This is a genomic window from Janthinobacterium sp. Ant5-2-1 (assembly GCF_001445815.1).
Taxonomy (GTDB): domain Bacteria; phylum Pseudomonadota; class Gammaproteobacteria; order Burkholderiales; family Burkholderiaceae_D; genus Janthinobacterium; species Janthinobacterium lividum_E.
On record NZ_LNCE01000068.1, the window covers coordinates 1 to 57,671 of the forward strand.

Consider the following 57,671-nt stretch of genomic DNA (forward strand, 5'->3'; position numbering starts at 1 on the left):
GGGTTCCCCCCGCCACAAGGCCCGTTCGATGATGCGCGCCAGGTCGTCGGCATGAATATGGTTGGTGTACACGTCGTCATCCGCGGCCAGGGCTGGCGTGCCTTCGCGCAAGCGCTTCAAGGGCAGGCGGTCGTCCGCATAGATGCCGGGCACGCGCAGGATGGCCACCTTGGCGCCGCGGCGCGCGCTCCAGCCGCGCAGAACCTGCTCAGCGTCCACGCGCCGCTTCGCCCGCGCATTCGCCGGCGCCGTCGGTCGCGTTTCATCGACCCAGGCGCCAGCGCAATCGCCATATACGCCGCTGGTGCTCACATACACCATGCGTGCATGCTCGGGTAAAATGGCGGCCAGATTGCGCGTGCGCCGGTCCAGCAAGCCCGACGACAGGGGCGGCGCCAGGTGCACGATCCTCGACGCCAGTCCCGCCAGCCGTTTCAGGCTGGCGCGGTCGTCGAGGTTGGCCACGATGGGCACGGCGCCGGCTTCCCGCAACTGCGCGCAGCGCGCCGGCTGGCTGGTGACGGCAAAGACGCGAAAGCGCGCGCGCAGCAGGGGCAGCAGCCGCATGCCAACGTCGCCGCAACCGAGGATCAGCAAGCGCGGCAAGCCTGACGGCTTGCGCAAAGAGTGCATTAACATATTTTTCATCTCAAGGATTGTATGACTTTTCAAGTTACTGTTCAGCCCAGCGACCACCAGTTCAGCTGCGAAGCGGACGAAACCGTGCTGGCGGCGGCGATACGCGCCGGCGTGGGCTTGCCGTATGGCTGTAAAAATGGCGCCTGCGGTTCCTGCAAGGGCAAAGTGGTTTCCGGCACCGTCCAGCACAAGGCGCACCAGCAGCGCGCCCTGCCGCCGGAAGAGGAAGCGGCCGGCTTTTCCCTGTTCTGCTGCGCCACCACGAACGCCGACCTCGTCATCGAAGCGCGCGAAGTGGCGGGCAGCAGCGACTACCCGATCAAGAAAATGCCGTCGCGCGTGACCACCATCGAGAAAGTCGCCCCCGACGTCGTCGTGCTGACCCTGCAGTTGCCGGCCAGCGAGCGCCTCAACTACCGCGCCGGACAGTATATCGAAATCCTGTTGCGCGACAACAAGCGCCGCAGCTACAGCATGGCCAGCGCGCCTGCCGACGGCGGCCCCGTGACTCTGCACATCCGCCACCTGCCGGGCGGCCTGTTCACCGACCAGGTATTTGGCACCATGAAAGAGCGCGACATTCTGCGCTTCGAAGGCCCAATGGGCACCTTCTTCCTGCGCGAAGATTCCGACAAGCCCGTCGTGCTGCTGGCCTCGGGCACGGGCTTTGCCCCGCTGAAAGCCATCGTCGAGCACATGATCAACGAGCGCTCCACGCGCCCGATCACCCTGTACTGGGGCGGCCGCCGTCCGCACGACCTGTATATGGATGCGCTGTGCCGCCAGTGGGCCGCCGACTTGCCGCAGTTCACCTATGTGCCCGTCGTCTCGAACGCCTTGCCCGAAGACGGCTGGAGCGGCCGCACGGGCTTCGTGCACCAGGCCGTCATCGCCGATATTCCGGATATGTCCGCGTATCAGGTGTATGCCTGCGGCGCGCCCGTGATGGTCGACTCGGCCCACCGCGATTTCGTGCAGCTGTGCCAGCTTCCAGCCGACGAGTTTTACGCGGACGCCTTCACCACGGAAGCCGACCTGGCCAAGTAAGCATCCAGACAGCGGGATGCTGCAGGTGCGGCATCCGCTGCCGCCACCCGCCTCATCCCGCCGCTCCCTGGAAAGTGTTCATGTCTTTCGCCATCCTGCGTCACCGCAACTTCGCTTTTTACCTTTCCGCCCGCGTGCTGGGCACAGTGGCCGTGCAGATGCAAAGCGTGGCCATCGGCTGGCAGGTGTACCAGATCACGGGCAGCCTGTTCGACCTGGGCCTGATCGGCCTGGCGCAATTCGCCCCCTTCCTCGTCTTGATTTTGCCGGCCGGCCACGTGGCCGACCGCTACAACCGCCGCAATATTATCGCCTGGTGCCTGGCGGCGCAGCTCGCTTGCGCGCTGGCCCTGCTGGCCTTTACGCTCAGCGGACTCGCCATCGTCTGGCCCGTGTTTGCCGTGCTTGTGCTCTTCGGCAGCGCGCGCGCCTTCATGATGCCGGCCACGCAAGCCGTGCTGGTCAACATGGTGCCCACGCAACACTTCAGCCGTGCCGTCGCGCTCAGCTCGTCGAGTTCGCACGTGGCCATCATCCTGGGGCCCACCCTGGGCGGCTTACTGTATTACTTCGGCCCCAAGGTGGTGTATTTGATCTCGTCCGCGCTGCTGGTCGTGTCCGTCCTGCTGATGCGCGCCACCACGCCCGCGCCGCAAGTGGTCAAGCGCGAACCCGTCAGCTGGCATACCCTGCTCGAAGGCTTGCGCTTCGTCTGGTCGAAACCCATCGTGCTGGGCGCCATTTCGCTCGACCTGTTTGCCGTGCTGTTCGGCGGCGCCACGGCCCTGCTGCCGGCGCTCGCGCACGACGTGCTGCATATCGGCCCCAGCGGCCTGGGCCTGCTGCGCACGGCGCCCGGGGCCGGCGCGGCCCTGTGCTCGATCGCGCTGGCCATCTTCCCCATCACGCGCCGCGTGGGGGCGTGGATGTTCGGCGGCGTGGCCGTCTTCGGCCTGGGCACCTTGGTGCTGGGCAGCACCAGTTATTTCCCGCTGGCGCTGGCGGCGCTGTTCCTGATGGGCGCCGGCGACATGGTCAGCGTCTACATCCGCCACCTGCTGGTGCAGTTCGAGACGCCCGACGAGATCCGCGGCCGGGTCAGCGCCGTGAACGCCGTCTTCATTGGCGCCTCGAACGAGCTGGGTGAATTCGAATCGGGCTTGACGGCCGGCTGGTTCGGCCTGGTGCGCGCCGTGCTCTTCGGCGGCGCCGCCACCCTGGCCGTGACGGGCATCTGGGCCGTGCTGTTCCCCGTGCTGTCGCGCATGGACCGCTTCCCCCACCACGAGAAGGAAACGGCGGCGAAGGCAGCCACCACGGCGGCAACTTAAGCGCTAAGATGCGCTATCCCAACTGATGCATCCTGGCACCATGAAAATCACGCTTCCATTCCGCAGCTTCATCCGCAGCCGCCCCCACCTGAGCATGGCCACGGTCATCGGCGTGGTGGCCGGCCTGCTGCTGCCTTCGTCCTGGCAACAGATGACGCGTTTGCTGACGGCATGGAACGTGGGCGTTTGGTTCTACCTGGCAACGATGTCCTGGATGATGATGCGCGCCAACCATCACAAAGTGAAAGCCATGGCGGCGCGCCAGGACGAGCGGGCGGCCACGGTGCTGTCGGCCCTGTCCGTCGCATCCGTGATGAGCCTGGTGGCCATCGTCTCGCAGCTGTCCTCGATGAAAGACATGGCGCCGGACGAGCGCGCGCTGCATTACGGCCTGACGATACTCACCCTGGTCGGTTCCTGGTTCCTCGTCGGCACCTTGTTCTGCTTCCACTATGCCCACCTGTATTACCAGGCCGATCCCGCGCTGCGCCCATTGAAGTTTCCCGACGACGAGCAAAACCCCGATTACTGGGATTTTCTGTATTTCGCCATCACCATCGCCGTGGCCGTGCAAACGTCGGACGTTTCCGTGCAGACGCGCATGATGCGGCAAATCGTGCTGGGGCAATCCGTGCTGAGCTTTTTCTTCAACCTGGTCGTGCTGGGGCTGTCGATCAATATCGCCGCCGGCCTCATCAATGGCTGAAAAATAATTTCGTATTGGAAACTTGACCTGGCTGAAGGGTTAAGCTCATCTTAATCGTGCGCACCCTCTTGAAATACTGGAAAGAGGAGTAAGATAAGTTCCATGCACAGAGGTCATGTGCATGGGGCAGCAACCAGGCCGCAGCACGCCTGAGATGGGTTTTTTTTGAATTGACAGGAGTAAGCATATGCAAATCAATATTCATACCGACAGCACCATCGCCAACACCGCTGGACTGAACGAACATGTGCAATCCGTACTTGAAAACGCACTGAACCGCTTCCGCGACAACCTGACCCGCATCGAAGTCCACATCAGCGACACGAATGGCCCGAAAGGCGGCGCCGACGATATTCGCTGCGTCATGGAAGCACGCGTTGCTGGCTATCAACCGATCGCCGTGACCGAACAGAACGCCACCGTGCATCAATCCGTTGCCGGCGCCACCGACAAACTGAAACGCGCCATCGATAGCGCCTTGGGCCGCCTGCAAGACAGCAAGCGCCACGCCACCGGCAAAAATGCCGTGATCGATACGGCCGAAGCGGAAGAAACCGCCGAGTAATTCCCCACCTGCAGGATTTCCAGAGACTGAGGCAGCCGTTCAAGGCTGCCTTTGCACATCTGGACCCGCCTTCCCGCGCGACAATATCAATATTAAAACAGCAAGCATTCCGGCGTATTAACACGACAATGAAATAATTGTCGTATTTCTCACAGTAAGTGACATCAAGCAAGCCTTTGCCGTTACAGCCAAGGCCGCTTTACGCTATCATGAAGCTACCGGCCCTCTGCTCGCGCGCGCCGGCTTTTTGAAAGTGTGATTGTGGAACAGATCGGCAACTTTGGCGCTTCAGGCTGCAACATCGGCGATTTACAGCTATTTCGCGATGGAGCGGATAGCCAGACGGCCGCCATGCTGGCGCCCTGCCCCGTCATGCGCCTCGAAGCGGGCGAAGCCATTGCCGACACACAAGGCACCAGCCTGTACATCGTCCTGCGCGGTTCGCTGGCCGTGGCCGCCGACATCCACACGGGCATGGACGACGGCACCGTCAGCAAGGTCTTGCCCGGCGAAAGTGTGGGCGAACAATCGGTGCTCGATGAAGCGAGCAACCTGGCTGCCATTTCCGCCCTGGAAGAAACCGACTTGCTGGTGATCGACGCGGCCGTCGTCTGGGAATTGATCGAGCAATCGAACGGCCTCGCGCGCAACCTGCTGCGGCTGCTGTCCTTCCGCATCCGCGCAGCCAATGCCCTGCTGCGCCGGCGCCAGAAACTGGGCGAGTTCTACCGGCAGCTGTCGATGGTCGACAGCCTGACGGGTTTGTACAACCGGGCCTGGCTCACCGACTTGCTGCCGAACATGATCGTCACGGCCCACGCCAGCGCCTCGCCGCTGTCGCTGGTGATGATCGACCTCGACCATTTCAAGCGTTTCAACGACACGCACGGCCACCAGGCGGGCGACCAGGCGCTGCGCATCGCCGCGCAAGTACTGGGCGCGGCCCTGCGGCCGACGGATTTTGCCGTGCGTTATGGTGGCGAGGAAATGATGGTGATCTTGCCCGATACGAGCGAACATGTGGCCCTGCGGGTGGCCGAACGCTTGTGCGAACGCATGCAGCAAGCCGTCATCTTCGTCGACATGCGCAGCGCGCTGCCGCACATCACGGGTTCCTTCGGCGTGGCCAGCCTGGCGGCCGAACAGGACGACCATGCGCTGATCGCGGCCGCCGACGCGGCGCTCTATCGCGCCAAGGCAAGCGGACGCAACCGCGTAAGCACCTGATAAAAAGCCCATGGCGTCGTTGCATTGCCTCGTCGTACATTCGTACTGCCTTCGGCAATGCGCCTGGCCCTGGACATTTTCTCAGGCGCTTCCGGCGTAATATTGATCAGGCAGCCTTGCTGTCGGCCGGCTTGGCGGCGTCATCCTTCTTGCTGCTGTGCGCGGCGATGAAATCCGCATAGCCTTTCTGCACCAGCTCGTACGTCTTGTCGATATTGCCGGCGATATCGCCTTTCAACACTTTCAAGCCGCCCAGAATGTCGCGCGCTTCCTTGAAGCCTTTTTCCATGCCGCCGCTGATGGTGTCCATGAACTTGGTCAGGGCCGTATCGTCATCCAGGTCGGGATTCTGTTTCTTGAAGGCGTCAAAAAACCCCGTCGACAGCGATACAATGCGGCTCGCCGTCGCTTCGGCGCTATTGTCCTGCGAAGCGGCGTTCTGGATCGCATCTTCGCCGTACTGGCCCTTCAGCGCTTCATTGATGTTGGTGATGGCCGTCTTGTACAGCAGCGCCAGCGGCTCGTTCTCGGAACCGATCGACACGTTCAGCGAGGCCTGCATGATGGACGCGTTCAATTGCAGCTTGGTACGGTCGTTGACGCTCATTTCAGCGTTGACGCCGTCCTTTTGCTGGACTTTATCGTCCTTGCCGGCAACGCCCGTACTGACGGAAGTCACGGAAGGGTTGGAATTGCCGCTTGCGGCGATGGGAATTGACACGATAGACCTCCTTGAACGGGCAATGTATGCCACCATGCGGGAAACGCGATGATGACCATCCTCTCGTGTAGTATCGGCAGGTTTTCAGAAAACTGTAGCAGCGGCGCTCTTTTACCGGCCCGGATAACCAATCAAGTAACCAAGTAATGACCATCAATGACTAACCAGACCTTTCTTTGGCACGATTACGAAACCTTTGGCGCCCAGCCGCGCCGCGACCGCCCGGCCCAGTTCGCCGCCATCCGCACGGATGCCGAACTCAACGAGATCGGCGAGCCGATCATGCTGTATTGCCAGCCTGCTAATGATTTCCTGCCCGACCCGCAATCGTGCCTGATCACGGGCATCACGCCGCAGCAGTGTCTGCAACTGGGCGTGCCCGAGCACCAGTTCGCCGCCACCATCGAAGCGGCCTTTTCGGAACCGGGCACCATCGGCGTGGGCTACAACACCATCCGTTTCGACGATGAAGTCACGCGCTTCCTGTTCTGGCGCAACCTGATCGACCCGTATGCGCGCGAATGGAAAAACCATTGCGGTCGCTGGGATATCCTCGACGTGGTGCGCATGACGCACGCGCTGCGCCCGGAAGGCATTCAATGGCCGAAGCGCGACGATGGCCAGACCAGTTTCAAGCTGGAACACTTGAGCAAGGCCAATGGCCTGGCCCACGAAGCGGCGCACGATGCGCTGTCCGACGTGCGCGCCACCATCGCCCTGGCCCGCCTGATCAAGCAGAAACAGCCGAAACTGTTCGAATTCTGCCTGGCCCTGCACAAAAAGGACCGGGTCGCCAGCGAAATGGGCATGCACCTGACCGCCGGCGAGCGCCAGCCTTTCCTGCACGTGTCCGGCATGTTCCCCGCCGAACGGGGCTGCGTGGGCGTCGTCTGGCCGCTGGCCACGCACCCGAGCAACAAGAACGAGATCCTCGTCTGGGATTGCGCCTACGACCCGCGTGAACTGTTCGAGCTGGACGCCGACACCATCCGCACGCGGCTGTTCACGCGCAAGGACGCCATGCCCGAAGGCATGACGCGCCTGCCCGTGAAGAGCGTGCACCTGAACAAGTCGCCCATGCTCGTCGGCAACCTGAAAACCCTGTCGCCGGCCATGGCCGCGCAATGGGGCATCGACGTGGACGCGGCGAAGGTCAACGCGCAATTCGCCGCCACGGCACCAAACATGGATGCGATCTGGGCCGAAGTGTTCCAGCGCCCGGGCGCGAATGCCGCGCTGGACGTGGATGAGGATTTGTACAACGGTTTCGTCAGCAACGATGACCGCCGCCTGCTCGAATCCTTGCGCCGCGAAACGCCGGCCAAGCTGGCCACGGCCCGCCCCTCGTTTGCCGACGAACGCCTGCAGGAACTGCTGTTCCGCTACCGCGCCCGCAATTTCCCGCAAACGCTGAGCGAAGCGGAAAGCCTGCGCTGGGAACAGCACCGCGCCGCCCGCCTGTTCGACGGCGACGGCGGCGCCCGCACCATCGAGATGCTGTTTACGGAAATCGACGTGCTGTCGGAATCCGTGGATGAGCGGGGAGAGGAAATTCTGGGAGAACTCTACGATTACGCGGAGATCGTCGCCCCGCAACGCGATTAAAATCCGGGGTCAGACCCGACGGGACTCGGCGTCCCCGTCTGACCCCAGCACTTAAGGTGTTGGGGTTTTATGCAGAACGGTGCGCATTGATCGCATCGCGCGTTTCAATGGCCACGCGGCGCGCTGCGTCGGCCCAGTCTTCGCCGTCCTGCGGCTTGGCGTAGATGATGGCGCGCGACGAGCTGATCATCATGCCCATGCCGTTCGCCGTCTGGCCCGCGCCAACTGTCGCGGCGATGTCGCCGCCCTGGGCGCCGATGCCGGGTACCAGCAGCGGCATGTCGCCGACGATGGCGCGCACTTGCGCCAGTTCTTCAGGAAAGGTGGCGCCGACGACGAGCGCGCACTGGCCATTCTTGTTCCATTTGTCGGCCACCAGGCGCGCCACGCGCTGGTACAGCGGTTCGCCGTCCGTATTCAGGAATTGCAGGTCCGAGCCGCCCGGGTTCGAGGTGCGGCACAGGATGATCACGCCGCGGTCTTTCCACGCCAGGTAGGGGTCGAGCGAATCCTCGCCCATGTAGGGATTCACGGTGACGGCGTCGGCGCCGTAGCGTTCGAACGCTTCGCGCGCGTATTGTGTGGCGGTCGCGCCGATGTCGCCCCGTTTCGCGTCGAGGATCAGCGGGATGTGCGGGTAGTTTTCACGCACGTAACGGCAGATGTCTTCCAGCTGCTTTTCCGCGCCCAGCGCGGCAAAATAGGCGATCTGAGGCTTGAAGGCGCAGGCCAGGTCGGCCGTGGCGTCGATGATGCGCGTGCAAAAGGTGGTGATTCCATCAGGCAAGTCGCGCAGTTCGGCCGGCAGTTTCGCCAGGTCCGGGTCCAGGCCCACGCACAGCAGGGAATTATTGGCCGTCCACGCGGCGGATAATTTATTGATGAAATTCACGGCACACCTTCTCTATATTCAGTTGCAAACCCCGTATTGTAACGCGGCGTGGACCTGGGAAGGCAGCCAGGGGCGGCGGCCAGCGCTTATTAAACCGACATTGCGGGCCGTTTCAGGTATATTTGCCTCACCTCCCTTACTCAGCACGGAACCCATCATGCAAATCACCAATCAATTCACCAAATGGCTGCGCCTGGCGCTGAGCGTCACCGTCCTGGCCGGCATCCTGACGGGCTGCGGCTACAACGACTTCCAGAGCAAGGATGAAGCCACCAAGGCCGCCTGGGGCGAAGTGGTCAACCAGTACCAGCGCCGCGCCGACCTGATTCCCAACCTGGTCAACACCGTCAAGGGCTATGCCACGCACGAGCGCGAAACACTGGAAGCGGTGACCAAGGCGCGCGCCGCCGCCACCAGTTTCCAGATCACGCCCGAAGTGCTGAACGACCCCGCCGCCTTCGAGAAATTCCAGCAAGTGCAGGGCCAACTGTCGTCGGCCCTGTCGCGCCTGATGGTGGTGTCCGAGAAATATCCTGACCTGAAAGCCGATACGAGCTTCCGCGATTTGCAGTCGCAGCTGGAAGGCACGGAAAACCGCATCACCGTGGCGCGCCAACGCTACATCGTTGCCGTACAAGATTACAACGTGCATGCGCGCAGCTTCCCGAACAACCTGACGGCCATGGTCTTCGGCTACAAGGTCAAGCCATCGTTCACGGTGGAAAACGAAAAAGCCATCTCGACCGCACCGACCGTCAACTTTGGCAAATAAGATGAAAGCCTGGTCTTATCTGGCGGCGCTGGCGACGGCGCTGCTGCTGTGCACCAGCCTGCCCGCCAGCGCGCAGGATCTTGTGCCCGTGCCGCCGCTGGCGGCGCGCGTGACGGACAACGCCGGCATGCTCGACGCCAAGCAAAAGGCGGCGCTGGAAGGCGTGCTGGCCGATTACGAAGCCAAGACGGGCAGCCAGATCGCCGTGCTGCTGGTCAAGAGCACGGAACCGGAAGCCATCGAGCAGTACAGCATCCGCGTGACGGATGCCTGGAAGCTGGGCCGCAAGGGCGTCGATGACGGCGTGCTGCTGATGGTGGCGAAAGACAACCCATCGTCGCTGCGCCGCCTGCGCATCGAAGCGGGCCGCGGCGTGCAGGGCGTGCTGACGGATGCGCAATCGAAACGCATCCTGCAAGACGTGATCGCCCCCCATTTCAAGCAGAACGACTATTACGGCGGCCTGGTCGCCGGCGTGGGATCGATTGCCACCCTGCTGAACCAGGAGCAATTCCCCGCCCCGGTGCAGCAGAAAGCGCCGGCCACGGTGGAAGCGGGCGGCATGACCTTCTGGCTGCCGCTGCTGTTCTTCGGCTTCCTCGTCGTGCTGACCCTGTTCCGTTCGCGCGGCGGGCCGACGCGGCTGCAGCGCGGCAGCAACTGGTCCAGCGGCGCCACCGGCGTCGTGCTGGGCAGCATTCTCAGCCAGGCGCTGAACAACCGCGGCGGCGGCGGCGGCTTCGGCGGGGGCGGTGGTTTTGGCGGTGGCGGTGGCGGTGGCGGCGGTGGTTTCGGTGGTGGCGGCGGCGGATTTGACGGCGGCGGCGCCTCGGGAGATTGGTAATGACGAAACAACTGACATTCGGCCAACGCTGTGGACGGGCATTAAAGCATTTGCGGGGCACGCCGGCGACGGCGCGCCAGGCCTTTCCGGAACGGACACTGAAAGCCATCGAGACGGCGATTGCCGACGGTGAAACGCTGCACCGGGCGGAAGTGCGCCTGATCGTCGAAGCGGCCCTGACGCCGGGCCTGGCCTATCAGGGCGTGAGCAACCGCGAGCGGGCGCGCGAACTGTTCGCCCAGTATGGCGTGTGGGATACGGAAGACAACGTTGGCGTGCTCATCTACATCAACCTGGCCGAGCACCAGGTCGATATCGTTGCCGACCGCAACGTGGGCCGCCGCGTCACGCCGGAACAGTGGCAAGCCGTATGCCGCACCATGACCAAAGGGTTCAAGGAAGGCAATTTCCATGACAGTACCCTGGAAGCCCTGGCGCAGCTGAATACCTTGCTGCAAAGCCACTTCCCCGCTGACGGTACGCGCGGCAACCAGTTGCCGAACGAACCCATCCTCCTCTGATTCCTGCCCAGGGATTAAAATCTGCCCATTGCCGCGCAATCCCGTGGCCTGGGCAGCGCCCCCTATTACCCGCCGAGGAGAACACATGAAACTGATCCATAAAACCGCCATCGTCACGGGCGCCACGCAAGGCATCGGCCTGGCTTGCGCCACCCGCCTGATCGCCGAAGGGGCGCAAGTGATGCTGGTCGACATCAAGGAAGAAGGCGCGCAAGCCGCCGCCGCCCTGGGCCCGCAGGCGCGCTTCTTTTGCGCCGACGTCAGCCAGAAGGCGGACGTCGACGCCATGCTGAAGGAAACCCTGGCCCAGTTCGGCCACATCGATATCCTCGTCAACAATGCGGGCGTCACGCACGCGGCCGATTTCCTCGACGTGTGCGAAGACGATTTCGACAGGGTCATGCGCATCAACCTGAAATCAATGTTCCTGTGCGGCCAGGCCGTGGCGCGCGAAATGGTCAAGCGCAACAGCGGCTGCATCATCAATATGTCCAGCGTGAATGCGGAACTGGCGATCCCGAACCAGGTACCGTACGTGGTGTCGAAAGGCGCCATCAACCAGTTGACCAAGGTCATGGCCTTGAACTTGGCCCCGCACGGCGTGCGCGTGAACGGCATCGGACCGGGCACCATCCTGACGGAACTGGCCAAGCAGGCGGTACTGTCGAGCCCGCAGGCGCGCCACACGATCCTCTCGCGCACGCCGCTGGGCCGCTGCGGCGAGCCGGAGGAAGTGGCCGGCATCGCCGCCTTCCTGGCCAGCGACGACGCCACCTACATGACGGGCCAGACCATCTATGTCGATGGCGGGCGCATGGCGCTCAATTACACGGTGGCCGTGAAGGAATAAAGGCAGGCGCAACGAGTTATATCAAAAATCAATAATGGATATCTGAAAAGACCATTAGACACATATCGTGCGACGCAGCATAATGCACCTGTCTCCACTATTCTCCTCCAAGAAAATAGTTTTAAGCCCGCTTTCACCAGCGGGCTTTTTTTTCGCTATCCGTCCTGGAACATGGCCATTCTTGCCATGACGAGCAATCTTCCCCATCATTCTGTCTGCCGCAAAAAAATGTTGCGGCGTGTCATCAGCCCGTCATCTTCGCCCCCTATACTTGCTTCATCTGCTGTACAGGCAACCGATATGCCTGACTCCAGACAGGTGTGCCGCGATGGCACACCACTCCCCTTTCATGACCGTGGCGGGCGCCGGCAAGGCGCGCGACATGGTGAGCACCAAGCAACTCTCAACTCTTGACCCATTTCATTTGGGTTTTCGGCCCGCGCCCCCGCGGGCCTTTTTTTTGCCCGCACGGCAAGCTCTTGCGCAAAAACACGGTAGCCCGCCATGCGCATGATATTGTGACGGCCTTTCCACCTGTCCTGACGCCTCATGCCTGCACCCTTGCCCGAACTGTGTTTTGCCGACCGCTACGAACGCCTGCGCTACCGCACCGCGCTGGTGCTATACGCCCTGGTGATCCTGATCGGCGACATTCCCGGCGTGCGCGCGGACGTGGGCCAATATGCGTCGGGCGGCGTGCTGCATTCCGTCGGCTATGGCGTGCTGGCCCTGATCCTGTTCAGCGGCACGACCGGCGGCATGGCGCGCCGGGCGCTGCTGTCGGTGCTGATGGTGGCGGCCATGGGGGCGCTGGACGAATTCATCCAGAGTTTCCTGCCGTACCGCCGTGGCGCCGTCAGCGACTGGGTGGTCGATATCACGGCCGCGACGGCCGTGGTGCTGCCACTGTACTTTTGCTGGCCTGCCATGGCCGCCGCCGCGCTGAAGAAACAGCAAGGCTGATCACGGCGCGGCGTCATCGCCAACACCGAGCGCCAGCGGCAACTGCCCCTGGCCGGCCGCCGCCCGGCTGGCGACCCGGCGCAGCACCGTGCGCATCTCGCGCCGGCTGGCCGCTCCTGCCGCCCGCGCCGCATCGCGCTGCATCTCCATCAACTGTTCCGACCGTGACAGCCTCGTCAGGGCATGCAGGGCCTGGGTCAGCGCATAGCGGGCGCGCGCCCCGTTCGCCGCGTCCGGGGCACCGTACACCGCAATCACCAGCTCATTGATCAGCTTGACGCTATGGGAATCGGCAGACATTTATTCTCCTGAGATAGGCAACGGGGAACAAGGGGAAAACACAAGGGGGAAAGCGCGAACGCCGTGCTCACCCTGCGCAAGAATGTCTTTTATACCAAGCTCGACAATTGAAGCACTTGATGTACCTCAATGTGAAATAACAAGGGCCGAACATCCTCCCCTCCCCGCGCTCTTACTAGCAGCAGTTGCGGCCATGCCTGGCATGCGCCATTGACGCTAACCTCCGCCGCACCCTGGAAACGGGGTCAACACTTTGTCAGACCAAGAGGAGAACAAGATGAGAGTAAAAAAAACCATGGCGCTGGCCGGCCTGCTGTGTACGCTGGCCGCCTGCAGTTCGAATCCAAACGGCACCAGCATGAGCAGCACGAATGGCCGCAGCGGTGAAAGCTACAGCAATACAGCCGGGACAGGCAGCACGTCGACCAGCACCGGCACCAGCACCGGGACCGGCAGCACCATGAGCGACACCAGCACGGGCAGCAGCACCGCTGGTACCGGCAGCAGCGGCACCGCTGGCACAGGCAGCGCCGATGCACGCACGTCCACGGCCAACAACGCCATGAACATGGACGGCAGCCAGACAGGTGTGAGCATCGCCTCCGCCACGGTGCAATCGATCGAGCCAGTGCCGCGCGGCATGGATCAGGGCAGCGGCGACATGCAATCGGGCAGTTCCGGCACGGCGGGCACCACCTCGGGCAACATGCAGTACCGGGTCACCCTGCGCCTGGACGACGGCAGCACACGCACCATCATGCAAAACTCCCAGCCCGGCTACCAGATCGGCGATAGGGTCAAGGTGGTCAACGGCTTGCTGCAGCGCTATTAACGTTATCGGGGGGCAGCGCAGGGGATCAGCGCAGCATGCACTGATTACGCCTGGCCGCTGGCGTTCGGGGTACTGAATGACAGCGGCCAGGTACATCCACCACGGTCAGGCCTGCAAGGTATGGCAAGACAAGACAGCCATCTTGCCTTGCCTTGCCTTGCCTTGCCTTGTCTTACTTTATCTTTTCCTTGCCATGCTTAGCCTTGCCATGTCTTGCTGTATCTTTTCCTTACCATACTTAGCATACTTAGCCTTGCCATGTCTCCTGCGAGCTACGCCCTGCAGCTTGCCATGCATCCTGCCTTGCAATACCTTCACTTGCCATGATCTTCGGTAGTTCCATGCCTCTTGCCTCTTGCCGGCGTCCTTGTTGAATCCACGCCGGGAGCGCCGTTGCCGCGCTCCCGGCGCAAGCGCCTACTCCACCATGCCCATCTTGCGCTGGCTTGCCGCCAGTCCGCCGATCAATTCCGCCGCCTTTTTCCCGGCCAGGAAGGCGTGGTCGGAATTATAGTATTCCCACTCGCTGTAGCGTCCCGCCAGCACGATGTCCTGCGTGGACAGCCATGCTTTCACCAGCGCCACGTTGGCGGCCCGCGCGTGGTCGTACACCACATAGGCGTACGGCATATCCACCTGGTTCGCTGCCAGCAGGCGGTCATCGTCGCGCAGCAAGCCCACCGCGATGCAATCGGCCACGCAGCGGTCGATCAGGGCCTGTCCATCGAGCGGCAACGGTTTCCAGGGCGAATAACTGATCTCGCATGTCAGGCCGAAACCGCCCGGCGCGTTGCAGTGGGGGCTGGCGTTACCTTGCAGGAAAATACGGTGGAATATCGTCTCTTCCGGATAGTAGATCCAGTGTTTCTCGCTGATGTTTTCACGCGCCACGCCCAGGTTAACGCAGCGCACAGAAATATGTCGCAAAGCGCGCGCCGCCGCCTGTACCTGCGGCGGCGCCTGCTCACCGATCAGGCGCACCAGCTGCGGCAAGGGCATGGTGCTCAGCAAATGCTGGTAACGGAAGCGGCGGCCATCGCCCAGCACGATCACGTGCTGGCGCGGCAAGACCTGCACCACATCGGCATTGAGTTCCAGCTTGCCTTGCAGGTGCGGCAGGAAGCCCGACATCAAGGCCTGGAAACCGCCGCGCAAGGGATAGCCGAAGCGCGCATTCGGACCCATCGGCCTGGCCACCGGTTCGAGCGCGCCCTCGATGATTTCTTCCAGGTTGGGCAAGGGCACCCGTCCGCCCAGCCACGACGTTTCCATCTCGGACAGGGGGACGGTCCACAATTTCTTGTTGTAGGGAATGGCGAAATGGCGGGCGATGCCGCTGCCCCACACCTGATGGATGAATTGTTCGAAATTGGGCGCCGTCTGGGCCTGGGCTTGGGCCGGCGCCGCCACGGCATCGTGCACCTGCTCCAGCCCCGTGCCGCCGTCGGCGCAGCAGTCTTCCACGACGCAGGCCGCTGCCGCTGCATTGCCGGGGGCGGCCGGCGCCTTGCCATAGCGCGCCTCGATGGCGCCGACGATGCACTCCTTGATGACGGCAGGCGGCAAGCCGTACAACGCCCCCTGGAAAGGATAGCGCGTGTAGACCTGCTTGCTGTAGACCCAGGCTTCGCGGTTTTGCCAGTGCAGGTTGTCGCCCAGCAAAGTGCGGTACATGTCGAGCACATAGTCATCATTGGAAAACATGATGTGGCCCGCGTGATCGAAGGTAAATCCGCGGTCCTGGATGGAGCGGCACCAGCCGCCCACGGCGGCATTTTTATCCAGCAGCAAAGTATCGGCGCCCAGGTGATAGGCGGCGCTCAGGCCCGTCGGACCGGCGCCGATAATGGCGCAGGCCACGGCTTGCGGCGCACCGGGGGGATGCAGCAGGTTGACATCGGCGCCGGTACCCGGTGCGGCGGCCTGCGCCGTGCCGGCGGCGGGCACCGCCTGGCGGGCGCCCTGTCCCGGCGGCGTCGTGTCGAGCAAGTTGCGCATCTGCTCCACCGTGGTATCCCAGGAGGTGGCTTCGACGACGGCGCGCATGCTGGCGGCCATGGCCGCGCGCTGTTCCGGCGTCGCGGCCAGCGCCGCCTCGCAAGCGGCGACAAAGGCTTCCGGCGTGTCGGCAATGGCCACGATGTGGCCATACGGCACGGCCACATCGGTGATCGAGGTGCTGACGATGGGCAGCTGCGCCGCCATGTATTCGAGCACCTTGGTCGGGCTGATGAAGCGGGTCGCTTCATTTCTGGCGAAGGGCAGCAGGCAAACGTCCCAGCCGGCCAGGAAGTGCGGCAGCGCCTGGTAAGGCTGCTGGCCCAGGTAATGGATATTCTGCCGCTGCGGCAGGCTGGCCGGGTCGATCTTGAGGATGGGGCCGACCAGCACGATTTGCCAATCGGGATGGGCGTCGGCCAGCGCCGCCACCAGGGCCGGCTCGAAACGCTCGTCGATCACGCCGTAATAGCCGAGCCTGGGCCTACCGATCTCCGCCTGCGCGGGATGGCCATTGTGGCGGTCCAGCGCCTGTTCGAAGTGCACGGTGTCGACGCTGCTGGCGAAGCAATGGACGTTGGCGTGGCGCGTGCGCTTCGCCTCGAACAGACTGGGGCCGCCCGCGAACACAAGGTCGGCGCGCGCCAGCAAGGCCGTCTCGCGCTGCAACAGCTGGCGCGGCGCATTCTTGAATGCGGCCAGTTCATCCATGCAGTCATACACGACCAGGCCCGCATGCAGGGCCGGCAGCAGCGGCAGCGCCATCGGCGTGTAGAACCACACGATGGGGTCGTCGGCAGGCGTGATCTGGCTCAGCAGGGGCTGCAGCACGGCCAGCTGGTCGTCGTGAAAACCGGGTGCCTGCACGGCCGTGCGGGGCTGGCACACGGTCACGTTCGGCGCAGGCGTGGACAGTTCCAGCGTACCCGGCCCATCGTGCCAGACGGGTTCCTCGACGAAGACCACGCGATAGAATTGCGCCAGCCGCGACAGCAGCTGTTGCGGACGCTGATACACGAAATTCCAGCGCAAATGGGAAAAAACGATGATGGTTCGCATGCCAGTTCCTTTCTGCCCCGCCGGGGCAAACGTTGAACAAAGTTGTCCGGTCAGGCGCTGCGCCTGCCGTAGTGCCGTCGCGTAAGGGAGCACCAATATGCGCCGCAACCGCTCCGTCCCTTCGCCGTCCAGGCCGAGATCCCAAAGGCCGCTGTGGTGCCAGTGGCTGGCATCGTCCCAGTCGGGCCGGTCGATGACGGGATAGATGCAGATGCCGCGCAGCGCGGCGCCATGCTGGACGGCCAGCGCCGCCTCGGCGGCCACGTCGCGTATCCAGGCGCCGCGTCCGCTGCCCACGTGGCTCGTTTCCGCCAGCAGCAGGGGCCGCTGGTAGCGCGCCTGCACTTCCAGCAGCAGCTGGTGCAAGGGCATGCGGCGCGGCTCGCCCAGGTGCCACCACAGGCGCAAATTGCTGCCGCTTTCCCACTGGTTGCTGTGGTAATAGTTCAGGCCGACCAAGTCCAGATAGCGAGGCGCGCCGCCCAGTTCCGGCGCTTGCCGGCCGCACAGCATGTCCCACGCTTCGAATTGCGAAGCGCGCCAAGCGGCCGCCTGGTCGACCCAGTCCGTGCGTCCGGGTGGTGCCGTCACGTGGATCAGGGGATCGCATTGCAGGAAGCGCGCCTGCGGGCTGACGGCGCGGATGGCGTCGCAGCCGGCCACGGTGGCGCGCACCAGCTGCCGCTTGCCTTCGTGGCCCGCATCGGGTCGGTACATGTTCAGGCACTGGAACATGTGCACCGACAAGCCCCAGCTGGTAAACGAGATTTCATTGATGGGTGAATACACGGGCGCGCTGCCCGCATACGGCGCGAGGAACTGCGCTGCTGCCCGGCAATAGCGGGCAAAGCGCGGCACGAAGTCGGGTGAAAACAGGTCGAGGTCGGCCGGCCAGCCGTAGTGGCAGAAGGTCCAGTTGATCTGCAGCCCCAGTTCCTGCGCCACGGCGGCGCGCTCCTCGATAAAGGAAAAATCGAACAGGCCATCGCGTTCGGCCAGGCGCCAGCCTATGCTTTCGCGCACGCTGCGGATGCCGAACTGGCGCAGCAGCAGGTAGTCTTCGCGCACCCTGTCCAGGTGGCCCGTGGCGCGGTTCATGTCCAGCGCCTGGCCGCCATGGGTGACGTGGTCGGCGCCCTCGTAGCCCGCCTGCCAGTAAGTAAGGAACGGCGCTGCCGCGCCATCGGTATCGGCCATGCCTGCCCCTCTTGATGTATGGACCAGATGAAACGTGCCAGACCCGGCTTGCGTTCAATTGAGCCGGATATTGCGGGTGGCCGCGCTGAGCAACTCCAGCGCGGCCTTCGGCGTTCGGTCCGCCGTCAGCAGACCATTGGTTTCCTGGAAGGTGTCGGCGAACTGCGTGTAGCAAAAACCGCTGAACATCTGCGCCGTGTTGACGACGTTCATCAGGCGCCGGTAGATATCGAGGAAGGCAGCCTCGTTGCCCACCCGCGCATAGCCCCAGGTTTCCGCCGATTCGCTCTGTTCCCGGTCAAAGGCGATGCCGCCAAATTCCGTGAGGACGATGGGCTGGCCCCGGTGCGGAAAGCCGTCGAGCGTGAGGATGCGCCCGCCCGGGCGACGCTGGTCGAACAAGGTGGTGCGGGCCGAATCGCTGATCGCATAGCGCGCCTGCAGCCGTTCCGGATCGCAGTCGTAGTCGTGGATGCCGAGGATGTCGGTAGCCGACGCTTCCCAGCCATCGTTGCCGATCACGGGCCGCGTGGGGTCGAGCGTGCGCGTCAGGTGGTACAGCGCCTCGACGGCGTTGCGGTGGGCCTGGATGGCCGTCAGGTTGGGCACGCCCCACGACTCGTTGAACGGCACCCAGACGAGGATGCACGGATGGCTGTAGTCGCGCTCGATCACGTCCGTCCATTCACGCACCATGCGCGTAATGGCCTTGCTGGAAAAACGGTAGGTCGATGGCATTTCTTCCCACACCAGCAAGCCCAGGCGGTCGGCCCAGTACAGGTAGCGCGGATCCTCGATCTTCTGGTGCTTGCGCACGCCGTTGAAACCCAGGGCCTTGGCCAGTTCCACGTCGCGCCGCAGGGCGTCGTCGGATGGCGCCGCCAGCAGGGTGTCGGGCCAGTAGCCCTGGTCGAGCACGAGGCGCAGCGGATACGGCCGGCCATTGAGCATGAAGCGGTCGCGGTTGATGGCCACCGAGCGCAGCGCCGTGTACGATTTGACCGTATCGAGCAGCTCGTCGCCATGCCACAAAGTCACTTCGGCATCGAGCAGGATGGGCCGTTCCGGACTCCACAGCAGTTCGTTGCGCGAATCGTCGATGCCGGGATCGGACAGGGCGATCTTGCGGCTCGCTTCGTTCTCGATCAGCTTGTACTGGTCGTCGGCCAGCAGGTTGTCGCCATGCCAGATGCGCACGGCCACCGTGAGGTCATCCTGCAGGTCGCCCGTGGCGAACACGTCGCAGCCAATCTCGTAGCCCTCGAACACGGGTGTCCAGCGCAGCTTGCCGATATAGGTGGCCGCCACGCGCTCGATCCATACGCTTTGCCAGATGCCCGTGGTGCGCGGATACCAGATGGAATGAGGCAGCAGCTGCCAGTCCTGCTTGCCGCGCGGCTTGGCCAGGTCGTGCGGATCGTCCTCGACGCGTACCGTCAGCACTTGCGGCCCGTCGGGCAGCAGCGCATGGCTGATGTTGGCGACAAACGGCGTATGGCCGCCCTCGTGGTCGGCTACCACATGGCCGTTCAGCCATACCTTGGCATGGTAGTCGACGGCGCCGAAGTGCAGCAGCACGCAGGGTCCGCCCGGCTGCAGCAAAAATTCGCGCTGGTACCAGCAGACGCGGTGAAAGCCACGGTCGCCCACGCCGCTGGCTTGCGATTCCGGCGGGAACGGCACGATGATGTCGTGCGTCCAGTCGATGCCGCCGTCGGGCAGCCGGTAGCGCCGCTCATTGTCAAAGGTAAAACGCCAGGCGCCGTTCAGGGATTGCCAGTTTTCGCGCACCATCTGCGGGCGGGGATACGCGAAACCGCCCTCGCCAGGCAGGGCTGTACCGGCCTGTGCATCATTCGTATCGGGGGGGGAGAGGTGGTCATTGAGCATGCCTGTTGGAGGCATGCGGCACTTAGCAAGTTCCAAAGAAAGAGGCTTGCTTTCTCACGCATGAGCCAGATCAAACCACGCTCAATTCAGGGGAACCACCATGCGTGCGCTGTGTCCTTCCGCGTTAAAGCGCTGCACCACCGTGCGCCCCGTGCTGGCCGCGCACTGCTTGCGGCACAGGGCCACGCAGGCGCCGCCAAAACCGGCGCCCGTCAGGCGCGCGCCGTACACGGCCGATTGCGCCGACAGCAGCGCCACCAAGGTATCGAGCACCGGCAGCGACACTTCGTAGTCGTCGCGCAGGCTGGCGTGCGACAGCGTCATCAACTGGCCGAACAGCACGGGACCATGCTGGCCGCACGCTTGCAGCACGCGCAGGTTTTCGCTGACCACGTGGCGCGCGCGGCGGCGGTACGGCTCGGGCAAGCCTTCCACCAAGGAAGGCTCGCGCACGTCGCGCAGCGCCGCCACGCCCAGCAGGCGCGCCGCCTGTTCGCACTCGGCGCGCCGCACGTTGTACGCGCTGCCGGCCAGGGTGCGCGGCACGCCGCTGTCGATCACCAGCACCTCGCTGTCGTGCGGCAGCGCCAGCAATTCATGGCGCAGGGTGCGCGCATCGAGCAGCAGCATGTGGCGCTCGTCGGCCAGGCTGGACGCCATCTGATCCATCACGCCGCAATTGACTTGCGCGTAGCGGATTTCCGCCTGCTGCCCCATCAGCGCCAGCGACACGTCGTCAATCTGCAGCCCCAGCAGCTGGCGCAGCGCGCGCAGCATGGCGATCTCCAGCGCCGCGCTGCTCGACAGGCCGGCGCCCGGCGGCACGTCGGAATCAATATGGGCGCGCACGGCCGGCACGGCCACGCCGCGCTCCTCGAGCAGGCGGATGCAGCCTTCCAGGTAGCGGCCGAAACCGGGCGGCGCGGCGCACTGACGCTCGAAACGCACGAGTTCGTCAAGGGTCGCCGAATAGAACTGATGGTGGCCGTCGGTGGCCAGCGCCAGCATCACCCGCGTGCGCTGCGGCGTGGCGCACGGCAGCATGTAGCCATCGTTGTAGTCCGTATGCTCGCCCAGCAGGTTGACCCTGCCCGGCGCCGACGCCGCCACCACGGGGACGGCGCCGAAATACGCGTCGGGGGTGATCATGGCAACTCCAGGGTCAGCGGCCGCAGCCGTCCCTGCACCGTTGCCGCCGGCCAATCCGGGTCGCAGGTCAGGTTGTCCAGGCGCCCGCCGCTGAGCACGAAAGTGTCCTCCACCATGCTGCCAGGCAAGCTGGGATGGAAGGCCAGGGCCATGCCTTCCTTCAAGGCGATTTCCGTGTGCGCGCCGGCCGCCACTTCGGGCGAGCGGTAGCCGGCGATGCCGCCCTGCCGGAATTCCTGCACCGTATCGGGCTGGCCCGCATACGCATAGGCGCTGTCGAGCGCGTGATACACCATGCTCAGCGCATGCCCCACCGCGCAGGCATCGAGCGCCACCGCTTCCAGCGCCAGGATGGTCGCGTCCGCTTCGCCCATGCCGTCGCGCGCGGGACGGAAGCGGCGCTGGCGGCTCAGGCTGGCGCACAGGCCGTAAGCTTGCGCACACAGCGCCAGCACGGCCCGCTCGCCCAGCGGCGACGCGGCCGGCGGCGCGCGCCGGTAGCGCTCGAAGCGTTCGGCACCCGCCGCCAGCACGTACACGGCGTGCAGGCCGCGCGACCACAGGGCGCGGGCGCAGGCGCCGGCCAGATCCTGCTCGCTCCAGTCGGGACGCGCGGCGCGCAGTGCTTCGCTGGCGGCCGCGGCGGCCAAGCGTCCCACTTCACGGTAGCGCGCCTGTTCCGGCGCCAGCAAGGGCAGGCGCTCCTCGCGCAGGGCGGCGGGCAGGCTGCGTTCATGCAGGCCCGGCCGGTCGCACAGCACGGGCCGCCCTCCCGCCGCATGCTGCACGAAATGCTCGCGCAATTCGGCCAGTCGGGGCTGCATCCACGGCGTCACTTGCCACGTCCAGCTGCCGCGCACTTCTTCGTGGCGCAGCCGCTGCGCCTCGGCCGCATCCGTCAGGATATAGGCCGCGTCGCGCGTGACGAGCACCTCGGCGCAGCCGCACTCGGCCCACTGGCTGGGGCTGCAGGACGCGCCCGCCGTGGCCCAGGCGAACCAGTCCACGCCGCGCAGGCGCACGGCGCCAGCCCTTTCCTGTTCCAGCCAGCCCCGCATCTGCGCCAGTTTATGGGCAATTTCCAGTTCCACATTCCAGTTCATGCGATTTCCTCTGCCATATTCCATGCCACGCGCACTTGCTGCAACTGCCGTGCCGATTCCTCGGGTAAGGCATCCATGGCGTACATGCCGGCGCCCAGCTCGGTGCCGGCCAGGTATTTGAGCCGTTCGCGCGTGCGGTACGGCGGATAAAACTGTGCGTGCAGCTGCGTTTCCGGATGCGCGCGGCCGTCTGTCGGCGCCTGGTACCAGGCCATCAGATAGGGCATCTCGCGCTGCCACAGGCCGTCGTATTTCAGCAAGACGGTTTTCAGGGCACGCGCCAGGTCATCGCGCTGTTCCACCGACAAGGCCGCAAAGCTGTCCGTCTGCCGCCGCGGCATCACCCACGCCTCATATGGGTAGCGGGCGCAGGCGGGAACAAAAGCGATGGCTTCCGGTCCCAGGTACAGCAATCGCTCACCGCCATCGGCCTCGCGCCGCGCCATGTCCACCAGCATTGCCCGGCCATGCTCGGCGAAATACATGCGTTCCTGCTCCAGCATGCGCGCCGCCACCGGTGGAACAAAGGGATAGGCGTAGATCTGGCCATGCGGATGGTGCAGGGTCACGCCCACTTCCGCGCCACGGTTTTCGAACGGCAGCACGTAGGCGATGCCGGGCCGCTTGGCAAGCTCCTGCGTGCGCGCGGCCCACGCTTGCAGCAGCAAGACGATGTGACTGACGGGCAAGGTGCCCAGCGAGGCGCCGGCATCCTGGGCGAACACCACCACTTCGCAATGGCCGCTGGCGGGCGCCGTGGCCACCGTCAAGGCAGGCGGATCGTGGGCGTCCAGCGCCAGGGTGGGAAAGCGGTTGTCGAAGACGGCGATATCGTAGTCGCCGGCAGGCAATTCCGTCGGATGCGCGGGATCGCGCGTGGGCGCCAACGGGTTGTACTCTGGCGGAGGGAGGAAGGTGCGGCCCTGGCGGTAAGCCGCATACGCGACCCACTCGCCGCGCAAGGGATGCCAGCGCAAGTGCGGATTGGCTTCCTGCGGCAGGGGGAAAGGACTCGGCGCAACGCCAGCGACGACGATGAGACGCCGGCTGTAAAGGGTCAGCTGGCGCCCGTCGGGCTTGACGAGTTGCTTGCAGTACATGATGTTTCACAATCTTAAGACATGAATTCTTAAGACTGGGGCTGGCAAGGAAAGTTCCAGAGTTTGCGGCGATTCCGCCAGTTCCAGTAGCACCGCCCCCAGCCGGCACGAGTTTTTTACCGATCAGTACGCAAATTCCCGATTCGCATTATCATGTGCACAGCCTGTCATCCCTGCCGCTTTCAAGGCCGACCCTATTGTCGTCAGGGGATAGACAAATCGTCCATTGTGATTTTCCACCACGTCCCGATATCGCTACCATGATTCCATTTTCCATACTCGACCTGGCCCCCATCGCCGAAGGCAGCGACGCCAGCCAGTCGTTCAAGAACACGCTCGACCTGGCGCAGCACGGCGAACGCTGGGGCTACAACCGCTACTGGCTGGCCGAACACCACGGCATGCCCGGCATTGCCAGCGCCGCCACGGCCGTCGTCATCGCCCATGTGGCGGCCGGCACGACAACCATCCGTGTGGGTGCAGGCGGCGTGATGCTGCCGAACCACTCGCCGCTCGTCATCGCGGAACAGTTCGGCACCCTGGAAGCGCTGCATCCGGGCCGCATCGACCTGGGCCTGGGCCGCGCGCCCGGCTCCGACCAGACGACGGCGCGCGCCCTGCGCCGCGACCTGCAGTCCGACGCGGAACAATTTCCGCAGGACGTGCTGGAATTGATCGACTATATGTCCGACGAGCCGCGCCAGCGCGTGCTGGCCGTACCCGGCAAGGGCGCGAAAGTGCCCGTGTGGATACTGGGCTCGAGCCTGTTCGGCGCCCAGCTGGCCGCCCACCTGGGCTTGCCGTATGCATTCGCCTCGCACTTCGCGCCGCAGATGATGATGCAAGCCGTGGCCTATTACCGCGAACATTTCAAGCCGTCAAAACAATTGGCGAAACCGTACGTGATGCTGGGTTTTAATGTATTTGCCGCCGATACGGATGCCGAGGCGCACTTGCGCGCCACGTCGATGCAGCAGGCCTTCGTCAACCTGCGCACGGGCCGCCCGTCGCGTCTGCAGCCACCCGTGCCCGGCTACCTCGAACAATTGGGCCCGCAGGAACGCGCCATGCTCGACTCCGTCCTGTCCTGCACGGCCATCGGCGCGCCGGACACCGTGAAGGCGAAAATGGCCACCTTCATCGCCGAAACGGGCGCCGACGAGCTGATGATCACTTCGCAGATCTTCGAGCACCAGCACCGGCTGCGCTCGTATGAAATCACGGCGCAGGTGCATGCGGAACTGGCAAGCGCGCAGTAAGTTTTAACTCTCTCCCTCGGTATATTTCCCTATACCCTTTTCCCGGCCGTCGGCAACGATCGCCGGGATTTTTTTGCCTGCCCGGCAAGAAAAGCGCAGCCCCGCTATCATGCTCATCCAAAAGCATCATTCGAAGAAAGTTGTAACCGCATGAAATCCGCACCTTCCACCGTAGACGCCAGCGCCCTGCTGACGTCGACCCGCATCCTGTTGTTCGCCCTGTCCGCCGGCGTGCTTGTCGCCAGCCTCTACTACGTGCAGCCGCTCACATCCATGCTGGCCGCCTCGTTTGGCGTCAGCGTGCCGCAAGCGGGCTACCTGGTCACGGCCACGCAGATCGGCTATGTGCTGGGCATCGTGTTCCTGGTCCCCCTCAGCGACGTACTGAACCGCCGCCAGTTGCTGACGTGGATGCTGATTGCCAAGATAGCAGCCCTGCTGCTGGCCGCCACCAGCCAGAACATCATCATCTTTGCCATCGCCAGCGTCTTGATGGGCATCACCTCCAGCGCCCTGATGGTGGTCACGGCCATGGTGGCCTCGTATGCGCCCGATCACAGCCGGGGCCGCATGGTGGGCACCGTCATGACGGGCTTGTTGCTGGGTATCTTGCTGGCGCGCACCGTCTCCGGCACCGTGTCGCAGATCAGCGGCGGCTGGCGCACCGTCTACGTGCTGGCCGCCATCGTCGTGGCCGCCCTGCTCGTCATGCTGCGCCGCATCCTGCCGAACGAGGCGCCGCGTGGCACGCTGCAATATGGAAAATTGCTGGCCTCCTTGGCCGACATCATCCGCCAGGAACCGTTGCTGCGCCAGCGCGCCCTGTTCTCGGGCCTGGGCCTGGGCACCTTCAGCGTATTCTGGACGGGGCTGACCTTCTTGCTCAGCGGCGCCCCGTATCACTATTCGGAAATGCAGATCGGCCTGTTCGGCCTGGCGGGCGCCACGGGCGCGTTTGCCGCCAACACGGCGGGCCGCATGGCCGACCGCGGCTACGCGCGCCAGGCCACCTGGCTGCTGGCCGTGGCCTCCATTGCGGGCTGGGCATTGATCGGCTTTGGGGCCCATTCGCTGGTGCTGCTGCTGATCGGCATCGTCCTGCTGGACATGGGCGTGATGGGCTTGCAAGTGACGCACCAGTCCATCATCTATAAACTGGCACCGCATGCGCGCGCAAGGGTGACCACCGTGTTCATCGCGGGCGGCTTCATCGGCGCATCGGCAGGCTCGGCCCTGGCCAGCGCCAGCTTTGCCGCCGGCGGCTGGCCCGCCCTGTGCATGGTAGGCGGCGCCATGCCGCTGCTGATGCTGATCGTGTGGAGCAAGTACCGGCACACGCAGCGGCGGCTGGAACGGGCAGCCTGATCCGACGCTGCAGCGCCAGCCATGTTGTCGGGTTACGCGCTGGCGCGCTAACCCGACCTACGTGGCTTGTTTCACCAGTATCAGGCGTAGGTCGGATTAGCTCGTAGAGCGTAATCCGACAACATTGTTGGCACAAACACCCCTTACTTTGCAGCCTGTTCGCGCGCCTTGCCAAACGCATCGCCCGCCTTCCAGGCCGGCATCTTCGCCGCGTTCGCCACGGCTAGGCCCAGGTTCAAGGTGAACTGGGCCTGCTGCGTCATGCCCGACAAATCCCAGCTAGGATCGTACTCATCGCTGACTTGATGGTAGCGGGGGCCGTAGGAGGACGCCTTGGCTTTCGACTTTTCCACGTCCTTGATGTACTCGCGTCCGCCATTGATGGAAAACGCGGGCACGCCTGCCTTGGCAAAGCTGAAATGGTCGCTGCGGAAATAGCCGCCGGCCAGGTCGGGACGCGCTTGCGCGATGTGCATGCCCATGGCTTTGGCGGTTGCCGCCGCCATGGCGCCCAGCTCCGTGCGCTCGCTGCCCTGCGCGCCGATGTCGTGCGTGGCGCCCACGAAATTCAGGCTATCCAGATTCAGCGCGGCGGCCGTCTTGTTCAAGGGCCACAGCGGATCGGCCGCATACGCAGCGCTGCCCAGCAAGCCTTGTTCCTCGGCCGCCACCCACAGGAAGATCTGCGTGCGCTTGGCAGGCTTTTTCACGGCTTCCTGCGCCATGGCCAGCAGGCCGGCCGTGCCCGAGGCATTGTCGACGGCGCCGTTGTAAATCGTATCTCCAGTATCTCCTTGCTTGCCCAGGTGGTCCCAGTGGCCGCTGTAGATGACGGCTTCCTCTTTCAGTGCCGGATCCGTGCCCGGCACCATGCCGACGATATTGAACTGTTCAACCTTGCGCACGGCCGACTTCATTTCGCCGCTCAGCTTGGCATTCAATGCGACGGCCTTGAAGTCCTTGTTTTCTGCTTGGGCGCGCAAGGCGTCCAGGTCCTGCCCGCCGGCCGCAAACAGGCGGCGCGCCGCGTCTTCCGCGATCCAGCCTTGCAGCGGCGTGCCGGCCGTGCGGTCGGCCAGTTGAAAACGTTCGCTGCCGCTCCAGCTGTTCTGTACCACGCTCCAGTCGTACGAAGCCGATGGTTTCGTATGAATCAGCAATACGCCAGCGGCGCCCTGGCGCTTGGCTTCCTCGAATTTGTACGTCCAGCGGCCGTAATAGGTCAGCGCCTTGCCGGCAAAGCGGTTGGGTTCGGCAGCGGTCGGTTGCGGGTCGTTGACCATCATGATGACGATCTTGTTTTTGACATCGGCACCCTTGAAATCGTTCCAGCCCTCTTCCGGCGCCGTGATGCCGTAGCCGACAAATACCAGTGAAGCATCGAAGGTGTGGGCGGCAACGGAGTCGCCCGTGGCCCACACCCAGTCCGGACCGAAGGCCAGCGGCACGGTCTTGCCGCCCGCCACCGCCTGCAGGCTGCTCTCTTGCGGCAAGGATTTCACGCCGGCGATCTGCACGCTCTGGCGGTAGCTGTTGCCGCGCACGGGTTTCAAGCCGGCCATCTGCGCCTGCGTTTCCAGATACGCCACCGTCAGGTCGGCGCCGCGCTGGCCTGTGCCCCGGCCTTCCAATAAATCGTTGGACAGGAAGGCCAGGTGGGCGCGCAAGGGCGCTTCCTGCACCACGGGCAAACCGGTCGCGGCCTGGGCGGAAAACGCCAGCGCGGTCAAGGTCAGGGAAGAAAACAGCTTCTGCATAAGATCCTTTGGGTAAGAGGAGGAAAGCGGTCCGGCGGATAGCCGGGCCGGCGATTGTATGCCATGGGCAAAGAGGGATCAAAATGCGGACGAAAAAAATCCCCGCGGCAAGGGCGGGGATTTTGCAGAGGAAACGTTCAGACCAGCAAGGCCGCCGTCAGGGATTCGATCTCTTCCGCCGATTCCTCGAGGATGGTGTGCAGGGTGCTGCCGCCGATGCCGAAATCGATCTTCGCCGCCGCCTGGCGCCGCGCGGCGCTTTCCGGCGGGTGCAGGGGCGAACCGATGGGCGACAGATCGTTGGCCAGCACCAGGGTCGCGCCCAAGGTGCGGGGCGGGAACGTGCTGCCGCCATGCCACATGCCTTCGACAGCCTGCAAGACCATGTCGGGCACTTGCAGCTGGCGCAGCACGCCGCGGCCGATCAGCTTTTCGCCGTATTCGATCCAGTCTTCGGTATTGTCGTCCAGCAAACCCGGATATTCCTCGGCGCGCGACAGCAGATAAAAGCCGCCCACTTCGTGCACGATGGCGGCAAACATGGCCGTTTCCACGTCCACGTGCGTGACTTTCCGCGCGATCACCTGGCTCAGCGCGGCCACGTGAGCTGTATGCTCCCACAGCTTGGCCGCCTTGGCGCGCAATTGCGGGTCCGTGATCTGGCTGCCCAGCTGGCGCACGATGACGGACGCCACCATCGATTTCAAGGTGGCAAAGCCCAGGCGCGAGACGGCCGCGCGCACGTTGGCGATTTCATTGCCGGAACGGTTGTAGGCAGCCGAGTTGGCCAAGGCCACGACCCGGGCCGACAGCAGCGGCTCGGCCATGACCATGCGGGCGGCCGCTTCGATATGGCAATCGGGGTCGTCCAGCGCTTCCTGCAGCTTCAAGGTGGCCTTGACGTTGGCGGGGAACGTCAGCTCGCCCTTGCTCGCTTGCAGCGCGATAATCTTGAATACTTCCAGTCTGTCCATGGGTCGATCTCCGGTACGGGCCTGTTCGGGCTCTGCTGTGTTGGATGGGCCGGGAATGCGCTCCCGGCCCGGCTCCCGTTTCCGGCAATATTACAGCAAGTTTATACTCAAACCTATTACTTTCCGGAAACTTTACCGGCCACGCCTTCGACAAAATAATCCATCTTTGTCAGGGCCGCATCGTCCAGCACGCCTTTGTCCAGGCGCACCTTGCCATCGTTATCCTTGATCGGCGCGCTGAAGGGATTGAGCTTGCCAGCTACCAAGTCTTTCTCGCGCGCCAATACAAACTGTTTCACGTCGGCGGGCACGGCGGCGTTGATGCCTTCCAATTTGACCATGCCATCCTTGATGCCGCCCCAGGTGCTGCTGGACTTCCACGTACCGTCGAGCACGGCTTGGGCCTGCTTCGTGTAGTAGTCGCCCCAATGATGGGTGACGGCGGCCAGCTGCGCTTTCGGCCCGTACTTTTTCATATCCGAGTGGTAGGCAATCGCATACTTGCCCTTTTCTTCCGCGGCCTGCACGACGGCGGTCGAGTCCGTATGGTGGGTGACCACGTCAGCGCCCTGGCCGATCAGGGTGATGGCCGCGTCGCGCTCCTTGCCCGGGTCGAACCAGCTATTGACCCACACCACTTTCACCTCCGCCTTGGGGTCGACGCTGCGCATGCCGCGCGTAAAAGCGTTAACTCCCTGCAACACTTCCGGGATGGGGAATGCCGCCACATAACCGGCCACATGGGTCTTGCTCATCTTGCCCGCCAGTACGCCGGCCAGGTAGCGGCCCTCGTAGAAACGGGCATTCGTGTTGGCCACGTTGACGGCCGTCTTGTAGCCCGTCAAATGAATGAACTTCACATTAGGAAATTGTTTCGCCACTTTCAAGGTGGGATTCATGTAGCCGAACGAGGTCGTGATGACCAGCTTGCTTCCCGTTTGCGCCAGGTCGCGGATCACCCGTTCCGCATCGGCGCTTTCCGGCACGTTTTCCACATACTTGGTGGTGATCTTGCTGCCCAGCGCCTTTTCCATTTCCTTGCGGGCCTGGTCGTGCTGGGTGGTCCAGCCCGCGTCGCCGATGGGGCTGATGTAAACAAAACCGACATTCAATGGAGCGGCAGCGGGCGCGGCGGCCACGGCAGGCATCAGAATGGCACTGCAAACGGCGGCGCACAACAGTTTCTTGGACATGGTTTTCCTTGTGGTCAGTGATTAATTTCCGGGATTGAAATTTTTCCCCAGCGAAGCGGGCATGTTGAGCTTGATGTAATTGGCATTGCTGGAGATAAGCACGAGCACGACAATGGCCGCCACGTAGGGCAGCATCGACAGCAGTTGCGAGGCAATCGGCAGGCCCAGCGCCTGTGCGTGGAACGTCAATATCGTGATGCCGCCAAACAAATAGGCGCCGCCCACCACGCGCGCGGGGCGCCAGGTGGCAAACGTGGTCAGTGCCAGCGCGATCCAGCCCCGTCCCGCCACCATGCCCTCGACCCACAGCGGCGTGTAGACGAGCGACAGGAAGGCGCCGGCCAGACCGCAGCAGGCGCCGCCGAACAGCACGGCCGCCAGGCGGATGCGGCGCACAGGGTAGCCGAGCGCATGCGCGGACGCGGGCGACTCGCCCACGGCGCGCAGCACCAATCCCGCCCGCGTGCGGTACAAAAACCAGGCGATGGCCAGGCACAGCAGCAGGGACAGATACACCATCGGATGCTGGCGGAACAGGGCCGGCCCCAGCACGGGAATATCTTCCAATACAGGGATGCCGAAGCGGCCATTCTGCAGGCTGTTGCCCACGTACTTCAAGCCGATATACGTGGACGCTCCCGCGCCGAACAGCGACAAAGCCAGGCCCGTCGCATACTGGTTCGTGCCCAGCCACACGGTCAGCCATGCAAAGAAGCCGGACAGCACCATGCTGGCGCCCGCCCCCGCCAGAAAGCCCAGGGTGGGGCTGCCCGTGTTGACGGCCACGGCAAAACCCGTGATGGCCGAGACCAGCATCATGCCTTCCGCGCCCAGGTTCACCACGCCCGCTTTTTCGTTCACCAATAAACCGAGCGCAGCCAGCATCAGCGGCGTGCCCGCATTGATGCTGGCGGCGATCAATGGCGCGATCGTCAGGGCCAGGTTATCCATGTTTCCTCCAGCGCAGTTTGTATTGGATCAGCACGTCGCAGGCGAGCAAGGCGAACAGCAAGATGCCCTGGAACACGCCGGTAATCGCGCTGGGCAAACCGAGGCGCGATTGCGCCAGTTCGCCGCCGATATAAAACAGGGCCATGACGAAGCTGGAAAAAATCACGCCCACGGGATGCAAGCGCCCCACGAAGGCGACGATGATGGCGGCAAAGCCATAGCCGGGCGACACGGTGGGCGTCAACTGGCCCATCGGTCCCAGCACTTCGCAGGCGCCCGCCAGGCCGGACAGGGCGCCGCAAATCAGCAAGGATGACCACAGAGTTTTGCGCGAAGAAAAGCCCGCATACCGGGCGGCGGCGGGCGCCATGCCGCCCACGCGCAGGCGGAAGCCGGCAATGCTTCTGGACAAGTACAGCCAGCCGCCCAGCGAGGCCAGCAAGGCGAAGACAATGCCCACGTGCAAGCGCGTGTCGCTGATCACCATCGGCAAAAGCAAGCCGTCCGACAGCAGTTTCGACTGCGGGAAATTGAAGCCTTCCGGATCGCGCAGCACGCCATACACGAGATAGCTCAGCAGCAATTGGGCGATGTAGACGAGCATCAGCGAGACGAGGATTTCGCTCGCGTTGTAGCGGTCGCGCAGCCACGCCACCAGGCCCGCCCACGCCATGCCGCCCGCCATGCCCGCCAGCAAGGAGACGCCGATGATGGCCGCGCCGCCGACACCATCATCGAGATACAACGCGGCCGCGCCGCCGCAGATGGCGCCCAGGGTCAGCTGTCCTTCCGCGCCGATGTTATAGATGTTGGCGCGAAAGCAGATGGCCAGGCCGACGGCGATCAGCAGCAAAGGCGCCACCTTGAGGCCCAGTTCGGACCAGCCGTGCGCATCACGCAAGGGTTCGACAAAGAAGACGGCCAGTCCCGCCAGCGGATCGTGTCCCAGCGCAAGAAACAGCAAAACGCCGCACAGCACGGTAAGCAAGACGGCCAGCACGGGCGACAGCCACGACATCAGCCGCGATGGCGCGGGCCGGGCTTCCAGGCGCAAGGCAAACTTAGCCATGGACTGCCTCCTGCGGCCACAGCCCGCTCATCCATTGACCCACCTGGGCCACGCTCGCGTCGCCCACGTCGAGCGACGGCGAGATTTCTCCCTTCGCCATCACCAGCAAGCGGTCGCTGATGTCGAACAATTCATCGAGTTCCTCCGACACGACCAGCAGCGCGCAACCGGCGTCGCGCAGCGCCAGCAATTCAGCGCGGATTTGCGCGGCCGCACCCACGTCCACGCCCCAGGTCGGCTGCGCCACCACCAGCACGGTGGGCTCGCGCATGACTTCGCGGCCGACTATGTATTTCTGCAAGTTGCCTCCCGACAGGCTGCGCGCCAGCGCCTGCGGCCCGCCCGCCTTCACCTGGAAGCGGGCGATGATGGCGGCCGCCCGCTGCGCGATAACCTTTTGGCGCACGAAGCCGTGGCGGATGGTGGCCGGTGTCTGCAAACTCAATAACACGTTGTCGGCCAGCCCCATGTCGGGCACGGCGCCACGCCCCAGTCTTTCCTCCGGCACGAAGCCGAAGCCCAGGGCACGGCGGCGGCCCGGCGGCAAGCGTCCCGCCTGGGTGCCGTTCAGCACGATGCTGGCGGCGGGGGCCCGCATGTCCTCGCCCGACAGGGCGGCCAGCAATTCCTGCTGGCCGTTGCCGGACACGCCCGCGATGCCGACGATCTCGCCTGCGCGCACGTCGAAATTGATATCGGTCAATTGGGTGGCAAACGGGTGGCTCTTCGGCAAGTTCAAATTCTTGACGCTCAGCATGGCCGCGCCGGGCGGGCGGGCCACGCGCGTGACGGCGGGCGGCTCGGCGCCGATCATCATGCGCGACAGGCTGGCCGCCGACTCTTGCGACGGGTCGCACACGCCCGCATTCTTGCCCGCGCGCACCACCGTGCACGTATGGCACAGGGCGCGGATCTCGTCGAGCTTGTGGCTGATGTACAGGATGCTGCAGCCTTCGGCCGCCAATTGGCGCAAAGTGGTAAACAGTTTTTCGACGGCGCCCGGCGTCAGCACGGACGTCGGCTCGTCGAGGATCAACAGTTGCGGCTTGGCCAGCAAGGCGCGCACGATTTCCACGCGCTGGCATTCGCCCACGGACAAGGTGTGCACGTGGCGCTGCGGTTCCAGGTCCAGGCCGTACTGGCGCGCCGTGTCTTCGATGCGCTGCGCCAGCTCCGCCATGTTGGTGCCGGCGGGCAAACCGAGGGCGATGTTTTCCGTCACGGTCAAGGTGTCGAACAGGGAAAAGTGCTGGAACACCATGGCGATGCCCAGCGCCCGTGCGGCCGACGGGTTGGCGATCTCGACTTCGCGGCCATTCCACAGGATGCGGCCGCCATCGGGCTGCACGGCGCCGTAGATGATTTTCATCAAGGTCGATTTGCCGGCGCCGTTTTCGCCCAGCACGGCATGGATCTGCCCGGGCGCGACGGTCAAATGGATGCCGTCATTGGCCATCACGGCCGGATAGCGCTTGCTGATATCGAGGAGTTCCAGGCGTGCCGTCATTGTTTTTTTCGTGCCTCGCTGCGTGGTATGCGGGATGTCGATCGGTGGAAAAAATCAACACTCTGTCTCTATCGTATCGGCATCCGCGACGCTTGGGGGGCGGGCACGGCGGCGCGCATTTCTATTTCCACAAAAAAACAACACCTGTATACAATTTTGAAAAAAATTATCAGCTTTGCAGCGGCCGCCTTGCCCCGCAAGGGCGGGAAGGTGCGATGATTATATGCAGGAACTGATAGTAACTATGCAAACAAGACATATTGCCCGACGCGGTGCTTCTCGCATCATGGATTGAACGGGGCGCAATCTCCCCCATCGCAACGCTTCGTGCGCGCTACGCGTCCAGCCATCCCAGTTCCCGTTTTCCAACACCGCCATCAGGAGCCGAAAGTGCCAAAAACCATACCGTGTCTGTTGCTCTGCCTCACTACCACCCTCGGCGTGGGTGCGACCGCCCAGGCTGCCGAATGGAGCGATACCGCGCTGAGCTGGCGCGCCGGCAATGACTACCGCGAGCCGTTCAATCCGGACGACATCAAGAAAAACATCTTCGCCATCACGCACGCCAGCGGCTACAAATACGGCAGCAATTTCGTCAATCTCGATTTCCTCATGTCCGACAGCAAGGACCCTGGCGCGCTCGGCAAGACGTCCGGCGCGCAGGAAGCGTATCTGGTCTACCGCAACACCATCGACATCGGCAAGGTGCGCGGCAGCGACATCAAGTTCGGCCCCGTGCGCGGCGTCGGCGTCACCTTGGGCTTCGACGTCAACACCAAGAACGACGTCGGCTACAACTCGCGCAAGCGCATGCTGGTGGCCGGCCCCACCCTGATGTGGGACGTGCCCGGCTTCTTCAACACCAGTCTGCTGTTGCTACGCGAAAGCAACGCCCCCAGCGGCGCCTTCCCGCCCATCTCGCAAGTGACGGGCCGCTACACGTATAAAACGCACGCCATGCTGACAGGCGCCTGGGGTATCCCCCTGTCGCCGCTGTTCTCGTTCGAAGGTTTCTTTAACCTCATCGATTCAAAAGGCAAGGATGAAGTGGGCCGCGACACGGCGGTGGAAACGAACATCGACATGCAGGTGATGTTCGACGTGGGCGCGGCCTTGGGCAGCGCCAAGAACACCTTCCGCGTGGGCCTGGAATACCAGTACTGGAAGAACAAGTTCGGCAACTCGCCCGCCACCACGGGCAATGTGGGCCAGACAGCGAAGACGCCGATGATACGTGCGGAGTACCATTTCTAAAATTCATTGTTATTCATCAACACTCACGGTCGCGCCTGATGCCAGCATGAAGCTTTCCTGCTGGAGGAGAGCGCGACCGTGGAACAACTACTACCGTATTACGAGCGCGAGCTGGGCCTGTTCCGCCAGTACACGCGCGAGTTTTCCAGCCGCTACCCGAAGGCGGCCGGGCGCCTGCTGATCGCCGGCGAGACGTGCGAAGACCCGCACGTCGAGCGCCTGATCCAGTCCGTTGCCCTGCTCACTGCCAGGGTCGCCAAGCGCCTCGACGACGCCTATCCGCAATTTACCCATTCCCTGCTTGAAACCCTGTACCCGCACTACCTGCGGCCTTTTCCATCGTGCTCCATCGTGCGCATCGCCGCCGACGAAGCGCCGGGCGGCAGCCAGCTGGCCCAGGTGGTGCATATTGCGCGCGGCACGGTGCTGCGCTCGCAGCCGGTGCAGGGCGTGGCTTGCAAATTCACGAGCGCGTATGACGTGACCCTGGCGCCGCTGGCCATTTCTCGCCTGCATTTCTCGCCGATCATCGACGCTCCGCCCGGCCTGCGCCTGCCCGATGGCGCCAGCGCCTTGCTCAGCATTCAATTCACCAGCAGCAGCGAGCAGTACCACCTGGACCAAGCCGGTTTTTCCAACTTGAGGCTGTTTGCCGATGGCGAACCTTCCGTGCGCGCGGCCCTGCTCGACGCTCTGTTCCTGCACGGCGCTGGCGCGTACGTGGCGCTGGATGAACACAGCCCATGGCAAGCTGTCGAGGGCACGCCACTGGCGCCGGCCGGCTATGCGGACGACGACGCACTGATCCCCATTTCCGCCCGCTCGCACCCGGCCCTGCGCCTGCTGACCGAATATTTCGCGTTTCCGGAAAAATTCCACTTCATCGATATCGGATGGTCGTTGCTGGCCCCGTGGCTGCCGAAAAAGTGCCGCCAGTTCACCTTGCACCTGCCGCTCAAGGGCGTGCGCAGCGACAGCCACGAAGCGCGGCTCTTGTCCGGCGTCAGCCGCGACAACCTGCTGCTTGGCTGCACGCCCGTCGTCAACCTGTTTGCCAAGTCCGGCGTGCCGATCCGCCTCACGCATACCGAGCCCGACTACGCCCTGGTGGCCGATGCCACGCATGCGTTTGCCTACGACATCCACAGCATCGAGGCCGTCACCGTGGTGCGCAAGGACGAGGCCGGCGAGCGCCTGAGCACTTTCTTGCCGCTGTATGCCTCGCTGCAAGGTGCACAGGCAGAGCATGGCCAATACTGGCTGGCGCGCCGCGACGAAGCCGTGGCCGCCATCAGCCCCGGCCATGAAATGCGGCTGAGCCTGATCGACCCGCAGTTTTCACCAGGCAGCGCGGCCTGCGCCACCGTCTCGACGCAGCTGCTGTGCAGCAACCGCGACTTGCCCACGCAGTTGCACTACGGCTTGCCCGGCGGCGACTTGCTGGCCGAAGACGTGCCCGACGGTATCCCCGCGCGCTTCCTGCGCAAGCCCACGCCCAGCGTGCGTTTCCTGGCCGATAACGGTACGCACTGGCGGCTGATTGCGCACCTGTCGCTCAACTACTCCAGCCTCACGCAAGCGGGCCTGGGCGAACTCCAGAAAATGCTGGGCCTGTACGACCTGCCCCGCTCGCCCACCACGCAACGCCTGATCCAGGGCATCGCCACGCTCGAGCACGGCAGTACGCGTGCGTGGATGCCCACCGTGCCGTTTCCCACCCTGATGCCCGGCATCGCCATCCGACTGGGCATCGACGAGCAAGCCTTCGTCGGCAACAGCATCTATATTTTTGCCCAGGTGCTGCAGCGCTATTTCGCTCTGAACAGCCAGCTCAACTGTTTTAGTCAACTGACGCTGCTGTCGCACCGCAGCGGCGAGGAACTCATCCGATGCCCAGAACGCAGCGCCGACGCCACGCCAGCGTGATCCAGCAACTGCTCGACGCGCCGCAGCGCTTCGAGTGCTTTCAGGCGCTGCGCCTGCTGCTGGCGTGGCTGGCAGAACACGGCATCGACGAGCACACGGCGCTGGCAAAGCTCGTGCGCTTCGACAATAGCGTCTCGCTGCGCTTTCCCGCCAGCCAGCTCGAGGCACTCGCGACCGGCGGCATCAACGATGCGGATGCCCTGCTGCAAGCACTGCTGTCCGGCCACGGCCAGCACATCCACCTCACGCCCACCTTCATGGGCTTGCTGGGTTGCCAAGGCAGCTTGCCCAGCCACTATTCGGAACGTATTGCCGCGCACCAGCACAGCGAACGCGACAACAGCGCACGCGCCTTTCTCGACCTGTTTTTCAGCCGTGCAGTGGCCTTGTTTTATCAGGCCTGGCAAAAATACCGCATCGAACAGGCCGGCCACAGCGGGGACTTCCTGTCGCGCCTGCTCGCCCTGGCCGCATGCCGCCCGTGCCAGGACGAGGCGGCAGCCGGCCTGTACAGCGGCTTGCTCCAGCAGCGCAACATCTCGTCCATCGTCGTGGCGCGCATCCTCGCCGACCACTTCGGCGTGCCCTGCCACATCGACGAGGCGACGGGCGCCATGGACGTGCTGGCGCCGCGCGAACAAACGGCGCTGGGCGCGGATAATGCCGTGCTGGGCCAGCGCGCCCTCGTCGGCGAGCGCTGCCGACGTCCCGACCTGGCCGTGCGCCTGCGCCTGGGCCCGCTCACTGCCAGGCAGCACGCCAGCTTCCTGCCGCACGCCCCTGCCAGCGAGCAGCTGCGGCAGATGCTCATGCTCTTCGGCCAGCCGCTCGTACGCTACGACATCGTGCTGGTGCTGTGCGCCAAAGACGTGCACGGCCTGTCCCTGCCTGCCACGGGACAATGCGGACTCGGCTGCAACAGTTTCCTCGGTAGTCCAGCAACGCCGAGCCATCGCGATGACATGCATTACGAAATGCAATTGATGCCCTCATTCAACGATTAATTCTTGCGGTTGCGCAAAACGCTTGTGTTCGCTATTGCTACAGTCGGCCGACTATCCTATCCCTCTCTGAATCAGGGCCGTATTTGACTTGAATATCACTCTGAACGATACTTGGATGAGTCAACGCTCATAGCAACACCAGCACGTATTACTACTGTCAATAACCTTCATCCGTATGCTCTCCTCCACCGCCCCCTACATCGGCCGCTTCGCCCCCTCCCCCTCCGGTCCCCTGCACATGGGCTCGCTCGTTGCGGCCATGGCCAGTTATCTCGATGCGAAGGTGCATCGGGGCACGTGGCTGTTGCGTATCGAGGACCTGGACTATGACCGCAATGTCGAGGGCGCCGACGTCGGCATTCTGGCCAGCCTGCGGCGCTGCGGCATGCACTGGGATGGCGAGGCGACGTGGCAGAGCCGGCGGCTGCCGCTGTACGAGGCGGCGCTCAAGCAGTTGCAGGACGATGGCCTCGTGTATGCGTGCGGCTGTTCGCGCAAGGAGATCCAGGATTCGAACTTGCAGGCGGGCGCGCCGAAAAATGGGGCCGCCGTGTATCCGGGCACGTGCCGCCACGGCTTGGCGCCGGGCAAGGCGGCGCGGGCCTTGCGGCTGCGGGTGCCGCAGGGGGTGAATGCGGTGTACGCGTTTGCCGACCGCTGGGCAGGTCCGCAGCAGCAGGATCTGGCCAGCGAAGTGGGCGACTTCATCGTGCTGCGCGGCGACGGTTACTGGGCGTATCAGCTGGCCGTCGTCGTCGACGATGGCGCGCAAGGCATCACGCAGGTGGTGCGCGGCGCCGATTTGCTTGACTCCACGCCGCGCCAGCTGTATTTGCAGGATGTGCTGGGCTTGCCCCATCCCGGTTTCCTGCACGTGCCTGTCGTCACGAACGACAGCGGCGAAAAGCTGTCCAAGCAGACGGGCGCCCTCGCCTTCGATACAGGAATCCAAGCCACCGAACTGCTGACGTCGGCGTTGCTGCCGGCCGCCCGCTTCCTCGGCCTCGACATACGTGCCGACAAGGTGGAAGATTTCTGGCGGCAAGCCATTCCCGCCTGGGCGCAGCGGCTGGCGCAACTTCCCGAGCGCACATAAAAAAACCCGCCGCGGCGCGAACCGGGCGGGTTGGAGCGCAGGCGCCAACCGCTAGGGCCGGCCCTGGAACCGAACACTGAAGAAAACCGTAGCGAGCGGCAGTGAGTTGCGGCTGAGAAGCGGAGCTGTGCTTTAGCACAGTGAGCATCGCAGGCCGCAAATCACGACGCGCAGTAGGTTTGCTTATGTGTTCTTAGAAGTTGCCTTTGAACTGCACGCCAAACTGACGTGGCTCATTGATGAAGCCCGTACGGTTGTTGAAGTCGATGGCGCCCGTGATGCGCTGGGTGTCGGTGATGTTACGGCCAAAAACGGCCATTTCATACTTGCCTGCATCCCAGGTGTAACCCACGCGCAAGCCGCCTTCGACCATCGGCTTGCCGGTGAACTCGGTTGCCTCATACAGGAAGAAATTGATCTTGCTGCGGTAAGCCCAGTCCGTGAAGACGAAGAATTCGCCGTTCTCCATCGGGATCGAATAACGGCCCGTGGCGGTGATCGTCCACTTCGGCGCTTGCGGCAATGGATTGCCGTCAATGATGGCGCGGTTGCCAGTGGTCAGCGAATCGGTCACGGTGCAACGCGTTTGGGCGCAGGTAGCGATCGACAGGCTTGGATCCTTGATTTCCGTGAAGTTGTAGCTGCCGCCCAGGGACATCTTCAGGCTCGGCGTGACAAAACCTTCCAGTTCCAGTTCCGCGCCGCGGCCATTCGTCTTGGCTGCATTGATCAAACGCGTCACGTTCGAGGTGCCGCCCACGACCGTCAATTGCTGGTTCTTCACCTGGTAGTTGTACAGGCTGAAGGCGACACGGGCGCGGCGCTCGAACAAATCGGCCTTGATACCGGCTTCAAACGAGGTGATCGTTTCCGCATCAGCCACGGTGACAGGCACGCTGGTGCTGGCCGGGGCGATACTTGGCGCGCGGAAACCGGTGGCAACACGGCCGTAGAAGTTCACGTCCTTGTTGTATTTATAGGTGCCGCTCAAGTCCCAGTTGACCTTGGCTTTGCTGACATCGGCGCTGGTCGGGCTGACCTGCACGATGTTGGTCGCTTGCACCGTGTTGAAATCTTTCTTGTCCTTGGTGTAGCGCAAGCCGGCACGCAGCATGAAGTCATCGTTGACGGCGTAGTTGACGGAACCAAAGGTTGCCCAGGCCGAGTTCTTCTGGCGGCTGGCCAGGTGCGTGGTCAGCACATGCGTGTCGGTATTGAAGTTGTCGGTGAAGCCGTTGGCATCTTCGTTGAAATAGTACACGCCAGCCTGCCAGTTGAGCGGACCGGCATTCTTCGATTCGGCGCGGAACTCCTGCGAGTATTGCTTCACGCTGGTAATGCCGCCGGCCGTTTCAACCTGGAAAGGAATGAAGCCCGGGCCCGTTGGCGTGCCGCCGTCGATGTCGCCATGCGACACGTAATTGCCGACCTGTTCAAAGCCGGTGACCGAGTACAGCTTAATACCGTCCAGATCCCAGCTCAGGCGGGCGCTGGCGCCGTTGGTGCGCAGGCGCTGGAAGTTCGGCGCATTCGTGAACGACTTGTTCGGGTCGAAACCGTCGACGATATCGTTCGTGCCCTGCTTGATCATGTTGGCGTAGAAGATGCGCGCGCTGCCCGTGGTGCTGCGCTGGTGCACATTGAACAGGGCGTTGAACATGGTGTTCGGCGCGTACAGCAGTTGCACGCGTTCGGCGTGTTCATCGTAGCCGTCGAGCGCGTTTTTCTGGCCCGTAAACGTGTTGTCGACGTAGTCGTCGCGATGCTGGCGCAGGGTCGAGAAGCGCAACGCCCATTCTTTGCTCAGTGGCACGTTGACGGCGCCGTCGAAATTGGTCGTGTTGTGCGTGGCGGCGGAAACGTTGTAATAGCCTTCAACCTTGTCCAGGTTCGGCTTGACGGATTCGAACTTGACCACGCCGGCAGGCGTATTGCGGCCGAACAAGGTACCTTGCGGGCCCCGCAGCACTTCCACGCCAGCCACGTCGAAAATCGGATAGCCCTTGAGGATAGGATTTTCTTGCACGACGTCGTCGTAAATCAGGGAAACAGGTTGCGATGCAAAGATGTTGAAGTCGGTATTGCCGTAGCCGCGGATGTAGAAGCGAGGGAAGGTACGGCCGTTCGACGACTCCACGTTCAAGCTCGGCACTTTGCCGGCCAGCACGCGGATATCTTGACCGCCAGAGACCAGCACGTCGAGCTTTTCATCGCGCAGCAGCGATACGGAGACGGGCACGTCGCGGATATTTTCCTTGCGGCGCTGCGCCGTCACGGTCACGGTTTCCAGCTGGCTGGCCGCAGGAGTCGTATCAGCAGCGACTTCATCAGCATAGGCCGAGCCGATAGGCAGGGCTGCGGACAGTGCCAGCATGGCGGCGCTTTTGGCGCACAACCGCTTGTGCATCTTGGACATCTTGATCATGTTGTTTCCCAGAAGTTTAAAAAAGAATTGCGAAACCTGTCTCCGGCGTATGTACGGCGCTGGATGATCGTCCGCACCATCATGGTGCGGCAGCGCGAGCGGATGTCTCTCCGCTCCTGGCGTCATTGGCTCTGCCCTGGCTGTCGTGCTTGCTGACAGCGGTAGCGGCCGCATCTCCGGGATGTCTGATGAACACCAACTTTTGAGTAAGGCGCCAATTTAATTCAAGCGCCTTGTGCGCTGCAAGAATATTGTTATGTAAAATATTCATTCATCAACATAAAGGGCCGACTAGTGGTTATTCAGCCACAATAGCGCCCTTGTCTGGCTATTTCCCCTGATGACTTGCTGCATGGCACGTCTTTTTCGCCTGGCCAGCCGAAAGCGGAATGCGCATCCAGCAAGACAGCCCCGAGGGTGAAAATAGTTGTAATATCGCCAGACTTGCGCTGCCATGCCGCCCCATTCCAGTGCGGCGGCGGCCCCCCTGCACCATCGTTAATTGCCGTCATGCCAGAACCCAGCCAGCCCAGCTACGCCGTCCCTTCCTCCACCGTCGCCGCCCAGGCGGCGCATTTACTGCTGAGCGCTCATTGCGACATCGTCTGGAGCACGAAAACCTTCGGCCAGTTCGATATCGACCAGCCATCCTGGCGTGCCTTCACGGGCCAGACCGAGGCCGAGCTGCTGGGCCGCGGCTGGGTCAATGCCCTGCATCCGGACGACCGCAACTTGCCTTACGTCATGCCATCGCACCTGACCAGCGTGTTCGAAGCGGAATACCGGCTGCGCCACGTCAGCGGCGCCTACCGCAACATGCTGGTGCGCATGCTGCCTGTGCTGGCGCCCGACGGCGGCATCGTTGAATGGCTGGGCTCGCATTGCGACGTGACGCAGCAAAGGCAGACGGAACAGCGGCTGCGCCTGGCCATGCAGGGCGGCCGCATGGGCACGTGGGAGATCGACCTGGGCAGCGGCAGCATGGCTGGCTCCGATGCGTTCAAGGCCAATCTGGGCCTGCCGCCTGACAGCCATATCGATTACGCGCAACTGACGGGCGCCATGCTCGACGGCGACCTGCAGCACTGGCAAACGGTGGTGCACGCGGCCATCGCCAGCGCCAGCGATTTTGAAGTCGACATCCGCGTGCGCTGGCCCGATGGCGCGCTGCACTGGGCACACATGCGCGGCACCTGCGCCAGCGACGGTGCCGGCAACGTGATCGGCCTGTCCGGTATCTCGCTCGACCTGACGGCCAGCAAGCAAAACGAGGAAACCCTGCGCCTGACCCTGGCGGCCGGCGAAGTGGCCACCTGGAACTGGGACATCGTTGCCGACCGGGTCACGGCCGACAGCAATATGGCGCGCTTGTTCCCCGTCAATGCCGATGCGGCCGCTGCGGCGCCGCTGGCGCGCTACCTGGACATCATCCATCCCGATGACCGCGAGCAAGTCAGCGCGCAGATTGCCCAGGCGCTACAGACACACACGCCGTTCGAGGCCAGCTACCGCGTCGGCGCCGGCGATAGCCAGTACCGCTCGGTCATCGCGCGGGGCCGCGCGGAATACGCGCCCGATGGCACGCCCTTGCAATTGCCCGGCGTCCTGCTCGACATCACGCGCCAGAAGCAGGTGGAAGACGCGCTGCGCCGCAGCGAGGAACGCTACCGCACCCTGATCGAGCTGATGGACCAGGCCTTTTGCGTGATCGAAATGCTGTACGACGAGCAGGGCCGCCCCGTGGATTTCCGCTACCTGGAAGGCAATCCCTCCTTCGTCAAGCAGTCGGGACTGGAAAACGCCATTGGCAAGACCATCCGCAGCTTCGTGCCCGACCACGACCAGCACTGGTTCGACCTGTACGACCAGGTCGTCAAGACCGGCGAGCCCGTGCGCTACGAAAACGAAGCCGTGGCCATGGAGCGCTGGTTCGAAGTCTTCGCCGCGCGCCTGGGCGGCCCCGGCAGCCGCCTGCTGACGGTATTGTTCAGCGACATCAGCGAGCGCAAGCGGTCTGAACAGCAGTTGCGCCAGCTGGCCGACAACCTGTCCGAAATGGACCGGCGCAAGACGGAATTCCTCGCCACCCTGGCGCACGAACTGCGCAATCCGCTGGCGCCCATCCGCAACGGCTTGCAGATCATGCGCCTGGCCGCCGACAAGCCCGCCACCGTGGCGAGGGTGCGCGACGTGATGGAGCGGCAAGTCAATCAGATGGTGCATCTGGTCAATGATTTGCTGGACGTGGCCCGCATCACGCGGGGACAGATCGAACTCAAGCTTGAACGCACGGATCTGAAAACCATCATCGCCAGCGCCGTGGAGACGAGCATGCCGCTGATCGAGGCGGGTCGTCACCAGTTGCAAGTGGAACTCGACGAGCAGTCACTGCCGCTCGAAGCCGACCCCACGCGTCTGGCGCAAGTGCTGGGCAATTTGCTCAACAACGCCGCCAAGTACACGCCGGCCGGCGGCCACATCGGCTTGCGCGCATTACGCGATGGTCACGAGGCATTGATCGAAGTCAAGGACAGTGGCGTCGGCATACCCGCTGAATCGATCACGACCGTGTTTGACATGTTCACGCAGGTGGGACAAAACATGGGGCGCGCGCAAGGCGGCCTGGGCATCGGCCTGTCCCTGGTGCGTCGCCTGGTCGAGTTGCACGGCGGCAGCGCCACGGTGGCCAGCCCCGGCGCCGGCCTGGGCAGTACCTTCAGCGTGCGCCTGCCCCTGCTGGCGGCGCAGCCGGCCGCCCCCGTCGCACTGGCCGCACCCGCCATTACCGACAGCGGCCCGCAGTTCCGCGTGCTGGTGGTCGACGATAATGTCGACGCGGCCGTTACCCTCGCCGCCGTGCTCGACATGATGGGCCATGCAACGCAAGTGGCCCACGATGGCGCGCAAGCCCTTGCCGTGGCGCCGCAATTCTTGCCAGACGTCATTTTTCTCGATATCGGCCTGCCCGGCATGAATGGCTATGAAGTGGCGCGCGCGCTGCGCCTGATACCGGCGGGCGACAACGTCGTGCTCGTTGCATTGACGGGCTGGGGCGCCGAAAACGACCGCAGCCAATCGAGCGCGGCCGGCTTCGACCACCATCTGACCAAACCGGCCAACCTGCTCGCCATCGGCGAACTGCTGGCTACCCTTTCCACTCCGAAAACACTAACAGACCATGACTGAATCCCTGAACCACGTCCGCCGCAACCTCCTGCTGGCCGGCGGCGCCGCCCTGCTCTGCCCAACACCGCTGCTGTTTGCCGCGCCCGCCACCAGCATCGCCGCCGCCCAGACGCAACTGGCCGCGCTGGAACAGGCCGCAGGCGGACGCCTCGGCGTTGCCGCCTGGCGCCAGGGCAGCGAGCTGCGCGTCGCCTATCGCGCCGACGAACGCTTCCCCCTGGCCAGCACCTTCAAGGCCATGCTGGCGGGTGCCGTGCTGGCGCGCAGCGTCAGCCAGCCGGGCTTGCTGGACCAGCACGTGCGTTACGAGAAAAAAGAACTGGTCACCTACTCGCCCATCACGGAAAAGCATCTGGCCGACGGCATGAGCGTGGCCGACCTGTGCGCCGCCACCTTGCAGTACAGCGACAATAGCGCGGCCAATTTCTTGATGACACTCTTGGGCGGGCCGCAAGCCGTGACGGCGTTTGCACGCAGCATCGGCAATACGGTGTTCCAGCTGGAACGCTGGGAAACGGAATTGAACAGCGCCATCCCCGGCGAAGTGCGCGACACGGCCAGCCCCGCGTCGATGGCGCACAGCTTGCAGCAATTGTTATTGGAAAATAGCTTGCCGGCACCGCAGCGCCAGCAACTGGACGCCTGGATGCGCGGCAACACGACGGGCGACAAGCGCATCCGTGCCGGCGTGCCTGCCGGCTGGCAGGTGGCCGATAAAACGGGCTCGGGCGCGTATGGCAGCGTCAACGATATTGGCGTGGCCTACCCGGCCAGCGGCGCGCCGCTGGTCATCGCCGTGTACTACACGCGCGAACAGAAAAAAGTGGACACGAACCAGGACATCATCACGGCCGCCACGCGCATCGTGACGGCCGCGCTGGTGTAATTACTTCGGCAAGGCAGCCATGAAGCCGGCATACGTCGACCAGGCGGGGTCGGCGGCGCTGCGGATTTCGATCGGGAACTTTGGACGCGGCGCCAGCGCCGTGTTCAGACGATTGAAAAACTCTTCGCCCGACTGCGTGTAATAAATCCATTCGCGCAAGTTTTCACCGGTGGACACCAGCGCCAGGGTGGCGAAGCCGTCTTCTTCCACCACAGGGGCCAGCGCCGCTTCCAGCTCTTCCATGTGCTCGCGCTCGTTCGGCGCGGGCATGCCCGTTTCGTCCTCGTAACGCCAGGCGATGATGATGCGGTCGGGCTGCGACGACAGGTCCCAGTCGTCATGGAAAGTATCGACATAGCGATAGATGATGGCCATCTCGTCGCTATGCGTGACGATGGTGCCCCAGCTGCGGGCGGAAGTGGAATTTTCGTTCATGGTTGCAACAGTCAAAAAAATAAATCGAGGGTGCGCAGCTTACAGCACTGGCGGGCAAGTCACATTCCACGCATCATATTGGGCACCGCTCTTGCGCAGCCAGACACGGGCGTAGCTGTCGCGATCGCTCTTGAACACGAGCGCATAGCGCTCTTCGGCACGCGGTGCGGCGGCGCCCACGTCGACGGCCGCCAGCGAAAATTTCAGCGCCCGCAACGGGGCGCACGCCGTATTGCCAGCCATCAGCAAGCGCGCCCGTTCCAGCAGCGACTTTTGATAAAGCAACACGCCTTCCAGTTCCGCATCGGGGACGCGCTGCAGCATGCGCACGGGTTCGGCCACCGCGCGGCAGGTGCCACGGTCGAGCCAGGCGTAATACTCCATGCCCGCTTCCTGCCAGCGCGCCTGCTTGCCCTCGCCATGCAGAACGAACTTGGTACGCTGCGTCCGGCACAGCGCGCCATGGCCGCGATACGGCGACGTTTCGACGCTGCCCACCACTTCGCTGCCGCGTCCACCCACCACGGGCACGCTCTCGAACACGGTGCGCGCCGCCGGCTCGCCCGGATATTGCTGCGCATAAAATTCCAGCAGAGACGCGCGCTGCTGCGCATCGACCGCCACGGCCTCGGCGGCACTGGCAGAGAGGCACACGGCCGACACTACACACAGCGCCAAGGGGCGCACGAAATAAGCTGGCATGGATCCTGGCATGGCATTCCTTCATCGACGTTCAAGGGCGGGTATCGCCCAAGCGCAGATTATATAGTTACCAGGAAATGGCAGGCGGACGCGGGGTCAGGAGGTGCGGAAGTTGACGCCGCCAGCGAGCAACCTGGCGCCGCAAGTGGTGATGTCGCCTTCGAAGGCGATGGCGATGCCGTTGATGCTGTGCCGGGACGAGCCGCTGGCAATCTTGCAGCCCTGATACCCCTTGACAGGGCAGCTGCACAGGTCCCCGACGCAGGCGACGGCAATGCCATTGACCGTAAAGTGTGTGGCGGCACAACTGAGTACCTTGCCGCCGTGCGACGTGGCGTCCCCAAAACGGATGACTTTTCGCATGCTGCCTCCCGAGTTATTGTCCCGCCTGGCTTTCCAGGATGGCTTCCACCGATGGCGCCGCGTAGTTGGCCGGATCGACGGACGGCGTGACGCGGCTGCGGAAGATATCGCCATTGGCGTCCTGCTGCTGGCGTTTGGCATCCGATGGCGGCGTAATGAAGATGATGCTAGCCTCATTGCTGTCGCGCAAATTAATCGCAGCACTCGCGCCGCCATCACGATAGCTGCCCATCACGCCAATGGCCATCTGCATGAACCAGGTGGCCGCACCGGTATTACCCAAGCGATGATCCGTATTGATGAATTGCGTGCTCTTGCTGCTGTCGATTTCCGGCCCGCCCTGTGACGCATAGTCATGCAACATACCTTCGAGCATCAGCAACTGCTCGGGCTGCTTGCCTGTGCCCGCCACGATGCGCGCGGGTCCCTTGCCGCGCTCCGCTTCAGGCAAGGTCTGCAGCGCCTGCTGCCAACCCGCATTGAACATCTTCTGGCGCTGCTCACGCCGCGTGACGGGCTTGCCCTCTTCATCTGCGAATTTGACGAATACGGGCCGATGCACGAAACCGAACGAGGGCAAGCGGTCGAAGGTTTCCATCTGTTCCCGGTTCCACGGAATGGGAAACCACGGCGTCGGCTTCCAGTCACGCGGAGGGCGATTTTCCCAGGGATTGAGTTTATCAAAGGTATGCAAGCCCACGCCGCGGATATCAGGCCGCTGGGCGAAGGCAGTGGCAGCAGCGAGCCATTCGGCGACGGTGGGCTGACGAAGTATTGGAGGAAATTCCGCGCCTAATTCCTTATCTGGTTTTGCCAGAGATTCCATCAATTGATAATACATCGCTCTGAATTGCTCTTGTACGAACTTATTTTCCGGGTCGTCCCATATCGCTGACCGCAAAAGTTCAACACGTTCGCGCCGTGCCAGTACAAATGCCACGGTGGTATCAGGCATATCGGGTATGTAATACCCATCCTGCAGCATTTTTGCATCCCCTTTCGCGCGGATACCATCTCTCGTCCCTGCACTATCATCGGCCATCAGAACCACATACGGCACATCAGGATGGGTATCAAAAAACTCAAAGATGTTGAGCAGCAATTTATCAGGATGTTCAGCCAGACTCCAGGGAGCTATCGAAAACAAATGCCATGCCATGCCGGAAGTCCCCGCGCCGGCAATCAATCCAGCCGTAGGTACCCCAGCTTCAGGCTGTTGCTTAAAATCACGAATTGGTGGGCCAGCATAAAATGACGGCACTCCCCAGTACAGCGGTGTAAAGTTAATTCCATTCTCCATCGCATCGTATGCACGCCCTCCGCTGACCCCATTTTTATCCAAGGTACTCCACGCGTACTTGCTCTTGTCCTGTTCTCGGATAGAAGTAAAAGCACTACCTTTTTGTAAGGCATCCCATAGTCTGGCTTGCCGATACCGATCAAAGGTCACTCCAAGTCCTATCACTTCCAAGACATATTCGTCCCGCGATGTAGAACCATCGACACTCTCTTTCTGAACCTGCGCTGCTCTCTTTTTCGATGCCGACTCTCGTTCATTTGCTTGTGCCGACACACTGATCCACCTAACAAATAGGACAAGAAACAGTACTAGCAATGGAATGCCCATCCAACGAACGACGGTCATAATGACCTCCTATTCCAACTATTGAAAGGTATCGCTCCCAGTTAATCGCAGAGCGAGCAGAAAACCATAAAAATCCAAAGTCATTCAAGTTTTCGACTGCTTGATGTCAGAGGTCCTTTTGCCGCTTTTGGTCTCTGATATGACGATTTTCCACAAAGACCCGGTCAGCAACGGTAGATCAGCGGGTAAAACACCTGAGTTGTAATAAGATATGTTCCCTTTGATTACATTTTTTCTCCAACTATCTTCCGTATCAAAATACATACGAAAAGTCTCAAGAAACTCCGGCCATAAAAGGATTCCTGGCCGTCGCTTCCCACTTTCGTACGATATCTTCACCCGCCAATCCGCCACAGCACATAAATACGCATAGAACTGCGGATCAGAACTAGCCTTGCCGCTGCCAATCGCCACGTCATACGCAGTTACCTGGCTGTGATTTTTAGCGCTTCCGATAATCGAACTGTGGAAGGACTTGGCACTGACCTCACGTTGCCAGCGCAACCGCGCCTCATTCGGGCTTTCCTCGATGGTTGCCAAGACATTTCCTTCCGTGTAGCGGGTGGCGGCAATGACCTTGCGTTGATCGAGCGGCCCTTTGCCATCGAGTTTCTTTTCCTTGTTATAGGCTGTCGTCATCAAGACCAGTTCGGCCCCGCGTATGGCTTCGTCGCGCTCTGGGAAGCGGCGATAGCCGGCCGGATCAGGGCGATCCTCGGCGCTTGTGTGCAGGCCGCTTCCACTGGTAAGCGCCACTGACGCATCGCAGGGATCGACTTCTTCCGTAGGTCCCTGATCTTCAGGTTTGCGGTTTCGCATCATCGAGGTTTTTGGAATATTGAGCGGATCGATTTGCGAAGTGCCGCGCAAATCAGCCGGCACCGGCTGTTTCAACGCCTCGCCATTGATGGTGCGTATGCCATTACGCTGTTCCGTCTTGCTCAATCTGGTATTGATAGGCCAGGCCACTGCTTTATGTTGTGCACGGTATTTTCGTAATGAAACATCGACGTGTGCCTGTTCGTTTTCTGTCATGAGGCGCAGTGGAAAATCAAATGGCGGCGGCTTGCCTACCAACGACATCGTGGTCTTTCCAGTGGCCGGATCCAGCCTGGTCTTGTTGCTGAATACCCGCTGATAAAATCTGCCACCCAGTTCCGCCAGCGCGCCACGTACCTGTGAGCGCTCCACCATCTTGGTATGGCCGGAGGAAACGCTAACCCCATCAAGGCTGAGAGTCTCCTCCTCTTCCACCAATTCGCTTCCCGATGCATAATCGGGCACGCCATCCCAGCCTATGCCCTGGATGTTATCCAGTGCCACCGTCATGTCTTCAGGGCAGAAATATAGATAAACCTTGCGGCGGTTGTCGCGGTCGTCAGCGCTCTGCCAGCGGCTGCCGACCATGCCGCGATGCTCATCCTTTTTCAAGTTGGCAAACTGCGGCTGGCAAGCCTGGCCGTTGCCTTTCGCCACACCGGCCACGATATTCACCAAAGTCTTCAGGCGCGCACCCAGAGTCTGCGCACCACTGAGCAAATGGTAATAGGGCTTCATCGCCGCATCCTCGCCGCCATCGAACCAGGCGGCTCCTCGCATCAACAGAGGCAGACTGTCCACCAGGCTGTACGGCGGATGCGTGAGTATCAGATTATCGGCCGGTGCCAGCCCCTTTTCCATCAGCATGGCTTGCGCCAGCAGCGACAGCAGACAGCCCTGGCTGTGCGCAACGATGCTGACGGTATCATCCGCATCGTAATCGCGGATCATGGAAATGAGCGCAGCCAATCGCTGGGCCGCCAATACCATGTACATGCGCCCGGGCGCCGTCTTCAGTGGCCGCAAAGCATCTCCCATGGGATCGCCAGGCGCAAAGATACCCGGACGCCACATGTCGGGCAAGCTGCTGGTGGCGTTGCCGAAAGGACCTCCTTCCTTGGACAGATCCTTGTCCAGGCGATTGCCGTAGCGGTCGACGAACTGGCCGTTGATGGTTTTGCATTTCACTGCCACTTCACGGTAGCCCCAGTAAAACGGAATCACGGGGCTGTTGGTATCCTTGGTGATCGTGCGCTTGAAGAAGACGGCGTCGGGATCATCTTCCAACTTGTCCTTGTCCGCCGCCACGGGCATGCGGTAGGTGGCCGGCGTAAATGGCCGTCCCAGCCTGGCGGCCAAACCGGTGCACAAGCCGTCTTCCACCGCTTTGTAGCTGACACCCACGTCGTTGACGCCATGGATGACGATGATATTGCCTGGCAGGTTGCGGCGTATCTTGACCTTCTTGCACACGCTGCGTTCGCAATGCAGGATCGCCACATCCTCGCCGACGACGTACGGTATTTTCGGATAGCTGCCCATCGCACGCTCCTGGCGTCATCAATCCTTGTTGTTGAACACTTCGATGGCGGCCAGGTGCATCGCTGCGCGCTCCAGCACATCCGTCTTGCCGCCTCCATCACTGCGTCCATCTGCCGACGAGCCGTCGCCCAGCTTCACGGCAAAGTGCGCCTGCGGCGCCAGTTGCGGTGCTGGCGGCACGCCATCAGCGGGACTGTCATCGCCCTCATATTGAAAGATAAACTGCTGATCGGCCTTGCCCTCGGCAAAGCTTGGCAATTGCACCTCCATGCTCTGCGGGTCATGGAACACAAAGTTGGGTGCATGGAAGTTCAGCGGCGACTTGCTGCCAAAGGTAATGCCATCGGCGATGCGGATGAATGCGCCGTGCTTGGAAATCAACACGATTTCATCGGCCATCCCCGTCAACTTGCCGTCGCTGGCCGTCAGCTTCAGGTTTTTCCCCGCATTGAGCTCCATGTCGTCATGCTGGCTTTGCAGCAGGAACTTGCCATGGTGCGCGATGGCGCGGATGCCGTCGGCATGAGAAAACAGCGAGATGCCCTTGCCTGCGTTCACGCTGTAGCGCTGGCCGGCCACCGCTTGCAGGTGCTGCTGCGCCACCGTATCGATATTGCTGACGGCATAGCTGACGATAGCTTTCGAGCTGGCAAAGCTGATGCCGGCAGGCGCCGTCACGGTGATCGCCGCCGCACCGCCCGATTCGGCACGGGGTTCCGTATTGCTGCCGCCTTCCCAGCCTTTCAAGCTGTGCTGCAATTCCTGCTGCGCCTGGTCTTCCTGCTCCAGTGCCTGATGCGTCGCGGCATAGCTGCCCAGCGAGCGAAACAGTTCCAGGCAGTTTTCCATCAGGCCCAGATATTCGCTGCGCGCCATGTGCCCGCCGTCGCCGTTCAGGCGCTTCCAGGCCGAGATCAGCATGCCCTTGCCCGCCCGCATGGCCAACTGCTCGTCGGTGCGCAGTTCGGCGCCTTCGCCCCGCGCTGTGCCTTGGCCATTGCGCCGGTCCTGCGTCAGCCAGCCCAGGTTGAGCTGGGTGGAACCATGATCGCTGGCAAGCTGGACATTGATTTGTCCATGGACATCATCAAAGCGCAACTGATTGCCACGCGAGCCCTTGATCTCGCGGCTCTTGATACCGGACAAATAACGGTTGCCCGGCAAGTCGCCAGCCTTGCTCAAGGCAACTGGCTGCGCGCTATGGTTGTACAGCTGCCCCACGATAATGGGCCGGTCCGGGTCGCCACCGAGGAAAGCCAGCAAGACTTCGCTGCCCACGCGCGGTAACCCCAGGTAGCCGCATTGTTGCATGCTGCCGGGACCGTTTCCCGCCCAACTCGACGCGACTCTTACCCAGGCCGAATCGGCATCGGTGTCGGAGGCGCCCGTGCCGCCGGCATGCTCGTGGTCCGCCTTGCGCGTGGCTGGAAAGCGCACCTTGACCCGGCCCATCGCATCGCAATGGACTTCCTCATTGGCAGGCCCCACCACCACGACGCTTTGCACGGTCACTGGCGGCAGGTCGGTGCGCGTGTCATAGGCTGGAATGATGGGCACGCCGCGCCGCACGACAGCCACTTCAATACGCATGCGCAAGGCTCCACCGTCCACCTCGGCCGCCAGATCGCGCTGCTTCTGCACGCCCTCATCGTCCAGCCAACGGTTGCGCGCAAACAGGCGTGCCACCCTGGCGGCTAGCTCCCTGGGTAAATTATTTTGCGCCGCCACCTGCAGCGACGTGACGACAAAATCGCGCTCGGCCGCTGGCAAGGCGTCGATGTCGGGGTGCTCGGCCAAAGTGAAGTATTCGCCCGGACACAGGTCGCGTACGCTGCCTTCGGCGTGAAAGCAATGGCTTTCGTAATCGTGCTGCTGCATGGCCAGCATGCCAAGCTGGCACAACGCCTCATGATCCATGCCCGCGCGCGGCGGCAGCACGCGGTAATCATCGAGGGTGGCGGCAATGGCATTGCCATGCATGCCTTGCAAGCCCTGGCCTAATGCATCGGCAGTCATGAACGGCCGCGCGCGCGGGTGTTCTTCATTCCAGCTATGGCGCGTCACCTTGCCCGCCTGCAGCTTGCGCACTTCGCTCCACGAGGTGAGCGTGTCGCGTTCTTCCGTCGCGCGGTCCGCGTGATAGCGCACGGTGTCCGCCATGTTTTTTCGCAAACCATCCGCGTGGTTGAACAACACCAGGGTATGCGCCGGCTCGGCATGTGCATCCGTGTCTCCCTCCGCACGGAAAAACCAGGCGACACCGCTGCGCTTGAGCAGGCGCCGTACAAAGGCAGCATCGGACTCATTGTGCTGCATGACAAACTCGCGCTGCGGATATGCTTGCGCCTCGAAGAAATCGGCAAACGCATACTGGAAGGCGTGTGCCAGCACGGTATTGCTGCGTATCCATTCATCGAGCAAGGTCTTGACGATCTCGATATCCGTCAGGCGCCGGAAGACGCGCGTATTGCAGCGTTTTTCCATGATGGCGAAGGCGTCCGTCAGCACCAGCTGGTAGCTGGCCAGCGCACCGTCACTATCACCGGCGCTCGCTTGCGTGACGATGCCGCAGATACTACGCAGCTGCCCCTGGTCAGTGACGATATCGAGCGCGGCGGGCAAGGCAATCAAACTGCTCAGCGGCAAGTCGGCATGCGTCGAGACGCACAGCACGCGGTACTCGACGCCGCCACAGATGGCCTCTCTGCCGGCAATGCGCTGCGGTATCAGCACGCCTGCCGGCACCTTGGGCGAAACACCCAGGCGCAGGCGCAAGGGACGCTGGGCATCCGATATCGACTCGTCACTGTCCATGGCGTTCTCCTCGTTCACACTTGCCTCTAGTCAAGCTGGAGAACCGACAATGCCATGGGATGACAGTGAAATACTTGATATTTAGTAAGAACCCGCCAAGGTTCCCAATACATCCATCAACCTTTGCCGCTTGGCCAGCAGGGCGGACCGTGAGCAGCACCATGGGGCGCCATCGCAGCGCCCATTATCCAAGCTGCATTCCTCACGCCATCAGCGCTGGTAATTCTTGAAGAAATTCCAGCTGATTACGGTGGCGTCCGGGCCCAGTTCATCGCTGAAGGGCCAGCCGGGAGGGCCGCCGCTCCACGCATGGTTCATGCCTTCGACCGTGTACTTTTGCGCGATGACGGCGCCGTTGCGCAGGTACGTGTCGATGGAGTAGCTGCGGCCGTAAGGCACCGTCTGGCGCACGATGCTGTCGGCACGGTAGCGCACGCTGTCATTGTCGAGGCCATCGTCGCCATAATCGCTGGTCTGCAGGAATTGCTCGATGGTTTGCTCGCCATTGACGGGATTGACGACGATGTCGGACGTGCCGTGGAATACCATCGTCGGCATCAGGCGGCGCGGCGAGCCGGAGCAGCGCCACGCATCCTTGCCGCGTACTTTCGGGTCGAACGAACTGCCATTGAAGAGGGAATCGGCGGCCGTGACCAGGCCGGTGGCGCCCTTGTACATGCCGCCCGAATGCACCATCACGGCGGCGAACACGTCCGAATAACAGGCGGCCATGATGGAAGCCATGGCGCCGCCCGCCGAGATACCCGTCACATACACGCGGCTATCCTGCACCGCATATTGGTTCTTGACCTTGTTCAAGATGCCCATCAGCACGGCCGGCTCGCCCGTGCCCCGCTCCTGGTTCAGCGGCAACATGAAATTCCAGCAGCGCATGGGGTTGGCCGTGACGTTCTGGCGCGGATAAACGACGATGAAGTTTTCGCTGTCGGCCAGCTGGTTGTAGCGGCTGACGGCGGCCATGCTGTTGGGCTCGGAACCACAGCCGTGCAGCATCAGCACGACGGGCAGCGGCGTGTTGGCGTTGTAATTGCTCGGTAGCCAGACCTGGTATTCGCGCGATCCCCACAGGCTCGCATACAGGCCGAAGTCCCACTGCCCGGCGGCAGCCGGCAGCGCGGCCAGCAAGCCGCAGGCGGCGATGAGTGCGGATACGAAGTGACGCAGTTGGTGATGCAGATGTGCCATGCCAGTCTCCTGATTGTTATTAAGGACGAAAACAGCGACAACAAACCAGCCTGGCGCTAACCAGACTGGCACTTCAACAACCTTTTAGAACTTGTAGCCAACCTTGGCGATGATCTGGCGCGGCGGACCATAGAAACCGTCGAGAATGAACACGGCCGGAATGTTGTAGCCATCCGTGCGATAGCGTTTATTACCCAGGTTGCTGCCGTGCAAGCTGAAGGTCCAGTTCTTCGGCGCTTCCCACACGACGCCAGCCGTCCAGATGCTGTAGCCGCCCTGTGCCAGGGTTTCGCTCAAGTCCGTGGTCGGGTAGACCTTGCTGCGGTAGCCATAGCCGACCATGCTGCGCAAGGCGCCGCCGAAGACGTCGCGGTCCGTGCGCGTCAGGTTCAAGCCCACTTGGCGGGCTGGCGTGTTGCTGAACTTTTGCGTGTCCGCGATGTTCTTGCCGCCGCTCATGAACTCGTCATAGCTGGCATTGAGCAGGGCGAGGAAACCGTTGACTTCCCACTGGCGGTTGGGCCGCCACGAGAATTCGAACTCGGCGCCTTTCACGGTGGCCTTGCCCGCATTCGTGAAGTCGCCATAGAAGCCCGGCACGCCGCCCGGCTGCACGTAGCTGGTAAACACGGACAACTGGATATCCTTGTAACGGTTGTAGAACAAGGCCACGTTGGCGTCGAACGTGTCATCCGGCGCCGCATATTTCATACCCACCTCCAGCGCGTCGAGTTTTTCATCCTTGTACGGCCGCGCCGAATCGGGCACCACCAGGTTGTTGGCGCGCACGTTGTAGCCGCCCGACTTGAAACCGCGCGACAGGTTGCTGTAGAAATTCGTCGTCTTCGACGCTTCATAACGCACGGACAATTTCGGCGAGGTATTGCTGACGGATAGCGACTTGTCGAAATCGGCCGCCGTCTGGATGGGCCGCGTAAAGCCCACGTCAGCAAAGGCGCGGTTGAGCACGATGGCGCGCTTTTCCTCGCGCGTGTGGCGCAAGCCCGCATTGATGCTCCAGACCTTGCCCAGCGGCCAGGTCCAGTCCGTGTACAGCGCCGTGCTGTCCGTCTCCACCGTGCTGACGGCGGCCGTGAACTGACGCCCCAGGAAGTTGTTGTAGATGCCGCCGCCGGCCGTGCCTTCGAAGCGGTACAGGCCGATCACGCCGGCGCCGTAGTCGCCGCTGTATGAGGCCTGCAATTCCAGGCTCTTCTGCTCGTCGCGCGAGTCGCCAAACACGTCGGCAATCGGCTGCGGCAAGCCGTCGAAGTCGATGGTTTGCTCGGACGTGCTGCGCCGCTTGGCGCCGATCACTTTCACGGACCAGTCGTTCAACAAGGTGTAGTTGGCCACCAGCGAGCCACCCCGGTTGTGCGTGAAGTTGTTGCCAGGCATGCCGCTCTGGATATCGTACGCATCCGTGCTGGCCGGCCGCTTGAGCGGGTCGAACGCGCTCACGCCCATGCGCTGGAAGCCGCGCACGCCCGATTTGTCATCCGTGGCGTCCAGGCTCAGCACGACGGTGAGAGGAATATCCTGTGGGAAATAGCCGACGGACAGGCGCGCGGCCGTGCTGTCCTGGTCGCTGACCTGTTCGCCATTGAAGGTGTTGCGGCCGAAACCGTCGCGGTCCAGCTTGGCGGCGGCCAGGCGCGCGCGCCAGGTGCCGCTCTCGTTGGCCAGATTGAAGGCGGCCTTGAAATTGCGCTGATTGTAGTTGCCGATGCCCACTTCCGCCGAGCCGCCGTTTTCCTTCGCCAGCGGACGCGAGATGTACTTGATGGCGCCGCCGATGGTGTTCTTGCCATATAAGGTGCCTTGCGGGCCGCGCAGCACTTCGATGCGCTGCACGTCGAACACGTCGAGCAGCGCGCCTTGCGGCCTGGCCATATAGACGTCGTCAAAATAAATGCCCACACCCGGGTCAACGCCCCAAACGGGGTCGGCCTGGCCCACGCCGCGAATGAAGGCCGTCAATGTCGTATTCGTGCCGCGCGACGCGTACACGGTCAGGTTCGGCACGCGCTCCTGCAAGTCGGCCAGGTTCTGGATATTCGCCCGTTCCAGGGCCTTGGCGGAAAACGCCGTGACGGCCAGCGGCACGTCCTGCAGGCGCTCGTCGCGGCGGCGGGCAGAGACCGTCACGGTTTCCATGCGCTCTTTCGCCTCGCTGGCTTCCTGGGCAGTGGCGGCGGTGGCCGGGCTGCCATCCTGCGCCTGCGCATGAGTGGCAAAGGCGCCGGCAACGGCAAGGGCGGCGGGCATCAATTTCAAAGCAAGTTTCATAGCGTCTCCAATGTCAGGCTTGCTTACCGCCAGGGAAGACGGCCGGATGCCAGGATCGCAAGACGTAACGGTACCCGCGCGCGCAATGCGAGCACCTGCCCTGCGATGACTGTTTCCCGGCCCTCGGCCCGTGCGGCGAGTGGCCTGTTTATTTTGAATTTATGGTAAGGAAGGACTGCAACAAGGTATTCACACGCTGCGCCTGGTCCAGAGGCGTGGCGTGGCGCGAGTTCGCGATGATCTCGATCTCGCACTGCTGAAACTGTGCGGCAAAGGCCCGCTTGCTGGCGACGGGCGTGTAATCCTGGTCGGCCGCCATGATGAAGACGGGCATGGCCAGGGTCTGGAAGTGAATGTCAATATCCCAGTGGAAAATGGCGTCCAGCGCGGCCAGATAGGCGCGCTTGTCCATGCCCGCCATCTGCGTGGCGAAGCGCTCGACGAGCGCCTGCTGGGCAGGATCGGGAAACAGCTTCTTGCCGATGATCTTGCCCATGGTTTTCAGGCCGAAGGTGGCGATCACGGTGCGGCGCAGCCAGTAGGCAAACAGCAGCGAGGCCGGTTTGCTGCCTTGGAACGGCTGGGAATTGATCAGGCACAAACTGGCCACCCTGCCCGGTGCGCGGTTGGCCATTTCCAGGCCCACCATGCCGCCCAGGGAAAAGCCGACGATGTGCGCGCGCGGCACATCGA

The 57,671-nt window shown here is 62.9% G+C and carries 45 protein-coding genes (1 of these 45 running past the window's edge); 20 read left to right on the top strand and 25 right to left on the bottom strand.

Translation table 11 applies throughout. The features are described 5' to 3' along the window. Positions 1-648: NAD(P)H-binding protein (locus ASN89_RS20970; protein ID WP_058050672.1), on the bottom strand; the 648-nt coding region annotated here is incomplete at its 3' end. A gap of 12 nt (positions 649-660) precedes the next feature. Between ASN89_RS20970 and ASN89_RS20975 the strand changes: the two genes are divergently transcribed. From ASN89_RS20975 to ASN89_RS20995, 5 genes are all read left to right on the top strand, one after another. Further along, complete coding sequence (locus ASN89_RS20975; RefSeq protein ID WP_058050630.1) at positions 661-1,686, top strand: CDP-6-deoxy-delta-3,4-glucoseen reductase; 1,026 nt, start codon at positions 661-663, stop codon at positions 1,684-1,686. Between the two features lie 80 nt (positions 1,687-1,766). Continuing rightward, positions 1,767-3,017, top strand: a complete 1,251-nt coding sequence (locus ASN89_RS20980) for an MFS transporter (RefSeq protein ID WP_058050631.1) — start codon at positions 1,767-1,769, stop codon at positions 3,015-3,017. 40 nt (positions 3,018-3,057) lie between these two features. Then, complete coding sequence (locus ASN89_RS20985) at positions 3,058-3,723, top strand: DUF1345 domain-containing protein (RefSeq protein ID WP_058050673.1); 666 nt, start codon at positions 3,058-3,060, stop codon at positions 3,721-3,723. A gap of 187 nt (positions 3,724-3,910) precedes the next feature. Further along, a complete protein-coding gene (locus ASN89_RS20990) occupies positions 3,911-4,288 on the top strand; it encodes an HPF/RaiA family ribosome-associated protein (protein ID WP_046685345.1) in 378 nt (125 codons plus the stop codon). A 261-nt stretch (positions 4,289-4,549) separates the two neighbouring features. Continuing rightward, positions 4,550-5,515, top strand: a complete 966-nt coding sequence (locus ASN89_RS20995; RefSeq protein ID WP_058050674.1) for a GGDEF domain-containing protein — start codon at positions 4,550-4,552, stop codon at positions 5,513-5,515. A gap of 106 nt (positions 5,516-5,621) precedes the next feature. Here ASN89_RS20995 and ASN89_RS21000 read toward each other — a convergent pair whose 3' ends face one another. Continuing rightward, positions 5,622-6,236 (bottom strand): DUF5610 domain-containing protein, encoded by a 615-nt coding sequence (locus tag ASN89_RS21000; RefSeq protein ID WP_235432985.1) that lies wholly within the window; start codon positions 6,234-6,236, stop codon positions 5,622-5,624. Positions 6,237-6,392: 156 nt separating this feature from the next. Here ASN89_RS21000 and sbcB point away from each other — a divergent pair, with 156 nt between their 5' ends. Then, complete coding sequence (gene sbcB / locus ASN89_RS21005; RefSeq protein ID WP_058050632.1) at positions 6,393-7,841, top strand: exodeoxyribonuclease I; 1,449 nt, start codon at positions 6,393-6,395, stop codon at positions 7,839-7,841. 67 nt (positions 7,842-7,908) lie between these two features. On the opposite strand, the gene pyrF is transcribed toward sbcB, so the two are convergent. Next, the gene (gene pyrF / locus ASN89_RS21010) at positions 7,909-8,733 is read right to left on the bottom strand and encodes an orotidine-5'-phosphate decarboxylase (protein WP_058050633.1); all 825 of its coding nucleotides are present in this window, start codon (positions 8,731-8,733) and stop codon (positions 7,909-7,911) included. A 157-nt stretch (positions 8,734-8,890) separates the two neighbouring features. Here pyrF and ASN89_RS21015 point away from each other — a divergent pair, with 157 nt between their 5' ends. The 5 genes from ASN89_RS21015 to ASN89_RS21035 all read left to right on the top strand — a co-directional run bounded on the left by ASN89_RS21015 (position 8,891) and on the right by ASN89_RS21035 (position 12,683). Further along, positions 8,891-9,505 carry a LemA family protein gene (locus ASN89_RS21015; RefSeq protein ID WP_034759964.1) on the top strand — a complete coding sequence of 205 codons (615 nt, stop codon included), beginning with the start codon at positions 8,891-8,893 and terminating at the stop codon, positions 9,503-9,505. A gap of 1 nt (position 9,506) precedes the next feature. Further along, on the top strand, positions 9,507-10,349 hold the full coding sequence (locus ASN89_RS21020; RefSeq protein ID WP_058050634.1) for a TPM domain-containing protein: 843 nt from the start codon (positions 9,507-9,509) through the stop codon (positions 10,347-10,349). Continuing rightward, the gene (locus tag ASN89_RS21025; protein WP_058050635.1) at positions 10,349-10,870 is read left to right on the top strand and encodes a TPM domain-containing protein; all 522 of its coding nucleotides are present in this window, start codon (positions 10,349-10,351) and stop codon (positions 10,868-10,870) included. Before ASN89_RS21020 ends, ASN89_RS21025 begins: the two co-directional genes overlap by 1 nt. 85 nt (positions 10,871-10,955) lie before the next feature. After that, a complete protein-coding gene (locus ASN89_RS21030) occupies positions 10,956-11,720 on the top strand; it encodes an SDR family NAD(P)-dependent oxidoreductase (RefSeq protein ID WP_058050636.1) in 765 nt (254 codons plus the stop codon). Positions 11,721-12,269: 549 nt separating this feature from the next. After that, positions 12,270-12,683: a VanZ family protein gene (locus tag ASN89_RS21035; protein ID WP_235502033.1), complete on the top strand. Its 414-nt coding sequence runs from the start codon at positions 12,270-12,272 to the stop codon at positions 12,681-12,683. Here the strand turns inward: ASN89_RS21035 and ASN89_RS21040 are convergent, their stop codons facing one another. Continuing rightward, positions 12,684-12,983 carry a hypothetical protein gene (locus ASN89_RS21040; protein ID WP_046685352.1) on the bottom strand — a complete coding sequence of 100 codons (300 nt, stop codon included), beginning with the start codon at positions 12,981-12,983 and terminating at the stop codon, positions 12,684-12,686. It abuts the gene before it with no gap. A gap of 277 nt (positions 12,984-13,260) precedes the next feature. Between ASN89_RS21040 and ASN89_RS21045 the strand changes: the two genes are divergently transcribed. Beyond that, a complete protein-coding gene (locus ASN89_RS21045; RefSeq protein WP_161911789.1) occupies positions 13,261-13,815 on the top strand; it encodes a hypothetical protein in 555 nt (184 codons plus the stop codon). A gap of 417 nt (positions 13,816-14,232) precedes the next feature. On the opposite strand, the gene ASN89_RS21050 is transcribed toward ASN89_RS21045, so the two are convergent. The 5 genes from ASN89_RS21050 to galT all read right to left on the bottom strand — a co-directional run bounded on the left by ASN89_RS21050 (position 14,233) and on the right by galT (position 23,311). Then, positions 14,233-18,069: an NAD(P)-binding protein gene (locus tag ASN89_RS21050; RefSeq protein WP_058050638.1), complete on the bottom strand. Its 3,837-nt coding sequence runs from the start codon at positions 18,067-18,069 to the stop codon at positions 14,233-14,235. Between the two features lie 54 nt (positions 18,070-18,123). Then, a complete protein-coding gene (locus tag ASN89_RS21055) occupies positions 18,124-19,863 on the bottom strand; it encodes a glycoside hydrolase family 2 protein (RefSeq protein ID WP_046685630.1) in 1,740 nt (579 codons plus the stop codon). A gap of 177 nt (positions 19,864-20,040) precedes the next feature. Continuing rightward, positions 20,041-21,108, bottom strand: a complete 1,068-nt coding sequence (gene galK, locus ASN89_RS21060) for a galactokinase (RefSeq protein ID WP_058050639.1) — start codon at positions 21,106-21,108, stop codon at positions 20,041-20,043. Then, entirely contained in the window at positions 21,105-22,211 is a 1,107-nt protein-coding gene (locus ASN89_RS21065) for a M24 family metallopeptidase (RefSeq protein WP_058050640.1), read from the bottom strand. Before ASN89_RS21065 ends, galK begins: the two co-directional genes overlap by 4 nt. Beyond that, entirely contained in the window at positions 22,208-23,311 is a 1,104-nt protein-coding gene (galT, locus tag ASN89_RS21070; RefSeq protein WP_058050641.1) for a galactose-1-phosphate uridylyltransferase, read from the bottom strand. The genes ASN89_RS21065 and galT overlap by 4 nt, the downstream gene beginning before the upstream one ends. Before the next feature lie 260 nt (positions 23,312-23,571). On the opposite strand from galT, the gene ASN89_RS21075 reads away from it, so the two are divergent. Together ASN89_RS21075 and ASN89_RS21080 are read left to right on the top strand one after the other, a co-directional pair. Beyond that, entirely contained in the window at positions 23,572-24,570 is a 999-nt protein-coding gene (locus ASN89_RS21075; RefSeq protein ID WP_058050642.1) for an LLM class flavin-dependent oxidoreductase, read from the top strand. A 150-nt stretch (positions 24,571-24,720) separates the two neighbouring features. Then, positions 24,721-25,935 carry an MFS transporter gene (locus ASN89_RS21080; RefSeq protein WP_058050643.1) on the top strand — a complete coding sequence of 405 codons (1,215 nt, stop codon included), beginning with the start codon at positions 24,721-24,723 and terminating at the stop codon, positions 25,933-25,935. Positions 25,936-26,078: 143 nt separating this feature from the next. Here the strand turns inward: ASN89_RS21080 and ASN89_RS21085 are convergent, their stop codons facing one another. The 6 genes from ASN89_RS21085 to ASN89_RS21110 form a co-directional block, all read right to left on the bottom strand. Continuing rightward, positions 26,079-27,692, bottom strand: a complete 1,614-nt coding sequence (locus ASN89_RS21085) for a M28 family peptidase (protein WP_058050644.1) — start codon at positions 27,690-27,692, stop codon at positions 26,079-26,081. A 137-nt stretch (positions 27,693-27,829) separates the two neighbouring features. Next, positions 27,830-28,666 (bottom strand): HDOD domain-containing protein, encoded by an 837-nt coding sequence (locus tag ASN89_RS21090; protein ID WP_058050645.1) that lies wholly within the window; start codon positions 28,664-28,666, stop codon positions 27,830-27,832. 116 nt (positions 28,667-28,782) lie between these two features. Next, the gene (locus tag ASN89_RS21095; protein ID WP_058050646.1) at positions 28,783-29,859 is read right to left on the bottom strand and encodes a BMP family ABC transporter substrate-binding protein; all 1,077 of its coding nucleotides are present in this window, start codon (positions 29,857-29,859) and stop codon (positions 28,783-28,785) included. A gap of 21 nt (positions 29,860-29,880) precedes the next feature. After that, entirely contained in the window at positions 29,881-30,810 is a 930-nt protein-coding gene (locus ASN89_RS21100) for an ABC transporter permease (protein WP_058050647.1), read from the bottom strand. Then, positions 30,803-31,879 carry an ABC transporter permease gene (locus ASN89_RS21105; RefSeq protein WP_058050648.1) on the bottom strand — a complete coding sequence of 359 codons (1,077 nt, stop codon included), beginning with the start codon at positions 31,877-31,879 and terminating at the stop codon, positions 30,803-30,805. The genes ASN89_RS21100 and ASN89_RS21105 overlap by 8 nt, the downstream gene beginning before the upstream one ends. Next, positions 31,872-33,386 (bottom strand): ABC transporter ATP-binding protein, encoded by a 1,515-nt coding sequence (locus tag ASN89_RS21110; protein ID WP_058050649.1) that lies wholly within the window; start codon positions 33,384-33,386, stop codon positions 31,872-31,874. The genes ASN89_RS21105 and ASN89_RS21110 overlap by 8 nt, the downstream gene beginning before the upstream one ends. Before the next feature lie 441 nt (positions 33,387-33,827). Between ASN89_RS21110 and ASN89_RS21115 the strand changes: the two genes are divergently transcribed. The 4 genes from ASN89_RS21115 to gluQRS all read left to right on the top strand — a co-directional run bounded on the left by ASN89_RS21115 (position 33,828) and on the right by gluQRS (position 38,666). Continuing rightward, a complete protein-coding gene (locus ASN89_RS21115; RefSeq protein WP_092716215.1) occupies positions 33,828-34,640 on the top strand; it encodes an outer envelope protein in 813 nt (270 codons plus the stop codon). 78 nt (positions 34,641-34,718) lie between these two features. Next, on the top strand, positions 34,719-36,566 hold the full coding sequence (gene tssF, locus ASN89_RS21120; RefSeq protein ID WP_058050650.1) for a type VI secretion system baseplate subunit TssF: 1,848 nt from the start codon (positions 34,719-34,721) through the stop codon (positions 36,564-36,566). Then, complete coding sequence (gene tssG, locus ASN89_RS21125) at positions 36,530-37,570, top strand: type VI secretion system baseplate subunit TssG (RefSeq protein ID WP_058050651.1); 1,041 nt, start codon at positions 36,530-36,532, stop codon at positions 37,568-37,570. The genes tssF and tssG overlap by 37 nt, the downstream gene beginning before the upstream one ends. A gap of 175 nt (positions 37,571-37,745) precedes the next feature. Then, positions 37,746-38,666, top strand: coding sequence for a tRNA glutamyl-Q(34) synthetase GluQRS (gluQRS, locus tag ASN89_RS21130; protein ID WP_058050652.1), 921 nt, complete (start codon positions 37,746-37,748; stop codon positions 38,664-38,666). Positions 38,667-38,859: 193 nt separating this feature from the next. Here gluQRS and ASN89_RS21135 read toward each other — a convergent pair whose 3' ends face one another. Further along, positions 38,860-41,091, bottom strand: a complete 2,232-nt coding sequence (locus tag ASN89_RS21135) for a TonB-dependent receptor (RefSeq protein WP_058050653.1) — start codon at positions 41,089-41,091, stop codon at positions 38,860-38,862. Positions 41,092-41,601: 510 nt separating this feature from the next. Here ASN89_RS21135 and ASN89_RS21140 point away from each other — a divergent pair. Both ASN89_RS21140 and bla read left to right on the top strand, forming a co-directional pair. Beyond that, positions 41,602-44,277 (top strand): PAS domain-containing protein, encoded by a 2,676-nt coding sequence (locus ASN89_RS21140; RefSeq protein ID WP_058050654.1) that lies wholly within the window; start codon positions 41,602-41,604, stop codon positions 44,275-44,277. Further along, positions 44,270-45,163 carry a class A beta-lactamase gene (gene bla, locus ASN89_RS21145; protein ID WP_058050655.1) on the top strand — a complete coding sequence of 298 codons (894 nt, stop codon included), beginning with the start codon at positions 44,270-44,272 and terminating at the stop codon, positions 45,161-45,163. Before ASN89_RS21140 ends, bla begins: the two co-directional genes overlap by 8 nt. Here the strand turns inward: bla and ASN89_RS21150 are convergent, their stop codons facing one another. The 9 genes from ASN89_RS21150 to ASN89_RS21190 form a co-directional block, all read right to left on the bottom strand. After that, entirely contained in the window at positions 45,164-45,598 is a 435-nt protein-coding gene (locus ASN89_RS21150; RefSeq protein WP_052755885.1) for a DUF695 domain-containing protein, read from the bottom strand. 39 nt (positions 45,599-45,637) lie between these two features. Then, positions 45,638-46,312 (bottom strand): hypothetical protein, encoded by a 675-nt coding sequence (locus tag ASN89_RS21155; protein WP_152988640.1) that lies wholly within the window; start codon positions 46,310-46,312, stop codon positions 45,638-45,640. Between the two features lie 84 nt (positions 46,313-46,396). Further along, the gene (locus tag ASN89_RS21160) at positions 46,397-46,663 is read right to left on the bottom strand and encodes a PAAR domain-containing protein (RefSeq protein ID WP_058050657.1); all 267 of its coding nucleotides are present in this window, start codon (positions 46,661-46,663) and stop codon (positions 46,397-46,399) included. Between the two features lie 13 nt (positions 46,664-46,676). Further along, positions 46,677-48,308 carry a type VI lipase adapter Tla3 domain-containing protein gene (locus tag ASN89_RS28330; protein ID WP_082654684.1) on the bottom strand — a complete coding sequence of 544 codons (1,632 nt, stop codon included), beginning with the start codon at positions 48,306-48,308 and terminating at the stop codon, positions 46,677-46,679. A gap of 84 nt (positions 48,309-48,392) precedes the next feature. Further along, complete coding sequence (locus ASN89_RS21170; protein ID WP_058050659.1) at positions 48,393-50,669, bottom strand: effector protein Tle3 domain-containing protein; 2,277 nt, start codon at positions 50,667-50,669, stop codon at positions 48,393-48,395. A gap of 18 nt (positions 50,670-50,687) precedes the next feature. Further along, positions 50,688-53,483: a type VI secretion system Vgr family protein gene (locus ASN89_RS21175; protein WP_058050660.1), complete on the bottom strand. Its 2,796-nt coding sequence runs from the start codon at positions 53,481-53,483 to the stop codon at positions 50,688-50,690. A 210-nt stretch (positions 53,484-53,693) separates the two neighbouring features. Then, complete coding sequence (locus ASN89_RS21180) at positions 53,694-54,689, bottom strand: alpha/beta hydrolase family esterase (protein ID WP_058050661.1); 996 nt, start codon at positions 54,687-54,689, stop codon at positions 53,694-53,696. 84 nt (positions 54,690-54,773) lie between these two features. Continuing rightward, positions 54,774-56,978, bottom strand: a complete 2,205-nt coding sequence (locus tag ASN89_RS21185) for a TonB-dependent receptor (RefSeq protein ID WP_200969099.1) — start codon at positions 56,976-56,978, stop codon at positions 54,774-54,776. 148 nt (positions 56,979-57,126) lie between these two features. Then, positions 57,127-57,671 carry the 3' portion of an alpha/beta fold hydrolase gene (locus ASN89_RS21190; RefSeq protein WP_082127850.1) on the bottom strand. Its footprint extends 277 nt past the window's final position, so the window shows 545 of its 822 coding nt (coding positions 278-822); its start codon lies off the right edge, out of view — the gene reads right to left on this strand; its stop codon occupies positions 57,127-57,129.

Coding starts and splice junctions, on each gene's coding strand:
- ASN89_RS20975 (WP_058050630.1), top strand. CDS start 661: ATGACTTTTCAAGTTACTGTTCAGCCCAGCGACCACCAGTTCAGCTGC.
- ASN89_RS20980 (WP_058050631.1), top strand. CDS start 1,767: ATGTCTTTCGCCATCCTGCGTCACCGCAACTTCGCTTTTTACCTTTCC.
- ASN89_RS20985 (WP_058050673.1), top strand. CDS start 3,058: ATGAAAATCACGCTTCCATTCCGCAGCTTCATCCGCAGCCGCCCCCAC.
- ASN89_RS20990 (WP_046685345.1), top strand. CDS start 3,911: ATGCAAATCAATATTCATACCGACAGCACCATCGCCAACACCGCTGGA.
- sbcB (WP_058050632.1), top strand. CDS start 6,393: ATGACTAACCAGACCTTTCTTTGGCACGATTACGAAACCTTTGGCGCC.
- ASN89_RS21015 (WP_034759964.1), top strand. CDS start 8,891: ATGCAAATCACCAATCAATTCACCAAATGGCTGCGCCTGGCGCTGAGC.
- ASN89_RS21020 (WP_058050634.1), top strand. CDS start 9,507: ATGAAAGCCTGGTCTTATCTGGCGGCGCTGGCGACGGCGCTGCTGCTG.
- ASN89_RS21025 (WP_058050635.1), top strand. CDS start 10,349: ATGACGAAACAACTGACATTCGGCCAACGCTGTGGACGGGCATTAAAG.
- ASN89_RS21030 (WP_058050636.1), top strand. CDS start 10,956: ATGAAACTGATCCATAAAACCGCCATCGTCACGGGCGCCACGCAAGGC.
- ASN89_RS21035 (WP_235502033.1), top strand. CDS start 12,270: ATGCCTGCACCCTTGCCCGAACTGTGTTTTGCCGACCGCTACGAACGC.
- ASN89_RS21040 (WP_046685352.1), bottom strand. CDS start 12,983: ATGTCTGCCGATTCCCATAGCGTCAAGCTGATCAATGAGCTGGTGATT.
- ASN89_RS21045 (WP_161911789.1), top strand. CDS start 13,261: ATGAGAGTAAAAAAAACCATGGCGCTGGCCGGCCTGCTGTGTACGCTG.
- ASN89_RS21050 (WP_058050638.1), bottom strand. CDS start 18,069: ATGGCCGATACCGATGGCGCGGCAGCGCCGTTCCTTACTTACTGGCAG.
- ASN89_RS21055 (WP_046685630.1), bottom strand. CDS start 19,863: ATGGTGCGCGAAAACTGGCAATCCCTGAACGGCGCCTGGCGTTTTACC.
- galK (WP_058050639.1), bottom strand. CDS start 21,108: ATGATCACCCCCGACGCGTATTTCGGCGCCGTCCCCGTGGTGGCGGCG.
- ASN89_RS21065 (WP_058050640.1), bottom strand. CDS start 22,211: ATGAACTGGAATGTGGAACTGGAAATTGCCCATAAACTGGCGCAGATG.
- galT (WP_058050641.1), bottom strand. CDS start 23,311: ATGTACTGCAAGCAACTCGTCAAGCCCGACGGGCGCCAGCTGACCCTT.
- ASN89_RS21075 (WP_058050642.1), top strand. CDS start 23,572: ATGATTCCATTTTCCATACTCGACCTGGCCCCCATCGCCGAAGGCAGC.
- ASN89_RS21080 (WP_058050643.1), top strand. CDS start 24,721: ATGAAATCCGCACCTTCCACCGTAGACGCCAGCGCCCTGCTGACGTCG.
- ASN89_RS21085 (WP_058050644.1), bottom strand. CDS start 27,692: ATGCAGAAGCTGTTTTCTTCCCTGACCTTGACCGCGCTGGCGTTTTCC.
- ASN89_RS21090 (WP_058050645.1), bottom strand. CDS start 28,666: ATGGACAGACTGGAAGTATTCAAGATTATCGCGCTGCAAGCGAGCAAG.
- ASN89_RS21095 (WP_058050646.1), bottom strand. CDS start 29,859: ATGTCCAAGAAACTGTTGTGCGCCGCCGTTTGCAGTGCCATTCTGATG.
- ASN89_RS21100 (WP_058050647.1), bottom strand. CDS start 30,810: ATGGATAACCTGGCCCTGACGATCGCGCCATTGATCGCCGCCAGCATC.
- ASN89_RS21105 (WP_058050648.1), bottom strand. CDS start 31,879: ATGGCTAAGTTTGCCTTGCGCCTGGAAGCCCGGCCCGCGCCATCGCGG.
- ASN89_RS21110 (WP_058050649.1), bottom strand. CDS start 33,386: ATGACGGCACGCCTGGAACTCCTCGATATCAGCAAGCGCTATCCGGCC.
- tssG (WP_058050651.1), top strand. CDS start 36,530: ATGCCCAGAACGCAGCGCCGACGCCACGCCAGCGTGATCCAGCAACTG.
- gluQRS (WP_058050652.1), top strand. CDS start 37,746: ATGCTCTCCTCCACCGCCCCCTACATCGGCCGCTTCGCCCCCTCCCCC.
- ASN89_RS21135 (WP_058050653.1), bottom strand. CDS start 41,091: ATGATCAAGATGTCCAAGATGCACAAGCGGTTGTGCGCCAAAAGCGCC.
- ASN89_RS21140 (WP_058050654.1), top strand. CDS start 41,602: ATGCCAGAACCCAGCCAGCCCAGCTACGCCGTCCCTTCCTCCACCGTC.
- bla (WP_058050655.1), top strand. CDS start 44,270: ATGACTGAATCCCTGAACCACGTCCGCCGCAACCTCCTGCTGGCCGGC.
- ASN89_RS21150 (WP_052755885.1), bottom strand. CDS start 45,598: ATGAACGAAAATTCCACTTCCGCCCGCAGCTGGGGCACCATCGTCACG.
- ASN89_RS21155 (WP_152988640.1), bottom strand. CDS start 46,312: ATGCCAGGATCCATGCCAGCTTATTTCGTGCGCCCCTTGGCGCTGTGT.
- ASN89_RS21160 (WP_058050657.1), bottom strand. CDS start 46,663: ATGCGAAAAGTCATCCGTTTTGGGGACGCCACGTCGCACGGCGGCAAG.
- ASN89_RS28330 (WP_082654684.1), bottom strand. CDS start 48,308: ATGACCGTCGTTCGTTGGATGGGCATTCCATTGCTAGTACTGTTTCTT.
- ASN89_RS21170 (WP_058050659.1), bottom strand. CDS start 50,669: ATGGGCAGCTATCCGAAAATACCGTACGTCGTCGGCGAGGATGTGGCG.
- ASN89_RS21175 (WP_058050660.1), bottom strand. CDS start 53,483: ATGGACAGTGACGAGTCGATATCGGATGCCCAGCGTCCCTTGCGCCTG.
- ASN89_RS21180 (WP_058050661.1), bottom strand. CDS start 54,689: ATGGCACATCTGCATCACCAACTGCGTCACTTCGTATCCGCACTCATC.
- ASN89_RS21185 (WP_200969099.1), bottom strand. CDS start 56,978: ATGAAACTTGCTTTGAAATTGATGCCCGCCGCCCTTGCCGTTGCCGGC.